Here is a 57,254-nt window from a genome sequence, read left to right on the forward strand (position 1 = left end):
ATGGCGGCCAGGCTACCCGGCAGAAAATCGAGTTCCTGCGGCGTTTTCACATAGTCTGCCCGGTCTCGGTTGATGACCCCGTCGCGATCCAGAACGATCCATCCCCGCGCTGGGGGTGCCGGCGACGCGGTCGGTCCAATGGGCAGCAGCATCGATGGATCCACGGGGCTCATTTTGCTGGGCAGAGCAGAGAAATGTCTGCCACCTCCCAGAATAGGGCATGCAATCTCGCCAGCAGCGCGAATCGGTTGGCCCGCAGCGCCGGATCCTCGGCATTGACCAATACAGTGTCGAAAAAGGCGTCCACCGGGGCGCGCAAGGTGGCGAGTGCCGCCAGCGTCCCCTGATAATCGGCCTGGGCCACCAGCGGCGCAACCACAGCTTGCAGGTCCGTCAACGCAGCAAACAGATCCGCTTCTGCGGCCTCCTTGAACAGGGCGGGATCGACCGCGCTGGCCCCCGGGGCAGTTTCGGACTTGGCCAGAATATTGGCGACCCGCTTGTTCGCAGCAGCCAAGGCCATCGCCTCAGGCAGATGGCGGAAGTGGTTGACGGCGTGCACCCGCCGGTCGATATCCACGGGAACCGACGGTGCGCGCGCCATGACCGCCATGAAGACTTCCGACGTAATGCCCTGATCTTCATAGATGGCGCGCAACCGCTCTATCACATAGGCAAACACCGGCTCCACCGGCTCGACCTTGAGGGCGCCATAACCCGCTCGCGCCTGACCCAGCATTTCCCGCAAGTCCATGTCGAGCCCGCGCTCGATCAGGATGCGCAGCAAACCGATGGCGGCGCGGCGCAACCCATACGGATCCCGCGAGCCGGTCGGGATCTGACCCATCCCGAAGATGCCGACCAGTGTATCGAGCCGGTCGGCCAACCCCAGGGCACAGCCGGTCAATGTCGTCGGCAGGACGTCGCCCGCGAAGGCCGGCAGATACTGCTCGCGCAGGGCGCTTGCGACTTCGTCGGCTTCACCATCCAGGCGTGCATAGTGCGCCCCCATGATGCCCTGAAGCTCGTCGAATTCGCCGACCATCTCACTCATGAGATCACACTTGGACAGCATGCCGGCGCGCTGCGCGAGCGCGACATCCCCGCCGATGCGCTCAGCGAGCCACCGCGACAGCGCCGCGAGTCGTTCGGTCTTGTCGAACAGACTCCCGAGCTCGGCCTGATAGGTCACCGTGCGCAGCGCCTCGCGACGCGCGGCGAGCGGCTGCTTGCGATCCTGCTCGAAGAAGAAGGCTGCATCGGCCAGACGCGGCCGGATCACCCGCTCGTTGCCCGCGATCACTTGGACCGGATCGCGCGATTCCAGATTAGCGACGGTAATGAAATGGTTGAGCAGACCACCCTGCGCATCACGCACCGGAAAATACTTCTGATGGCCGCGCATCGAGGACATCAACGCTTCGGCCGGTACCTCGAGAAAATGCGCCTCGAACCGCCCGGCGAGCGGCACCGGCCACTCGGTGAGCGCGGTCACCTCGTCGAGCAGGTCATCGTCCAGCACCGCCTCGCCGCCCAACGCCGCAGCAGCGGCAGCGACCCCTTCGGCAATGCGCGCGCGGCGCGCGTCGAAATCGGCCACCACATGGGCTGCCATCAGACGCTCGAGATAATCCGCCGGCTGATCCAGCACGACTGGGTCGGGCGCAAGAAAGCGATGGCCCCGGCTTTGGCGACCGGCGGGAACGCCCAGCACCGATCCCTCCACGACATCGGAGTCGAGCAGCATCACCAGCCAATGAATCGGCCGGACGAATTCGTGTCGGCCTGCGCCCCAGCGCATCCGCTTGGGTGTCGGCAGGGTGTCCAGTGCCCGTTCGACCAATTGAGGCAACAGGTCACGAAGTGATTGTCCCGGACGCGTCGCCCGATAAATCAGTCGTGACCGTTTGCCTTCATCGTGCCGCTCGAGCGCATCCACCGCCACGCCGCAGCTGCGGGCAAATCCCAGCGCCGCCGGGGTCGGCTGGCCATCGGCATCGAAGGCGGCGGCAAGTGCAGGCCCCGCTTTTTCCTCGATCTGATCGGGCTGACGGGTCAACGCATCGTCAATCTGCACGGCAAGCCGCCGCGGCGCGGCATAGGCAGCGACATGACCGAAGGTGATCTGCGCCGCCGCGAGTTCGCGTCGCATGCCGTCGGCAAAGGCATCGCGCAGCGCCCGCAGGGCCTTGGGCGGCAATTCCTCGGTGCCCAGTTCGATCAGCAGATTCGCCCGGCTCATGCCATCGCCTCCTGCCGAGCCTGCCACTGGCTCAGGACTTCCTGGCGCAGAGCCGGCGGAGCCATGGGGAAACCGAGGCGTGCACGCGCCTCGAAATAGGCTTGAGCGACGGCGCGCGCCAGCGTGCGCACTCGCAGGATATAGCGTGCCCGCTCAGTGACCGAGATGGCATGACGCGCGTCGAGCAGATTGAAGGCATGCGAGGCTTTCATGACCATCTCGTAGGCCGGCAGTGCGAGGCCGGCCTTCATGAGCCGACCCGCTTCAACCTCGTACAGATCGAACAGGCGGAACAGCTCATCAACCGGCGCCTGCTCGAAGTTGTAGGTCGACATCTCGACCTCGTTCTGGTGGAACACATCCCCGTAGGTCACCGGTGCGCCGTCGGGGCCGATGGTCCAAACCAGATCGAAAATCGAGTCCTTGCCCTGCAGGTAGAGCGCAATGCGTTCGAGACCATAAGTGATCTCGCCGGTGACGGGAAAGCATTCCAGCCCGCCCACCTGCTGGAAGTAGGTGAATTGGGTGACCTCCATGCCGTTCAGCCACACCTCCCAGCCAAGCCCCCAGGCGCCAAGGGTCGGGGACTCCCAGTTGTCCTCGACGAAGCGAATATCATGAACCTGGGGGTCGATGCCCAGTTCCCGCAGGGAATCCAGGTAGATCGACTGAAAATCGAGCGGCGAAGGCTTCATCACCACCTGGAACTGGTAGTAATGCTGCAGACGGTTGGGATTGTCGCCATAGCGGCCATCCTTGGGCCGGCGGCAAGGCTGGACATAAGCCGCATTCCAGGTTTCCGGGCCAATCGCGCGCAGAAAAGTCGCCGGGTGGAACGTACCGGCGCCGACCTCGAGATCCAGCGGTTGAAGAATCACGCAGCCCTGTCGGGCCCAGTAGTTCTGCAGTACCAGGATCAGATCCTGGAAGGTTTGAGGGGATGCGCTCATGGGACTCCACGCCGGAAAGAAGACTTGAGGAAAATCGGTGAGCCGGCCAAATCAAAAAAGTATACCGGCCTGGACTGTCTCCGTGCATCAGCCCTGTTGGAACCTTCGGGCAGGTGCTAACCTTGGCCACATCTCGCAGAGATCGGTGCGGGCGCATGAAGGGAGCCACCGCACCGCCCCAACTTGGTGCGACACGACTCAGGCGCACCATGATTGCGCGGCCTGCGGACCGCGGAACGACAGCGACAGCCCTGTTGCAGGGCATCGCCGTGCTGGCATGCTTTGGCATGGTTCATGCGTGATTCTATGGGATGCCCGTCCTTGGTGGGTCGTCTGAAGTTTGATCTATCGCAATTTGGAGGAATGCAATGTCAATGTCCGGCGATGATGTGCTGAAGCTGATTCAAGACAAAGAAGTCAGATTCGTGGACTTCCGGTTCACGGACACCCGGGGCAAGGAACAGCACGTCACCGTGCCTGCTCATACCGTGGACGCCGAGGTGTTCGAAAGCGGCAAGATGTTCGACGGCTCGTCCATTGCCGGCTGGAAAGGCATTCAGGAATCCGACATGATTCTGATGCCTGACCCGGAGACAGCCACCCTCGATCCATTCTTCGAGGAACTGACGCTAAACCTCACCTGCGATGTGGTCGAACCCGCCACCATGCAGGGCTATGACCGCTGCCCGCGATCACTCGCCAAACGCGCGCTGGCCTACCTTCAATCGACCGGCGTCGCCGATACAGCGTTCTTCGGTCCCGAAAACGAATTCTTCATCTTCGACGACGTTCGCTGGGGCGCCGACATCGGTGGCTGCTTCTACAAGATCGATTCGGAAGAGGCTGGCTGGAACACCGAAAAAGTCTACCCTGACGGCAACATGGGCCACCGCCCGGGCGTCAAGGGCGGGTACTTCCCGGTTCCGCCGGTCGATGCGCTGCACGATATCCGCGCCGCCATGTGCCTCACCCTCGAGGAAATGGGCCTGCCGGTCGAGGTCCATCATCACGAAGTGGCCACCGCGGGTCAGTGCGAAATCGGCGTGAAGTTCAACACGCTGGTCAAGAAAGCCGACGAAGTCCAGCGCCTCAAATATGTCGTGCAGAATGTGGCCCACAGCTACGGCAAGACGGCCACATTCATGCCCAAGCCGCTGGTCGGCGACAACGGCAGCGGCATGCATGTGCACCAGTCCCTGTCCAAGGCTGGCCAGAACCTGTTCTCCGGCGATCAATACGGCGGCCTGTCCGAGACGGCGCTGTACTACATCGGCGGCATCATCAAGCATGCCCATGCCATCAATGCCTTCACCAATGCCAGCACCAACAGCTACAAGCGTCTGGTGCCTCATTTCGAAGCCCCGGTCATGCTGGCCTATTCGGCTCGCAACCGCTCGGCCTCCGTGCGTATTCCCTGGGTGTCGAGCCCGAAGGCGCGGCGCATTGAGGTTCGCTTCCCGGATTCGACCGCCAACCCCTACTTGGCCTTCGCGGCGATGATGATGGCGGGTCTCGATGGCATCAAGAACAAGATCCATCCCGGGGAAGCCATGGACAAGGATCTTTACGATTTGCCGCCCGAAGAGGAAAAGGCCATCCCCAAGGTCGCTTTTTCGCTTGAGCAGGCGCTCAATGCACTGGACAGCGACCGTGACTTCCTCACCGCCGGCGGTGTATTCACCGATGACATGATCGATGCCTACATCGCGCTCAAGACGGCCGACGTGTCGCGGGTCCGCATGACCACCCATCCGGTGGAATTCGACCTGTATTACAGCCTCTGATCGCGTCAGTTCGACCGTCAAAACCCGCCTGAAGTAATTCAGGCGGGTTTTTTTTGATCCTGCAGACCATCCGGCCGCATTATGCATTCCCTTCCGCGGCCTGGATACCCGGCCATTCGGCACGGCGCCCCGATCGTGCTGCACCATTTTTTCCGCGTATCGATCGCCCTGCGCCCCCGTTCCGCACCAAAAAGGCGCATAATTGACCCCACCCCGGATCAATACGCCTCCGCGGGCCCGATATGCGTCAGGGTGGTGCGTTCAGGCACGCCATCATGTGGCGCCGGCACAGCTTTTGCTTGCCAAGACAACACCATGAACAATCGCTCTCGACAAGACCACGCGCTGACCGGCACCGGCCTGGGGGCCGCCGCGCTCCTCGATCAATTGGCGACTGCCGTCCTGGTTCTGGACGGGAGCCTGCGGATCCGCTATCTCAACAGCGCAACCGAGATGTTGTTCGGCGCCAGCGTCCGGCGACTGGCGGGGACCTCCCTCACCTCGCTGGTGCTACATGGAGAAAGCCTCGCTGAACGCCTGCTCGAGGCGCTCACCAGCGAGGCGCCCTACACAGAACGCGAACTCAACCTGCGACTCGGCTCTTTGAACGAGACGACTCCGGTGGTGGTCGATTGCATGGTGACACCCATTCGCCTGATCAATGGCGCGCGTGCCTTGCTGCTTGAACTCCACCAACAGGATCGCCACCTGCGCATTTCGCGCGAGGAAAACCTGTTGACCCAACAGCAGGCCAGCCGCGCCGTGGTTCGCGGACTGGCCCATGAAATCAAGAATCCGCTCGGCGGTTTGCGGGGTGCAGCGCAGCTGCTGGACGCCGAAGTTCACGATCCGGATTTGCGTGACTATACCCGGGTCATCATGGCCGAGGCCGACCGGCTGCAGCAGCTTGTGGACACCTTGCTGGGCTCGAACCGCCCCCTGCGCATCGGTGAAGTCAACATCCACGAAGTGATGGAACGGGTCCGCACCTTGGTCGCGGCAGAGGGGCATCCGGGGATCACGGTGCGCAGCGACTACGATCCGAGTCTCCCCTGCCTCACAGGCGACATGGATCAGATCATTCAAGCGATGCTCAACATTGTCCGAAATGCCATCGAGGCCGTGTTACCGCAGTCGCAGCGCAACCAACCCGCGGCCATCGTGCTGTCGACGCGTGCGCAACGCCAATTCACGATCGGACATCGCCGCCACCGCCTGGTCATCCGAGTGGACGTGATCGACAACGGCCCCGGCATTCCGCCCGAACTGGTCGAGCAGATTTTCTATCCCATGGTCACCGGCCGGGCTGAAGGCACCGGCCTGGGCCTGTCCATTGCCCAGGACCTCATCGGGCGGCACGGCGGCACCATCGAGTGCCATACCCGTCCTGGCGAGACCCGATTTTCCGTATTTCTTCCGCTTCAACAGGGCGAGTCATGAACACCGAAGTCGTCAACGTCTGGATTGTCGACGATGACCGGTCCATGCGTTGGGTCTTGGAAAAGGCCCTGCGCAACGACGGGATGTCGACCCAATCCTTTGATTCTGCTGATGCCGTACTCCGGGAAATCCGGACACGGCGACCCGATGTGCTGGTCACGGATGTGCGCATGCCCGGCATGGATGGCCTGGCCCTGCTGCAGCAGCTGCATGAGGAAGATCCGACCCTTCCGGTGATCGTGATGACCGCCCATTCCGACCTCGACAGCGCGGTCGCCAGCTACCAGGGCGGTGCCTTCGAATACCTGCCCAAGCCATTCGACATCTACGAAGCCGTGGAACTGGTCCGGCGCGCCTACAAGCACCGTGTTCAGCAAAGCCGACCGGATACGGCGTCCCCCGAACCGCCGAACATCCCCACCATCATCGGCGAAGCGCCGGCGATGCAGGAGGTGTTCCGCGCCATCGGGCGGCTGTCGCGCTCGCACATCACGGTCTTGATCAACGGCGAGTCGGGAACCGGCAAGGAGCTGGTGGCGCGCGCCCTGCATCGCCACAGCCCGCGGGCCGGCAAGCCTTTCATCGCACTCAACACCGCCGCCATTCCCCGCGAACTGCTCGAATCGGAGCTGTTCGGGCATGAGCGGGGCGCTTTCACCGGCGCCCAGGCCCTGCGGCGCGGCCGCTTCGAACAGGCCGACGGCGGTACGCTGTTTCTCGATGAAATCGGCGACATGCCCGCCGAACTCCAGACCCGGCTGCTGCGCGTGCTCGCCGACGGACAGTTCTATCGCGTAGGCGGCCATGTGCCGCTGCACGTCGATGTGCGCATTATCGCAGCGACGCATCAGAACCTCGAAAACCTGGTCAAGACCGGACAGTTTCGCGAGGATCTGTTCCATCGCCTCAATGTGATTCGGGTGCATGTGCCCCCGCTGCGTGAGCGGCGCGAGGACATCCCCTTGCTGCTGCGTTACTTCCTCAATCGGGCCGCCAAAGAGCTCGGCATGGAGGTCAAGATCCTGCGGCCCAACGTGGAAGCCTACCTGTGCCGGCTCGACTGGCCGGGCAACGTGCGCCAAATCGAAAACACTTGCCGCTGGCTGACCGTCATGGCCTCGGGGCGCGAAGTGCACATGGAAGACCTGCCGCCGGAACTGGCCCGCCAGGATGCCCGCAGCGCCGAAACCGTTCACAGCTGGGAGGATGGCCTCAAGCGTTGGGCCGAGCAACAGCTCGCCGGCGGCGAACAGGATCTGCTCGGTCATGCAACACCCAACTTCGAGCGCATCATGATCCGTGCTGCGCTGAGCCATACCGGTGGCCGGCGCCAGGAAGCGGCACGGCTGCTGGGCTGGGGGCGCAACACGCTGACTCGCAAGATCAAGGAACTGGAATTGCCCGAGGATCTGTGAATCCGGCGACTCAGTTGCCGGATCGGTGGGCGCGATCCGCATGATCGGTGCGAGCCTCGGGCACACTGGTAATGAGCCGCGAGCCGCTATTGCGGGTCAGGTAGTTCCAGGCCCACCGGGTCATCACGACCAGCCGGTTTCCAAACTCGATCAAGCCCATCATGTGCACCAATACCCACAGGTACCAGGCGAAAACGCCTCGCACATGCAAGAAGCGCAAATCACCCACCGCGGCGTGGCGCCCGATCACCGCCATGCTGCCTTGGTTCCGGTAGCGGAAAGACGGCAGCGAGCGCCCCCGCCGGCGGGCCTTGAGCAGACGCGCCACATAATCTCCCGCCTGCATTGCGGCCGGCGCGACGCCGGGCAGCGGCGTGGCGCCGTCGGGGGCGTAGTGGGCCAGGTCCCCGATCACGAAAATCTCCGGATGCGCCGGGAGTGACAGGTCGGCATTGACCTGGACCTTGCCCGCACGATCCAATGTGCAGGCCACCCGATTGGCCAAGGCCTGCCCGAACCGGGAAGCACGTACGCCAGCCGCCCAGAGCACGGTTGCCGCTTCCACGGTCTCTTCGCGCCCGTCCGCATCCTTCAACCGTACCCCGGTCTCGTCGATGTGGGTCACCAGCGTGCGGGTCATGACCTCGACTCCGAGCTTCTTCAACGAGTTTTGGGCAGCGCGTGCCAGATCGGCCGGATAACTCGGCAGTACCTGCGCTGCTCCTTCGGCCAGGATGATCCGACTGCGTCGCGTGTCGATATGATGAAACTCATCCTTCAGCGTGTGCTGCGCCAGTTCCCCGATGGCACCGGCCAGTTCCACTCCGGTGGGGCCGGCACCCACGACGACGAAGGTGGTCAGCCGCGCCTGTTCGACCGGATCTTCACTGAGCTCGGCCGCCTCGAAGGCGCTGAAGATGCGCTGGCGCATCTCCAGGGCATGTTCGATGGTCTTGAGACCCGGTGCATCCTCGCGCCAGGCGTCGTTGCCGAAATAGCTGTGCTTGACGCCGGTGGCTGCGATCAGGATGTCATAGCCGATGCGGATTCCCCCGTTGAGGATCACCTGACGGGCAGCTGGATCGAGATCGATCGCCGCGGCCTGGACCACACGCACATTGGGTCGGCGACGCAGCACATGGCGAATGGGCGTGGCGATGTCGCTGGGCGCCAGCTTGCCGGTGGCCACCTGATAGAGCAACGGCTGGAATAGATGGTAATTGCGCTTGTCGATGACGGTAACGCGGAAAGACCGATCCTTGGACAAGGATTTGGCCGCATACAAGCCGCCGAAACCGGCACCGACGATCACGACATGCTGGGGAGAGGGAGAGGAGGATTCGGTCGACGCCATGGTTGCCTTGCCGGTCTATGAGGATTGCCCGAAAGCCTTTCATGATAACGCATGCCGCGGATCGGGCCATCGCCCTTCTGCCCGCGATACACTGATACCATCTTCATCAGCCTTCGAGTGCGTTCGATCCGTTTATGTGCCTCCTCTTTGTCGCCTGGCGCCCTCAGGCCCGCCATTGCTTGATCGTCGCTGCCAACCGCGATGAGTTCCACCAACGCCCAGCCTTGCCCGCCGGACCTTGGCGCGATGCCACTGGGGTGATTGGCGGACGCGATCTGCAAGGCGGCGGAAGCTGGCTGGGGATCTCCGCGCACGGACGGTTTTGCGCGCTGACCAATTTTCGCGAACCCAACCGTCGTCGACAGGCAGGCGCTCCCTCCCGCGGCGCGCTGGTGAGCGAGGTACTGCGCTCACCTCAGAGTACGCATGCCGTGCTGACCGGGATGCTCGACCGGATCGAGGCCTATCCCGGCTTCAATCTGCTGACCGCAGATCACCAAGGGCTATGGCTGCTCAGTAATCGCACCACCCCATCCTTGCAGCCGTTGCCACCCGGACTGTACGGCATCAGCAACGGCACCCTTGAGGCCGAATGGCCCAAGGTGCGGCGTGGCAAGACGCGAATCGCGCACCTGCTGGACGAGGGTGAACCTTCGATCGACGCGCTGTTCGCGCTGCTTGCCGACGACCAGGTCGCGCCCGACAACGAACTGCCGCACACCGGCCTGGATTCGGCTTGGGAACGGATGCTGTCGCCCGCCTTCATCCGCCATTCCCAGTACGGCACACGCTGTTCCACGGTCGTGCTCGCCGAGACGGCGGCACCGCTGCGGTTGATCGAACGGCGTTTCGACGCGGCCGGCCAGCCCAGTGGTGAATCCGATTGGACCTTTGATGTCGACGGCCAACCCGTGCAGGTGAACGCATGACCGAAACGCCTCGCGTCTGGATGCCCGAGGATGTCGCCCGGGCCGGTTGCACGCCGGATCAGGTCGGATGGCTCGGCGATCGCCTCTTCTGGAGCGAATCCCGCCCGCACCAGAGTGGCCGCACCACCGTGATGTCCGCGGCTACAGGCGCCGCAGCGGCCGAATGCCTTCCGGCACCGTTCAGTGCCCGCAGCCGGCTCCTGGAATACGGCGGCGGCGCGTTCACCCTCGGCGGCGGTGCGCTCTGGTTTGTCAACGACCCCGGGCAGGATCTCTACCGGATCGACCCATCCGACGCCGGCCGCGCACAACGAGTCTGGCAGGCCGGAACGGATCGCTTCGGCGACCTGCAATGGGACGCCGCGCATCATCGACTGCTGGCCGTGCGTGAACAGGTCGATGGCCGGCTCAGCATCGTTGCGCTGGGCCGCCATGGCCTGGAGACGCTGGCGAGCGGCGCGGACTTCTATGCCAATCCACGCGTGAGCGCCGATGGACACACCCTGATCTTCATCGCTTGGGACATGCCGCACATGCCTTGGGAAAGCGCGGCGCTCTACCGCGCCGACCTGGTGGACGGCATGCCGCGCCAGGTGCGACAGATTGCCGGCGGTCCGGACCGGAGCATCTGCCAGGCCGAGTTCGACACCCAGGGCGACGTCGTCCTGCTCGGTGAGGTGAACGGCTGGTGGAATCCGCTGCGCTGGCACGACGGCGCGCTGCACAACCTGTGGACCAGACCGATTGAATGCGGATTCCCACGCTGGCAAGCCAACATGCGCCAGCTGGCGATTCTGGAGGATGGTCGGGTGGCCTGGATCGCCACCCAGCAGGGGCAACGCCAGTTGCTGCTGCTCGATCCTGCCACCGCGGCGGCCACGCCACTTGATCTGCCCTGGACCGAATACGCCAGTCTGAGCGGGATGGGCGACCGGCTTGCGTGCGTCGCAGCGGCCCCGGATCGTCGACCGGAAGTGATCCGAATCAGCCTCGATCCGGCGAGCGCCACCGCCTGTTCGAGCGCGCCGGCATTGCCGCCCGGAATCCCGGTCTCCCGGCCACAATGGCTGGCCTTCCCGAGCGGCGAGGGCGAAGCCTTCGGACATTACTACCCGCCGCCCCCCGGCAGCCCGAGCGCCGGGAACCGCCCGCCCTTGTTGGTGCGCGGCCACGGCGGGCCCACCAGTCGCGCCGTCACCGCGCTCGAGCCCCGGACCCAGTTCTGGACCAGCCGCGGCTACGCCGTCCTGGACGTGGACTATCGCGGCAGTACCGGCTACGGACAGGCCTACCGCAAAGCCCTTGATGGCCGATGGGGCGAGGCGGATGTTGCCGACTGCGTCGCGGGCGCCGACTTCCTCGTTTCGACGGGAAGGGTGGACGGCCGGCGCTGTGTGATCACCGGGAGCAGTGCCGGCGGTCTGACCGTTCTCGGCGCATTGGCGTTCCATGACCGCTTCGCCGCCGGCGGATGCTATTACGGCATCGGCGATCTGGCGGCGCTGGCGCACGACACGCACAAGTTCGAGGCACGGTATCTCGACAGCCTGGTGGGACCCTGGCCCGATGCCGAGCCGGTTTATCGGGCGCGCTCACCGCAGTACCACGCCGGAAAGATCAAAGCGCCGGTAATTTTCTTCCAGGGCCTCGAGGATCGCGTGGTACCACCCGCCCAATGCCGCGCAATGGTCTGTGCCCTGCGCGATAACGGCGTTGAGGCCGTCTACCACGAGTTCGCCGGCGAGGGCCACGGTTTTCGCCGCGCCGAAACCGTCATCGCCTGTCTCACTGCGGAGGCCGCGTTCTATGCCCGTCTCCTGGCGAGCGACCGCACCGTCCGGTGAAATGCCCGATCAGATCCCTTCAAAAGGCAGATCAATGCTTTTCAGATTGATGCGCCGGGGCAGATAACCAAACTCGGGGCGGTCGAGCCCGATGCTGAACAGCCGCTCGAAAGGCCGACGGTAGCCGTCATAGATCTCCGGACCGTGAACACTCAAAAAACGGGCCTGCGCCGGAGAGGCATCGGGCTCGAAGATGCTTCCGTCAGGCGCCTTGTCGGTAAAGAGGGCGAGCACCGCCCGCGCACCCGGTTGCGACGCCGGTCCCCGCAATGCCAACGGCGCCGCGACCGGATCGAGCCGATTGATGTAATGGATGTAGCGCGGTCCATTCGGGAAATTGTGATTGGCCGAACCGGTCGTTTCGATGCGCACCAGATCGAGTTGCTCCAGTCCCTTGCCCGGACGGAAGCGCCGCTGGCTCAGCAGCGCATGCATCCGTCGCACGGCTTCTCCGACGACAAAGGTTCCGGCGCTTCCGGCGCGGATATGAATCGGTTCGCCGCGATCGATCGCCTGCTGGATCAGCTGCTGCAGCGTATCCACAGCGGCGCCTTGCGACGTTCCGGGCAACAGCCCTTCGGCCAGCTCACGGGTATCGCCGGAATAATAGAAAAGGCCAATCGTCGAGATGTTGCTTCGCTTTGCCAAGGATTCAAGGACATTGGCAATGCGCCCGGGATTACCATTGGCGCCATTTACATAGAACAGGCGCTTGTCGTTGAATGGATTGAGTGTGCCTCGGAACACCGGAACATCGTCCGCACGGGTCAATGCTGGATCATAGAAACACCGGTCACCGCCGATGAAAAATCCATCCTTGGCAGCCAGATCGAGCACGCCATCCAGCGGAGTGCCCGCCAAACCTTGGCAGGCGCCCGCCACGCCAGCCCACAACAACGTCGTCGCCAGCACGGCGTGACGGACTGCCGATGTCCACATTTTTAGATACCGTCCCATTGATTTCCCGCCCGATGACGCGATTGCTGTCCCTAAAGCCGAGCGCTTTTTAGTCGCCATTGAGCGACAGGTCAAAGACTTTCCGACGAACGGCTATGGGCCACCGGCCGGCGCATCCCGCGGGCCGGTACACGGACCCCGGCAAGGAGGAATCCAATCAAGGGCGGCGGAACAGGTTGGTTACAGCCCTTCCATCACGGGCGGGGGCGTTTGCAGGTCAATGTGACGGACCCGACGCGATTCGGTCAGCCCAGTGGCATACAACACATCGAAAGGCCGGCGATAGGGATCGTAGGTCTGGGCGCCATGCACCGCCAGAAAGGCGTTGGACAGGAAGGCCAGGGCCCCTTTCAGCGCGTCAGGCACCGCCCCCACCCTGCCGCGCACGGGAGTCAACGCGGCGAGACCCATCCCGGCGATGAAATTCTGAGTTTGGAAGGGCTCGTCCACACCCAGGCCTTGGGCATTCAGGACGCTCAGAAGCGCCGCATCGTCGGCCATAGCGGACGATCCCACCTCCAGTGTCCGTACGGATTGCGCCAACGACACCACCGCCTGACCGCGCGTCACCCAGGATTGATCGGGACCGAAACGCGCGATGAGCGCTCGTGCGCCAGGATGAGCCACGGGCCCGGCAACACCGACCTTGGGGACCGGATCCGGCTTGGCATCGTAGTGGATGTAGCGCGGACCGTCGGGAAAATCCCGTGCCACTGAACCATGGGTTTCCACCCGCAACAAGTCGAGCGGCGCCGCCCAATCGCCCCGCAATCGCGCTTCCCTGGCGAGACGGTTGCGCGTCCCATGAATGGCTTCGCTGATCACCACCGTACCGGCGCTGCCACCCCGGATATGCACCGGCTCCTGGCGCGTCAAATGATCCGCGATCACCTGTTCCAGCGTCGCGACCGCCGGGCCGGACGAGACGGCGGGGAAGGCATCGATCGCCACACCGGCACCGTTGCCGGCATAGAAAATCCCGAGGATCGCGATCTGGCTGATCTCCGCCAGAACGGCCACGTTGACGGCCGTGATCACCGGCGATCCGTTGGCGCCGTTGACGTAATACAGCGTCGGCGCGTCCGGCGCCGTGCGGGAACCGCGAAAGCGCGGCACTCGCTCCGCGCTGACCGATATAGGGTCGTAGAGACAGATATCGCCCCCCAGATAAAAGCCGTCCAGTATTTGCGCGTCCACGGCCGGGCCCGGCGCGATGCCTTCCGGAAGGTCACAGGCCCCCACCCAGGCCGGCATGCAGGAAAGGCTGGCAACCGCCACCCACCATCGGAATGTTCTCAACGACATGGCTTCTATTCCCCTTGTATGTTGTTTGTTGTATGCGCCAGCGACCGCTGGCCAGCTGAGTCTAGGCTGCCTTCAACCAACCGCAAGCCCGCAGCAAAAGCAGTCGAAGCGGTGAAATTCTAGGCCAGACGGACGGATCAGAAGTGAAACAATGTTGCATCTATGGCGCCGCATGGCTAAGCTGCTGGCGCCGCATCGGCACAGATCCGTCCGTCTAGAGAGTCCAGCCCCCGTGATTGTCCATTCCGCTGCCGACCTGTTCCCGAGCCAGCTGTCGCGATCGATCCGTGGCTGGGCTTGGCTGGGTCTCGTCCTGGCTCTGCTGCTCCCGCTGGCGCAGCAGGGCGCGCTTCGGCACGCGCTGGAACATGTCGTGCGCCATGAGCATCACGAGCCGGCCGGCCTGCCCGATGCCGGTGCCTGCAAGGCCTGCACCGCCTATGGCACCCTCGGCGGCGGACTGCTTGCGCTCACCCCGCTCAAGCTGGCGAGGATCCCAAGTCTCCGCATTCCTCCACCGGAGCCGTCCGGCAAGATCCCGACGCCATCCGTCACCACCCGCGCGCGCTCCCCGCCCAGTCTCGTGAACCTCTGAGTACCAGCGCGGCGGCCATCAACAGCTGCCGTCTCACGAACCGTTCCCGACTGGGGACGTTCACGGGAGTATTTCCATGTCCAAGCGTGACGTATACCTTGCGGCGGCACTGTGCGCCTTCGCCGCACCGGCGCTGGCTGCGCCGCAAGCCGAACTCGATGCACTGCGTGCCGAATTCGATGAGAAATTCAAAGCCTTGCAGGCCGATTACGAAGCGCAGCTGAAGACGCTCGAAGAACGCGTCCAGGCGGCCGAGGCACAAGCCGACCAAGCCCAGGTGACGGCACAGACGACTGCCGCCAAGGTCGAGCCGACTGCGCCGATGACGCCCTCACCGGCGCCGCTAACAAGCGCCTTCAACCCCGATATCTCGCTGATCCTGCAGGGCGCCTATATCGATCGCGCCGGCGGCGAGCGGCCGATTTCGGGCTTCCTGCCGGCAGGCGAACACGCGCATACCGAGCGCGGTTTCACCCTGGACCACACCGAGCTGGTCATGAGTGCCAATATCGACCCCTACCTTCGGGGTTATCTGAATCTGGCCTTCGTCGACGAGGAAACGGAGATCGAGGAAGCGTGGTTCCAGAGCCTGCAGCTGGGTCACGGCCTCACCGTCAAGGGTGGGCGTTTCCTGTCCGGCATCGGCTACCAGAACGAAAAACATCCGCACGCCTGGGACTTCGCGGACAATAATCTGGTTTACGAGGCGCTGTTCGGCGAGCACCTGATTCAGGACGGCCTGCAGATGCGCTGGCTGGCACCGACCGAACTGTTCCTGGAGCTGGGCGCGGAAGTCGCCAAGGGACAGTTCTTTCCCGGCTCGGATGCCGGTGCAGACAAGAACGGTGCCAGCAGCTGGGCCGCGTTCGCCCATCTTGGCGGCGATGTTGGGGTATCGCACAGCTGGCGCGCTGGCCTGTCCTACCTGAGTGCAGAGCCGAGCGAGCGCGAAGGCTGGGTCGATGATCTGAACGATGTCGAGGCACTGACGCTGTTCTCGGGTGATTCCGAAACCTGGCTGGCCGATATGGTCTGGAAATGGGCACCGAACGGCAACCCACGTGAGCGGAACTTCACGTTCGCCGCCGAGTATTTCCAGCGCAAGGAAAATGGCGATCTCAATTGTCCTGACAACAGCGCCGACGGCGGTGCCTGCCTGGACCTGACCGACGGCTATGACAGCGACCAGTCCGGCTGGTACGCCCAGGCGATCTACCAGTTCATGCCCCGCTGGCGCGTCGGTACACGCTACGGCCGGCTCACCAGCGGCACCACCGAGCTCGGGATGAACGCCGCCAGCCTGGAATTCGCCGATCTGAATCCCGAACGCTGGAGCCTGATGGCCGACTACTCCCCTTCGGAGTTTTCGCGTTTTCGCCTGCAGTACAACCGCGACGAGATGCAGGTGGGTGAGCCGGATGATCAGTTCATCCTGCAATACATCATGAGCCTCGGCCCGCACGGCGCCCACCAGTTCTGAGGTGTTTGCGATGAAACTCCGTTTTAGCATTCTCTTCCTTGCACTATTGGCAATGCCTTCTGCTCAGGCGGCGCTGCGCGTGCTGGCCTGCGAGCCCGAGTGGGCGGCGCTGACGCGTGAACTGGCCGGCGATCTGGCCGAGGTCGACTCGGCCACCACCGCCCTTCAGGACCCACACCGCATCGAGGCACGGCCCTCGTTGCTGGCCAAGGCACGGCGCGCGGATCTGGTAGTCTGCACTGGCGCCGAGCTGGAAATCGGCTGGTTGCCGCTGATGCAGCGCCAAACCGGAAACGGGGCGATTCAGCCCGGCCAGCCGGGCTACTTCGAGGCAAGTGCGCAGGTGCCGCTGCTGGAGCGGCCGACCCGACTCGACCGCGCCCAGGGGGACATTCACGCTGCCGGCAATCCGCACGTGCATCTGGACCCCCATCGCATCGCGACGATCGCCCAAGCGCTCGCCCAACGCCTAGCACAGCTCGACCCCGCCAACGCGGCACGCTATGCCCAGCACAACACGGATTTCCAGATACGCTGGCAGGCAGCAATCACCCGCTGGGAGACACAGGGCGCAAGCCTCCGAGGCGTACCAGTAATGGTGCACCACAAAAATTTCAGCTATCTGGCCGATTGGCTAGGGCTGGCCGTGGTGGGTGATCTCGAACCCAAACCTGGCATGGAACCCTCCGCCACCCATCTCGCCAAGCTGCTCGACTCGCTGGCGATCCGTCCCGCGCGGACCATTCTGCGCGCCGCCTATCAGCCCACGAAGCCGTCCGAATGGCTCTCGCAGAAAGCCGGCATTCCAGCCGTAGAGCTGCCCTTCACCGTCGGCGGGGCACCGGGCACGGATGACCTGTTCGGGCTGTTCGACGTGACCCTAACGCGCCTGCTGAATGCCATGCCATGAATTTCGTTGCGATTGATGTGGGCCTCCTGCTGCCGGCCTTCGCGGCCGGCTTGCTGGTGCTGGCGAGCCACGTGCTGCTGGGCGGGGAGGTGCTGCGGCGGGGCATCATCTTCATCGATCTGGCGATCGCGCAGTTCGCTGGGCTCGGCATTGTCATCGCCAGCGCGCTCGGTTTCGAGGTCGGCAACTGGCGGATGCAGGTCAGTGCGGTGACTGCGGCACTGGGTGGTGCACTGTTGTTGCGCGCGCTGGAACGGCGCGCCCCGCAGCGTCTGGAAGCGCTGATCGGTGTCGCCTTCGTCACCGCCGCCTGCGCTGCCATCGTAATCATGAGCCACGATCCGCACGCCGGCGAGCACCTGCAGGAACTGCTGGTCGGGCAGATCCTGTGGACCACCTGGGGCGACCTGGGACCGTTGGCACTGGTGACCGCCACTGTGCTGGCGGCCTGGTTCGGGCTGCGCCTGAGGCATTCGCCGCTCGGCTTCTATCTGCTGTTCGCCCTCACCGTGACCGCCTCGGTGCAGGTGGTGGGCGTCTATCTGGTGTTCGCCAGCCTGATCGTACCCGCGCTGGCGTCCAGCGGCGGGTTGGCGCGCGGCTATGCAATCGGCGCGGCGGGCTATGGCTTGGGGTTGCTGGCTTCAGCGTTGTTTGATCTCCCAGCCGGAGCAGCCATCGTGCTCAGCCTGGTCACCATCGGTAGCCTGGCGGCAGGGATGCCGCGGCCGATTCGCCCATCTTTTTAAGGACGCCGGCAGGGGTACAATGATCGGCTCACGATCGACGTGCGAGTGACCGCCATGCCTGACTATCGTTCCTGGACCACCACCCGCGGCCGCAACATGGCCGGCGCCCGCGCCCTGTGGCGCGCCACCGGCATGAAGGACGGCGATTTCGCCAAGCCTATCATCGCGGTCGCCAATTCCTTCACCCAGTTCGTCCCCGGCCATGTGCACCTGAAGGACATGGGTCAGCTCGTCGCGCGCGAGATCGAGGCCGCCGGCGCCGTGGCCAAGGAATTCAACACCATCGCGGTGGACGACGGCATCGCCATGGGCCACGACGGCATGCTCTATTCGCTGCCCTCGCGCGACCTCATCGCCGACTCGGTCGAATACATGGTGAACGCGCATTGCGCCGACGCCCTGGTGTGCATCTCCAACTGCGACAAGATCACCCCCGGCATGCTCATGGCGGCGCTGCGCCTGAACATCCCCACCGTTTTCGTCTCCGGCGGTCCCATGGAAGCCGGCAAGGTGATCTGGGACGATCAGACGCACAAGCTCGACCTGGTCGATGCGATGGTGTCGGCGGCCGATGCCAAGGTCAGTGACGAACGCGTGGGGCAGCTCGAGCGCTCCGCCTGTCCGACCTGCGGCTCGTGCTCGGGCATGTTCACCGCCAACTCCATGAACTGCCTCACCGAAGCACTGGGCCTGTCGCTGCCGGGCAATGGCTCCCTGCTCGCCACCCATGCCGATCGCGAAGGACTGTTCCGGCGCGCAGCGCGGCTGATCGTCGCCAACACCCGGCGCTACTACGAAGACAACGATGCCGCCGTGCTGCCGCGCAACATCGCGACCTTTGCCGCCTTCGAGAACGCCATCGCCCTGGACATCGCCATGGGGGGGTCGACCAACACCGTGCTGCACCTGCTGGCCGCCGCCTTCGAGGCCGGCGTCGATTTCACCATGGCCGACATCGACCGCATGTCACGCCACGTGCCGCATCTGGCCAAGGTCGCGCCATCCATCCAGATCTATCACATGGAAGACGTGCACCGCGCCGGCGGCGTGATGGCCATCCTCGGGGAACTGGAGCGCGGCGGGCTGATCCATCGCGATGTGCCAACCGTGCTGCACGCGAGCCTCGGCGCGCAGATCGACGAATGGGACATCCGCCGCACGCAGGATGACGCGGTTCACCATTACTTCCGCGCCGCGCCCGGCGGCGTGCCGACCCAGGTCGCCTTCTCGCAGGAGCGCCGCTTCGCCGAACTCGATCTGGACCGCGCCGGCGGCTGCATTCGCGACATCGCGCACGCCTATTCGCAGGACGGGGGCCTGGCCGTGCTCTACGGCAACCTCGCCAAGGACGGCTGCATCGTCAAGACTGCGGGCGTGGACGAGCATATCCTCAAGTTCTCCGGCCCGGCGCGCGTGTTCGAATCGCAGGATGCGGCCGTGGATGCCATCCTCGGCGACCGCATCGGCCCCGGCGACGTCGTGGTGATCCGCTATGAAGGCCCGCGCGGCGGCCCGGGCATGCAGGAAATGCTCTACCCCACCAGCTATCTGAAATCCAAGGGCCTCGGCAAGCTCTGCGCCCTGGTCACCGACGGGCGTTTTTCCGGCGGCACCTCAGGATTGTCCATCGGCCACGCCTCGCCCGAGGCAGCCGAGGGCGGCACGATCGGCCTGGTCGAGGAAGGTGATCTCATCGACATCGACATCCCCGCACGAAGGATCCACCTACGCGTCGCCGAGGACGAACTGGCGCGGCGCCGCGCCGCGATGGCGGATCGGGGTGCGGACGCGTGGAAGCCCGCCACCCCGCGAGCGCGCCGGGTGTCCGCAGCGCTGCGCGCCTACGCCGCCATGACCACCTCCGCCGCCTTCGGCGCCGTGCGGGATGTCAGCCAGGTCGAGCGCCAAGCGTCCCCAGCCGAAGAGTAAAATCACGCCCCTGCTCCCGATACCCCCGGCCCAGCGCCGGGGCCTCGCGCCTCAACGCAGGTCCGACCGTTCCCCTCGGGGCACTGACAAGCCTTCCAACGAACTGCTGCGTGAGATCCCTCCATGCAAACTCGGTAATTTCGAGCAGGAAGTGCGAAAGCTCGATGCCTGGGGGGACGACCTGAACCTGGGCCGTGAGCAGGAAATCAAAGCGATCGACCGCCGATATCAAGGGAGGGTCGCCGCACGGCGACGACCTCGCCCACGCTGGATAAAGAAGCCGGCACACTAGAAGCGCCAGCGTGAACTAGAAGGCAAGCGCAGCAAGCTGCCATGTGAACTGTTCACCCGGCTGGATGACATCAAAGCCCAGCGCAACAAGCTGATCAAGCAGTTGGAGGCGCTGCTCCGGCAGAAGGTCGAGGTGAGCGCATTGTTTACTAGAGCGTTATTCAAAAGCGGCCGTTTGTCCCGCAGTTTCGCCTGATCACACGGGAAATCCACGCGCAGAAGATGACTCACTTCTGGGAGGAGGTGACCGAGCACGAGGCGCAGGCCAGTCTCGGCTTCACCGAACTCAAGCCATGCACCGGCACCGCCACGGCAGGCCAGGCGGCCCGCCATTTCCGGGACACCGTGCTTGGTCCCAGTCGCATCCAGTAAATGCTGTTCGGCAAATTCGCGCGCACCCATATCCCCTGCAGCGTTCGACTCGGACACCGAGCGGTGCGTCCCATCATCCTGGAGTGCGACGCGACAAAGTGATTCAAGCCCGCGAAGGTGTAGCTCCAGATGTACGACAAGCTCGGCACCGAGCAGCCCAAGTACGTTCCGGACTTCTTGGCCAAAACCGATGCCACGATCTTCACGGTGGAATCCTAGGCGCGATCAGACATCCAGACGCAAGAAGTGCAGGCTACGGCTGCTGCTGCCGTGCGCTGGCGCGGGAACCCATCCGATCACGCTTTGAACGTCGGCACGACGACGTGAAAGTACCTGCTGGTACACCCGGACGAAATTGTCGAATCGCGATGGCTCACGGAGGATCTGCGATTTGAGTACACCATCCTGCAATGACCCGACTTGTTGACGTACTCGAACCGATCTGAAGTTGCGTTCCGCTGCGTATGCGCTTGAATCTCCTAGGGGTAGTAGCCCCTGCGGCCATCCTTGGCGGCCGCCCATAAGAAGTTCAGGAGGAGACAGTTATGGGTCACAAGGAATCGTATGTCCGTCGATGGGTTCTGGCAGTCCTGTTGGCGTGGGCCGGTACAGGCTGGAGCGCCGCGCCCGCAGCGTACGACAGCCTGAAGGGCGCGCAATTCGATCAGTTCATCATGCGTCTGAAAGCCGAACCCAGCCTGTTGGCACAGGACCGGACGCTGTCGTTCCGGCTGAGCACGACGCAGTGGGACCAAATGGTCCAGGCGCTGGACCTGGACCATTACACTTGGGTCTACGCGCCCACTGTCAAAGCCAGCCAGAGCCCGCAGCTGGCGGGAAAGCGCATTGAAACGCTGTCCGTGCTGGCGGTGCGATCCGGTCAGCTGGTGCCGATCCCATTTCAGATCGACGAACGCGACACGGACGGCTGGGTCTACGCCCCGGGCGTTTCCGGATCCATTCAGGGGGCGGAGGGGGTCTTCGACGGCGAAGATGAACTGGTTTTCATGTATCGCGATACGGGCAGCGAGCGGCTCGACCCGGCCGCCCATCGCCTCGACGACGGGCGAATCGTCCAGGAGCTGACCTTTCGCTACAACGGAAAAACGCGCCATGCCTATGTCGCCGAAGACTCACAGCGGCGTGATCCGAGCGACTACGTGCAATACGATCAGGAGAAATGGACGCTCGACGCCACGTTCTTCAATTTCCGAAACAATCCGAGAAACATCCTCAAGTTCGAGGATTTTCGGGCCAACGCGGGCCCCACGCCGGAACATCGCGTTCTGGACACGCTGATTCTGGAAATCGCCACCGGGGTCGTGGTGCCCTGGCCGCGAGTGACGGTCGACATCGAAAACCTCAAGGCCGAGCTGGCCGGCGTCAAGCATGGCCCGGTGCGCGAAGTGCTCAAGCTCAAGATCTGGGTGGTGGTGGCCGGCATCCCGGTGTTCCGCATCCTGACGGACATGACCGTCTACGACCAAGGCATTTCGCTGCCGGTGAAACTGCATATTCCGGGCGGCGAGATCCTGACCCGCGTGCTCAACAAGCCGGTCATCGACATCGGGCTCGACATGAACGACATGCGAGGCGGGCGGTTTGCCGCGGCCATCAACCCCAGTGGTCAGTATCATGCCGTCGACGGCCAGGTCAGCGCCGCGGAAGAGCAGCTCGACATCCGCATCCCCGACGCCACATGGCTCTGGCTGGAAAGCGGCCGCGGATGGGATGTGGTGATGCAGTTCGACATTCCACCGGATTGGCCAGTCGAAGGCCGGGGCACCTATGTCGACTCTGCTAAGCCAAAGCAGTCCTACGACTACGAGACCTTCCCGCACGCGTTGCCGCGCTTCGGATTTCAGGTCACCAAGCTTCCGGTCGGCAAGCTCGATATCGACCTGACGGCCGTGCTGTGGTTTCCGGCCACTGTCGGCTCGGCGGGACCGGAACAGTTCATCCGCAACATGGACAATCCACCGCGGCTGGAAGCGCGCGCGCCAGCGCTCTGAGCGCCGCGCAGCTTAGGCCGTCTCCACGCCGTCAGGCACGGCGACGGCCACCGCCGCCGGCCGGATGCACAGTTCGATCGGTGTCCGGCCGACGATTTCGCCATCGCCCTGAACCGGCAGGCGAGGCCGGCTGTCGAGGGTAATGGCGCGCTGCGCCCGGAGATAGCGAACCTTGCGATTGCGCCGATGCCGGCCCCAGAGAAAATCCCAGCCGATGCCGGCGAAATCGATCACGGTACGGCCATTCAGAATGCACAGATCGATCACGCCGTCGTCCGGTGCGATATCCGGCCCCAGACGGATGGCCTCGGTGCCCCAATATCCGCCGTTGGCGATGAAGACCTGCTTGGCACGCAGACGGTGGCGCGATCCGTCGACCACGATCTCGAAGCGATGTGGCTGCAGCCCGCTCAAGGTACGCACAGCGGTCCACACATAAGCCAGTCGGCCGAAGCGCCGCTTGGCGGCGCGATCGGTGTCGCGGATCATGAGCGAAGACAGGCCCGCGCCCAGATGCAACACATAGAGCCAGCCGTCCGATTCCATGGCGTCGACTCTGCGCACCGCAAAGGCCGATAGCAGGGCACAGGCAGCCTCCAGTTCCAGCGGAATGCCCATGACACGGGCGAACACATTCGCCGTTCCGACCGGAATCACGGCCAGCGGAATGGGCCCGCCGGAGAGCCCTTGGGCGACCTGCGAAACCGTCCCGTCACCGCCGATCGCAATCACCAGTTCGGCGCCGTCGGCCACCGCTTCGCGCACCCGCGCCGGGACATCCTCGTTCTCAGCCCCGGTGGTCTCGTAAATCGTGCAGCGCTGGCCGCTGCGCGCGCAGTGCGCCTGCAAGCCCGCCCGGACGGCGACCGGGTCGCAATGCCCCCCGACCGGATTGAGAACGGCGAATAGGCGGTGGGGTGGACGGACAGCGTTTGGCATTCATCCTTCCTATCATGGAGCGTGCCTCGTGCGCCATCTCCGGCCGACAAAAGCGGAATGAAACCACCGGTCTACAGGGCTTCAGCCTTGCTTTCGCGCGTCTGCCACACCGCCAGCGCAGTGAGCAGCGCCGCCGCGGACAGATACCAGCCCACCGTGTGCAGGCCATGCCGCGTGGCCAGCCAGGTGGCGATATAAGGCGCCAGGGAGGCGCCGAAGATCCCGGCCAGGTTGAAGGCGAGGGAAGCACCGGTGTATCGCACGGCGGTGGGAAACTGCTCGCTCAGCAAGGTGCCGAGCGGGCCGTAGGTGAGCCCCATCAAGCCCAGTCCCAGTGCCATGAACAACAGGATGGCCCCCTCGCTGCCGGCCCCGAAAAGCGGCGCGAAACCGAAGCCGAACAGCGCGATGCCGCCGCTGGCGGCCAGCATGATCCAGCGCCTGCCCCGTTGGTCCGCCAGATGGGCCGCCAGCGGAATGGTCAAGCCAAAGAACAACACGCCAAACAACTGGATCAACAGGAAGCGCTCGCGCGAATAGCCCAGCGCGGTGGTGCCCCAGGTCAGCGTGAACACCGTCATCAGGTAGAACAGCACAAAGGTGCACAGGCCCAGAACCGTCCCGCGCAACAGCGCGCCCGGATGGGTCCGCAGGACGGTGAGAATCGGCAGGCGCTCGCGCGTCTCGGCTGCCAGCGCTTGCCGAAACACCGGCGTTTCCTCGAGATTCAGTCGCACCCAGAGCCCCACCGCCACGAGCACGCTGCTGGCCAGAAACGGGACCCGCCAGCCCCAGGCGAAAAATGCGGCCTCGTCGAGATAGTGCGTCAGCAGCAGAAACGATCCGCCCGAGAGAATGAACCCGATCGGCGCGCCCAGTTGTGGAAACATGCCGTACCAGGCCCGGCGGCCGGGTGGTGCGTTTTCGGTGGCGAGCAGCACGGCGCCGCCCCATTCGCCGCCCAGACCCAGCCCCTGTCCGAACCGGCACAGCGCCAGCAGCGCCGGAGCCGCGACACCGATCTGGGCGTAGGTAGGCAATAGACCGATCAGCAGCGTCGACAGGCCCATCGTCAGCAGTGCTGCCACCAGCGTGGCCTTGCGGCCGACGCGATCGCCGAAGTGGCCAAACAGCGCCGAACCCACCGGCCGGGCGAAGAACGCAATGGCGAAGGTCGCCAGCGATTGCAGCATGCCGGTGGTGGGATCGCCGCCTGGAAAGAACAGTGCGGGGAAAACCAGCACCGCGGCCGTGGCATAGATATAGAAATCGAAGAATTCGATGGTCGTGCCGACCAGGCTGGCGAACAGCACGCGGCCCTTGCTTGAGGTTTCGTGCCCATTGTTCGATCGCATCGTATCTGGCGCTGGCATCCTTGCCTCTTCCCCCAAAGCAAAAGCGGGCATGATGCCATTTACCGATCCGAGCCGCCAAAACCCGCTATGGCGTCTGCGTGCGCGAGACGGCTTGCAACCGATACGCATGCGGCGCGGCACACGGCGCGAAACGGGATCGATCCCCTTCACTGCAGCTGAGCCATGAAGGGCTGATAACCGGCAGGTCTAGCGTTCTGTCTCGGAAATCCACAACTTCACTTGATTGAATGAGGATTTCGCCTGCACCTTTGGTTTTAGGGCGCCGCCGAGCAATCAGCCACGAGGTGTGGTCAAGGTCGTGTCTGCGCGTTCCGGGTCGGCAGCGTCGGGTTACTGGGGCACCGCGGACAACGCTTTCTTCCGTGAGCCAGACACGCTGTAGGCCAGCAGCGCTACTGCAACCGGCCCATGAATGGGTTTGGCCAACGCGGAGGTTTATCCGTTCAGGTCGGCACCCGACTTTCCTCCACACCGCAGCGCGTGATCAGCGATACTTTACAGTTGACAGAATGGGCAGCGCCACATCCGGAGCCATCGAGACTCATCCAAGGCTTCCCGGTGGCACCGCCAACACATCACAGCGGGCGCGGCGCAGAACTTCCTCGGCCACGCTGCCCAAGAGAAGCCGAGTAAACCCGCTGGCGCCGCGCGTACCGACCACGATCAGATCCGAGGACTGCTCCTCTGCGGCTGCCAGGATCTCCGACGCCGGGGTGGATTTGTCTTGCCGCACAATGAGAGTGGGTTGTTTGATCGATAGTTTTGCAGCGAATTCGACCAAATGGCGCATTGCTTCCCTGCGTTCATCGTCAAGATAATCCGTTTTTTCATGCTCAGATAACGTATAGCTCATGGCTAGCCGCAACACCGGCGCGTCGAAGACGTACATCAAGGAGGAAATTGCGCCCGGGGCGATGCCGAGTGAATCAGCCGCACCGAGCGCCCGCCGCGAACCGTCCGAGCAGTCTGTGGTTAGCACGCATTTTCGGTAAGGCGCAACCGGCGGGCCATTGGTCATCAGAACCGGGCAGGAAACCTCGCGGATCGTTCGTTCGGCGGTGGTGCCCATGAACAGATCCCGCAACTCCTGTCGGCGGTGGGGACCGATGATCAGCACAGCGGGTGACTCCTCGCGCGTCGCTTGGACGATACCGCCGAAAACGGTTCCGATTACAACGCGACTCATACAGGAGACGCCGTCCATCTCGCGCAGGGTCGAGACCTGCTCGTGTAATATGGCCAAGGCATTGTTCCGCTCGGCCTCAACGATCCGGCGAGGTTGATCTTCATCAACCACATGGATCAAGGACAACTCGGCTTCAACCTCCCGGGCAATCAACGTTGCACGCCGCAGGGCACGGTCGGACCGTTCCGAGAAATCCGTTGCGACCATGAGTTTCAGCGGTGCCGGCATGCTTAGCCCTCCTGTAAACCGGTGTAGGGAGTTTTGCGGGCCCCGGCGGTCAATCCACTGACGCCCAAGCCCCCGTCACGGCGACGCTCGAGCAATTCCCCAGCTCTCCACTGACGGACACTTCCCTGTCACTGTACCGAGAACGGGGCTCCGGTTGGCGGTTGTCCCCAATCGCCAGCGGCTTCGGGTTCACCGCTGGTAATCTGGCCGCATACCCTGATGATCACACAAAAATCAACGCAAGCGACATACAGTGCCTCCTGCCAGAGGAGCACGGTTTCCCAAGCCAGGAGGCCCCATGGAAAACATCATCCACACTGCCTTCGGCGAGATCGCCGTGCTGCTGGTGCTGGCTGCAGGTGTCGGGCTGTTGGGTACCACACTGCGCCAGCCGCTGGTCGTCAGTTTCATCGCTGTCGGGCTGCTTGCTGGCCCCTCGGGCCTGGACGTGGTGCGCTCCAACGACCAGATCGGCCTGCTCGCGGAACTCGGTATCGCGGTGCTGTTGTTTCTGGTCGGGATCAAGCTCGATGTGAAGCTGATCCGCTCTCTGGGGCCGGTGGCGCTCCTGACCGGGCTGGGTCAGGTAGCCTTCACCTCGTTCTTTGGTTATCTGATCGGGCTCGGCCTCGGCCTGACGCCGGTCACCAGCCTGTATGTGGCGGTAGCGCTGACCTTTTCCTCGACGATCATCGTCGTCAAGCTGCTCTCGGACAAACGCGAGATCGACGCGCTGCACGGCCAGATCGCGCTCGGCTTCCTGATCGTGCAGGACCTAGTGGTGGTGCTGGCGATGATCGTGCTGTCCGCGATCGGCATCGGCACCGCCGAAGGCCACGGCGGCGGCGACATGCTCAGCGTGCTGGCCTCGGGCCTGGGGCTGGTGGCGTTGGTGATGCTGTTCGTGCGCCATGTCGCCACGCCGCTGACCGAGCGGCTGGCGCGGACGCCGGAGCTGCTGGTGATCTTTGCCGTGGCCCAGGCGGCCCTGTTCGCAGCGATCGGCGACTTCGTCGGCCTCGGCAAAGAGGTCGGTGGCCTGCTGGCGGGCATCTCACTGGCCTCCACGCCCTATCGCGAGACCATCGCGGCGCGCCTGGCGCCGCTGCGCGACTTCCTGCTGCTATTCTTCTTCATCGCCCTGGGGGCGACCCTCGATCTGTCCCTGCTCGGCGCCAACCTGCCTGCCGCGGTTGTCCTTTCGCTATTCGTGCTGATCGGCAATCCGCTGATCGTACTGGCCATCATGGGCGCCATGGGCTACCGAAAGCGCACGGGCTTTCTGGCCGGCCTCACCGTGGCGCAGATCAGCGAGTTCTCCTTGATCTTCATCGCCATGGGCGTCGCCCTTGGCCACGTCGAGCAGGAAGCGCTGGGCTTGGTGACCCTGGTCGGGCTGGTGACCATCGCTCTGTCCACTTACATGATCACCTACTCACACCAACTCTATGCTTGGTGCGAGCCGCTGCTCGACATCTTCGAACGTCGCAACACCCCGCGGGAAAGCAGCCAGGACGAGGTTCTGACCGGTGACCACCCGGCAGTGATCATCTTCGGGCTGGGACGCTTCGGAACCGCGATCGCCGTGCGCCTGCATCGGCGCGGGCTGCGGGTGCTGGGCGTGGATTTCAACCCGCAGGCAGTGCATCGCAGCCGGAAGCTCGGCATCGACACCCGTTATGGCGACGCCACCGATCCCGGGTTCATCGCCGATCTACCACTGGCCGGTACGCGCTGGCTGGTGTCCACTACACCCAGCCACGCCACCGGCGTCACCCACGACGACACGCGCGCCACGCTGATCCAGCTGGCGCGCGGTGCCGGCTTCGGCGGTCGCATCGCGGTCGCCTCCCACAATGGTGAGGATACCGAAGCCCTGCAGGCGCTGGGCGCCGATCTGGTGGTCGAGCCCTTCCATGACGCCGCCGACCGCGCAGTCGAGCTGCTGGGCGGTGCCGATCTGGAGGAACGTATCGATATTCCGGCGATCGAAACCGAGCAGCGGCCGACCCCTTAGCGGGACTCGACTCCGAATCGACCCGCAGCGCGAACACCGTGGCCCCGACGGCCTGCCGGAGGCGCCGCGGCACCATCTCCTGCTGCGCTTCTGGCGCACCGACACAAGGTGCCGATCTATGTGCTGCTGCTCGCGGTGGAGGTCACCGCGCTGCTCCCGAGCCGGGTGAACATCCAGATGATCCTCGCCATGGTAACCGCCAACACCATCATTAGAGGGCCGGGCCGAACAGGCCGTGGCGGCGATCCGCGACATACGGGCCGCGCGGGATGATCCTGCGCCATGGCGACAAGCCGCGCACCGACACCGCATCACTGGTGCCGGCGACCCCGTGCCCGGGCAGGCCGGTGATCAGGTATCCACCAATGCGCAGCTGCAGGAAACGCGCGTACTCAAGGCCAAGGAAGCCGTCTCACTGGCGAACCGGTCTGGGTGATGCGCTTTTGCATCAACCTGATGACCCGATTCGGACGGTCTGGAGCAACGGATCGTCTTACCGTACACAGAGAGAGCGAGAAAGCGGATGTATTTCCGGTTGGCTGAAGCACGTCATCTCGTGTCAATAGGTGTGAGCGGCGTGCCGATCGCGCTACCATCGGCCCTCGGCCCTGCGTCCTGCGCGGCGGCCGGTATCCATCCACTGTCACCATGAGGAGCAGACGGGGCCAGCCCGCAACGGATGAGCATGCTGACTTACAGCTTACGGCGCTTTCTCGGCGCCTGGCCGACGCTTCTGGTCCTGGTGACGCTGTCGTTTTTTCTGGTGCGTGCCGCGCCCGGCGGACCTTTCGACGCGGAAAAGAACCTGCCGCCCGAGATCGAGGCCAACCTGGCCGCTAAGTATCATCTCGACGAACCACTGTGGCAGCAGTACTTGCGCTATCTCGGTGATCTGGCCCGCGGCGATCTGGGACCGTCGTTCAAGTACGCCGACTACACGGTGAACGAGCTGATCGCCCAGGGCTTTCCGGTGTCGTTGCGCCTTGGGCTCGCCGCCATGGCCGTGGCCCTGCTCATCGGCCTGCCGGCGGGCATGCTCGCCGCCCTGCGCCAGAATCGTCCGCTCGATCACGTGACCATGGCGGCCGCCATGACCGGTATCTCGGTGCCGGGTTTCGTGGTCGCGCCGCTGTTGATCCTGGTGTTCGCGGTGCATCTCGGCTGGCTGCCGGCCGGCGGGCTGAGCGGCGGCCTGAGCGCCTGGATCCTGCCGGTGACCGCGCTATCGCTACCGCTACTGGCCTACATCGCACGGTTGACGCGCGCCAGTCTGATCGAAGTCTGGCGCAGTCCCTTCATCCGCACGGCGCGCGCCAAGGGCTTGCCGCTGCGGGTGATCCTGGTTCGCCATGCGCTGAAACCGACGCTGCTACCCGTGGTCTCCTTCCTCGGCCCGGCACTGGCTGGTGTCATCACCGGTTCGGTGGTCATCGAGGCAATCTTCGGCATCCCCGGCCTGGGGCGCTACTTCGTGCAGGGCGCACTTAACCGCGACTACACGCTGGTCATGGGCGTGGTGGTGTTCTACGGCGCGCTCATCATCGTCTTCAACTTTCTGGTGGACCTGCTCTACGCCCTGCTGGATCCGCGTGTGAGGTACACCGCATGACCCCGGCGGCCCCGAACGCCGCCACGCCTCAACCCATGGGCCGAGGGCTATGGAGCGATGCCCTGCGCCGACTGCGGCGCAATCGCCCCGCGATGACCAGTCTGTTGCTGCTGGGTCTGCTGGTACTGGCGGTCACACTGGGTCCCGTACTCAGCCCCAACGCCTTCGACCGCAGCGACTGGGATGCCATTCTGTTGCCGCCCACGCTCGCCGGCGGCCATTGGTTCGGCACCGATTTCCTCGGCCGCGATCTGCTCGTGCGCACGCTGCACGGCGGGCGCATTTCGCTGCTGGTCGGCCTATCGGCGACGCTGGTCAGCCTGGCGATCGGCGTCGTCTGGGGTGCAACCGCGGGCTATGTCGGCGGCCGGGTCGACGCCTTCATGATGCGCGTGGTGGACATTCTCTACGCCCTGCCGTTCATGTTCTTCGTGATCCTGCTCATGGTCTTCTTCGGGCGCAACATCTTCCTGATCTTCATCGCCATCGGTGCGGTGAACTGGCTGGACATGGCGCGTATCGTACGCGGTCAGACGCTGTCCCTGCGCGAACGCGAGTTCGTGCTTGCTGCCCAGGCCTACGGCGCACCCGGCTGGCGCATCATTGCCAAGCACATCGTCCCCAACCTGCTCGGCGTCGTGGTGGTCTACGTCACGCTCACCATCCCGCAGGTGATTCTGGTCGAATCCTTTCTGAGCTTTCTCGGGCTGGGCGTGCAGGAACCCTTCACCAGCTGGGGTGCGCTGGTCAACGACGGCGCCCAGCAGATGGAAGCCGGCCCCTGGTTGCTGATCTTCCCGGGGCTTTTCCTGGCGGTGACGCTGTTCTGTTTCAACTTCCTCGGCGACGGCCTGCGCGATGCGCTGGACCCCAAGGACCGCTGACGATGAGCCGGCTGTACGCGTTACGCCCGGGGCACGAACGATGAGCGCGATTTCGGCGGCCCACGCCGCGCCGCTGCTCACAGTGCGTGATCTCGGCGTGCATTTCACGACCGACAGCGGCCCGGTGGTGGCGGTGCGCGAAGTGAGCTTCACCCTGCACCGGGGTGAGGCGCTGGCACTGGTCGGCGAATCGGGTTCCGGCAAGACGCAGAGCGCCATGGCGCTGCTCGGCCTGCTGGCGGACAACGGCCGTGCCACGGGCGTGGCGACCCTCGACGGCGCGCCGCTGCTCGGCCAGCCGGAGCGCCAGATGGGCCGGATCCGGGGCGTGCGCATCGGCGTGGTGTTCCAGGACCCGATGACGGCACTCAACCCCTACCTCAGCATCGAGCGCCAGATGACCGAAACGCTCGTGCTGCACCGCGGCCAGTCACGCCGGGAGGCGCGCGCCGAGGCGTTGCGCATGCTCGAGGCGGTGCGCATCACCGATGCCCGGCGACGGCTCGATCAGTATCCGCACGAACTTTCCGGCGGCATGCGCCAGCGGGTGATGATCGCCATGGCGCTCCTGCCCCAGCCCGAGGTGCTGATCCTTGACGAGCCCACCACGGCGCTCGACGTCACCGTCCAGGCCCAGATCCTGGATCTGCTCGCGGCGCTGCGGCGTGAGCTGGGGACGGCCATGCTGCTCATCACCCATGATCTGGGCGTGGTTGCCGCCGTCTGCGACCGCATGCTAGTCATGTATGCGGGCGAAGGCGTCGAACAGGGGCCGGTGGCCGAGCTGCTCGCCCATCCGCGCCACCCCTACACGGAGGGTCTGCTCGAATCCCTGCCGGCGCGGCAGCACAGTGCGCGTCGCCTGGCGACGCTGGCCGGTCATCCCCCCGATCCGCGCACCCGGCCGCCCGGATGTGCCTTTGCACCGCGTTGCCGCCACGCCATGGCGGTGTGCACGACCCACCATCCGGGGTGGGCCGAGGAATCCGCCACGCGCGGCCGGCGCTGCCACTGGCAGCCCCCGGCGGCGCCATCCGCCTTGGACCCCATGCCATGAGCGGGAGGCTGCTGATCGACGCGCAGGATCTTGCAGTCCACTATCCGGTCGGCAGCGGCCTGTTGCGCCGCCCGCGTGCCCTGCAGGCCGTGGAAGCGGTCAGCCTCACACTCGCCGCTGGCGAGACCCTGGGCATCGTCGGGGAATCGGGCTGCGGCAAATCCACCCTCGGCCGCGCGCTGCTGGGTCTCACACCCATCACCCGCGGCCGGGTGATGCTCGAGGGCGTGGATCTGACCGCGCTTTCGCCGCGGGCGCTGCGTGCTCACCGCCGCCACGCCCAGATGGTGTTCCAGGACCCCCTGGCCAGTCTCGACCCGCGCATGACCGTGGGCCAGATCCTGGCCGAGCCGATGCGCGTGCACGAGCCGGCCATGACCACGCTGGCGGTGCGGGCTCGCGCCCTGTCGCTGTTGGAACGCGTCGGTCTCGGCACGGCTGCACTGGATGGCTATCCGCACGAGTTTTCGGGCGGGCAATGCCAGCGCATCGGCATCGCCCGCGCGCTGATGCTGCGCCCACGGCTCTTGGTATGCGACGAGCCGGTCTCGGCGCTGGATGTTTCCATTCAAGGCCAGATCGTCAACCTGCTGCAGGATCTGCAGGCCGAGCAGGGGCTGGGGCTCGTCTTCATCGCCCACGATCTGGCCGTGGTGCGCCACATCAGCCACCGCATCCAGGTCATGTACCTGGGTCGGACCGTCGAAGCCGGGCCCACCGCGGCGATCTTTGCCGCGCCCCGGCATCCCTACACCCGCGGCCTGCTGGACGCCGTGCCCGAACCGCGGCCCGGCGCCCCGCTGCGCGTGCCGGTCGCCGGCGATTTGCCCTCGCCGCTCGATCCGCCGCCGGGCTGCGCCTTTCATCCGCGCTGCCCACGCGCCCAGGAGCGGTGCCGCCTTGAGGCGCCGACGCTGCGGCCGCTCGGCGCCGATCGCACCGTGCGCTGCCATTTTCCACTGGACGATCAGGACCCAGCCTGATCGGTTCGCCCTGTTGCGGCCGACCGACTGCCGTCAGGTTATGGCCAAACCTTCAAACCCGCCCTGTTGTCTTCACCAGACGCGCTTCCCGTCACGCAATCACTCGCGAACGCAAGCGACCGATGACCGGAGGAGTAGCGCTGCACCTTACGGGGAGCGTCGCGACGCCGATGCACGTGTCCGGATCGAATCCGCAAACCACCCGGCGTGCAGCTCCGAGGAAACTCAAGGGAGCCGAATGGACCTGGGTGAGCGGCTTCCTCGGCCCGGGAAATCGCGCAACAACCATCGGAGATGTCGACGCCTTGACTGGCGCCGTGTCATTGCAGGCTCTGCACCGCGCCGGTTCTCAACAACTGCTTGAGCGCGTCCAGAGATGGGTCGGGGGCATCGGGCATCGGATTGCGCCGATGGACGGTGATGGAGCGCTGCAGCGCAGACAGCTCAGCCACATGCGTGTGGAGTTCGTCGGTACTCGGCTCGTCGTTCGAGGCAAACAGCAAACTGGAGCGATTCACGATTCCCGTTGCCACGGCATGATCGACACGCCGCTCACAACGACAGGGGGCGGCCTCCTCGACCAAGCCGCAATGCGTCCTCATGAATTCAACAATGCGTTGCCGTGCCCGCGATCGCCGCTTGCGAAACGCCGCATCGGGCAGATCCATGACATAGGCCGCTTCCTGACTGGATAGTTGCAGGATATCGCCCAGCACGAAAGCGGCGCGGTGCTCGCGGTCGAGACAGATCAGCATGGCGTGCGTACAGCCGATTCTGACCTCATGGATCAGACGCGCATACTCAGGATCTGAGGTCGAAGCCGGTGATTCGGCGAGATCCTGGGCGAGATCGGCGCCGAATTGTTCGAAGGAAAGATGCTCGGCTTCCACACGTCCGGCTTTTTGATTCAGCAGGTGGTTGACGGCGACGCGAAAGGCCCATGTCCTGAACGCGCTGCGGCCTTCGAAGCTGGAGAGACGCGTGACGATCTTCAGCAGAATCTCCTGGCACGCGTCTGCAGCATCATGAGGACACCAGAGCATGCGCAACGCAAGATTGTAGATTTCCTTCTGGATGGTACCCAGGATGGCTTCCAAGGCTTTGCCATCGCCATTTCGGGCAGCGGCGACCAGCACTTCCAGCGTTTGAGTCGTCATCACGTCTCTCCAGATCGGCTTAACCGACGAGTTCCCGGAAGATGGCGCGCAGTGCGCGCATTTCTTCACGAAGCCCCCACCGTTGGGAGTCGAAAATCTCATCAGACATATCGGCGGTCCGGAAGAATGTGAAGGTGAATTCACAACCCGGACCATTGGGCATCAAGCGTGTGTAGGCGATGTCTTCCACGCCGGGATCCAGCCTGGAAATGATGTCGATGGTTCCGCTGGCCGCATCGCATGCGTAGCGAATGATCAAGGGACCGGCGACCGTCTGCGCCAACCACTCCGATCCTTGTTTTTCGATGTCCTGGCAGAATACATGAGCCCACCGGGGAAGATTCTCGGGATTGGACAGAAAGGGATAGGCAACCGAAAACGGCGCTTCCAACGTGACTGATTCGGTATGTGCAAGCATGACTCTCTCTCGCATCGGGGAGCGTTGACGGGATATCAACAGTTATTTAGACCGGTGGGCCATCGGGTTTGTGACCGGCCGCGGGCAGCAATCGTTGCCGCTCGATGGCGAGGGTCACTTGAGCCGGATGTTCCGGCGCGTCAGGATAAAGACTCCGCCATCACGGAACACCGACCATGGCAATAACCCCATCATCGCCCATCGATCCACCGAGCCAATCAGCGACCCGCGCGCTGCGCCTGTTCGCGCCGCAGGTAAGTGCCAACTACGGCACGCGCGTGGCGGCGGCGCTGGGGTTGTCGCTTGCGGCCTTGGAGGAGCGCGAATTCGAGGACGGGGAGCATAAGATCCGCCCACTGGACAACGTGCGCGGGGCGGACATCTTCGTGCTGCAGCAGCTGCATGGCGAGCCGGGGCATTCGATCCACGACAAGCTGTGCCGCCTGCTGTTCCTGCTGGGCGCCTTGCGCGATGCGGGGGCTGCGCGCCTCACCGCGGTGCTGCCCTATCTGGCCTATGCCCGCAAGGACCAACGCAGCCAGCCGCGCGATCCGGTGACGCACCGCTACCTCGCCCAGCTGCTCGAAGCCATCGGGGTCGATGGCGTGGTGACGCTGGACGTGCATAACCGGGCGGCGTTCCAGAACGCCTTTCGCCGGCCGGTCGTGCATCTGGAAGCGCGGTCGTTGTTCGTCGCCCATTTCGCCGCCCGGCCCGCGAACTGGGTGGTGGTGGCGCCCGACGGCGGGGCCATCAAGCGCGCCGAGCGCTTCGCCCAGGCGCTGGGCCAGCGGCTGGAGCGCGAGGTGGAGCTGGCCTTCATGCACAAGTGGCGCAGCGGCGGGCGCATGGGCGGCGGGGAGATCGTGGGAGAGGTGGCCGGCCGCCCGGCGCTGATCTTCGATGACCTCATCAGCACCGGTGGGACGCTGGCCCTGTGCGCGGAGGCGCTGCGGGGGGCGGGCGCCGCCACCGTGGAAGCCGCCGCGACCCATGGCGTCTTCACCTCCGCTGCCAACACCGCCCTGGCCGGCTCGGACCTGACGCGGCTGGTGGTGTGCGACACAGTACCGCCGCTGCGGCTGACTCAGCCCGAGATCACGGCCAAGCTCACCACGTTGGACACGGCACCGTTTCTCGCCGAAGCCATCGCGCGACTGCATGAGGACAGCTCGCTGGAGGATCTGGCCGAAGGCGCGATCTGACGCGTCTCAAGGTCCGGCAGCGATGGTCAGATAGGTCTCGAGCCGTGTCCGCCATTTCGCGGGACGGTCGTGCGGCAGGTCGATCAGATGCCACAGGGCCAGCTTGGCGCGCACCAAGGCCCGATAGCGCTGGTAGAACCGCACCAGTTCCGCTGGCGGATCGTCCTCGCAGCAGGCGCCATAAGCCGCCAGCAATCCTTCCAGCGTACCCGGCTGCCCCAGCCTGGCGCACTCCAGGCCGAGATAGGCCAGCTCATCCACGGCATCGAGCATGCGCAGCTCGCGGCTGAATTCCAGGCAGTCGAAGATCACCGGCGGTTCGAGGCAGCAGACATGCTCGGGACGCAGATCCCCATGCCCCTCGATGATCCGCCCGGCACTCGCCCGCTCGGCCAACAGCAAGCCCCGGCGGTTGAGGAATTCCCGCTGACGCCGCAGGGCAGCCGACAGCCGCTCGGCATCCACCCATTCCGGTGCCGTGGCCAGGATCGCCCCTTCGCCGTCGATGGTCCGGCGCAGTCCCTCGACATAGACACCCGGATTCAGCGGAAGCGCCGGCTGCGCCCGATAGAAGTCACCCAGATGCACCCCGATGCCTTCGACAACGGCATCGTCGAGACGACCATCGCCAATCAGGCGATCCAGCATCCGTGCCGCCGGTAGCCGGTGCATGCCCACCAGCCAGTCCACCACGTGCGCGGGATCAAGCGGACCATCCGTCGGAGAGGCCACCACCGGACCGACTCGCAAACCGCTACGATCACAGATGAGCGGCAACAGACCCGTGTAGACGGTCGGAGCCAGGCGCCGGTTCAGATGTAGTTCGAGCGTGGCATTGCGCCCACGCGCCGCCACGCTCGTGAGATCGATCATCCGGCTGCGCAGCGGCTTTTTGAGCTTGTAGGCGCCCACGTTGGTGAGAAAAACCCAAGAAGATCGGGTCTCGACCACCTGCACGGGTGCCGAGTCATCCTCGCTCAGTACCCCACCTTGGCACAGGAAAGCGCGCTTTTCCGCCGGAGAGACCGCAAGGGCATCGCCGGCGCCGGCTTTCATGTGTCCTCGCTATGCAGCTGCTGGAAACGCGACTGGGCGGCGAGCAGCGCCTGGCTCACCGCCACCGGATAGGGCTGCGCCGCATCGGACAGGCTCTGCAGCCGGGCGGGGAGCCGGTCCAGCCCGGCCGCCAGGTGTGCACGGGATGCAGACAATCCGGGACTGGCGCTGGGCAGGCGACAACCCTTTCGCATCACACAGTGCAGCAGGGGTTCACCCATCACAGCTTCATCGCGGCGCGCGATGACATCGCCGATTGCCGAGTTGCCTTCCATGATGCGATAGACCTGTTTGGGACCCGGCAAGCTGACCTTGCCCGGCGACAGCTTGCCGCAATCGCGCCCGTTGTAGGACACGAGCTTGTACGCCGCCTCCAGGCTTGGCCCATCGGCCACGACACTGACCGCCGTGCCGACCCCGAACACGTCAATCGGCGCGCGGGCAGCGCGCAGCGCCGCCACCCGGTACTCGTCCAGATTGCCGCTCGCCACGATGCGCACGTCGGTCAATCCGGCGGCATCAAGCAAACTCCGGCTTTGCCGCGCCAATGTGGCCCGATCACCCGAATCGAGCCGGATGCCACCCACCTTGAAGCGCTCACCCAGACGATGGGACAACGCGATGATGCGCTGCACGGCGTGCAGGGTATCGTAGGTGTCCACCAGCAACGTAGTCCCCGGATAGTGTTCGGCGAAGCGAATGAACGCCTGCTCTTCGTCCGGGTGCGCTTCGATGTAGCTATGCGCCACCGTGCCCACCACCGGAATGCCCAGCCGCTGCCCGGCTTCGAGATTCGACGTGCCGACATAGCCGGCAATTGACAGCGCCCGAGCACAGGCCAGCGCGGCATCACGCCCATGCGTGCGCCGGGCGCCGAAATCCACCACATCCGCGCCCGCGGCCGCAGCCACCACGCGAGCGCCCTTGGAGGCCACCAGCGTCTGGTAGTGGATGAGGTTCAGCACTGCGGTTTCGATCAGCTGCGCTTCGGGCAAGGGGGCTTCGATCGAAAGCAACGGTTCGTTGGGAAAACACACCGTCCCTTCGGGCATCGCGTGGACGGTACCGCTGAAACGAAACTCCCGGAGAATTTCGAGCACTTCCGGGGTAAATCGCCCCAAACTGCGCAAATAGTCGATTTCATCCGCGGTAAAGCGAAGATTCTCCAGATAATCCAGGACATCCTCGAGACCGCAGGCCACCAGATAATTGCGCCCCGGCGGCAACCGGCGCGCAAACAGCTCGAATACCGCCGGGCCAGTCATGCCCTCGGTGTGATAGGCCTGGAACATCGTCAGCTGATACTGATCGCTGAACAGGGCGGGAATGGGATGATCCTTGCTCATGCCAGCACCGCACCTCGCTGGCGCATTTCCGCCAGAGCGCGATCCCCGTCGCCAGGCTCGAGGTCCACACCCCGGATGGCGTCCGTGAGCACCGTCACGGCGTAGCCCCGCTCAAGGCCGTCGATTACGGTGGCGCGAACGCAATAGTCGGTAGCCAGTCCTGCAACCACGAGTCGGGTGATTTCACGGGTGGCGAGTAGCGCCAGCAGCGGCGTATTCCGAACTTCCCCGCTTTGTGGATCGCGCATCGAAAACCCCGAATAGCCGTCCTCGCCACCGATTCCCTTGGAAATCACCGGGCCAAGCACGGTCAGCGCCGGGTGCAAGAGGGCCCCCCACGTATCGCGCACACAGTGCACCGGCCAAATCCCGCCATCCTTCTCGAAATGCGCCGTCACCGGCGGGTGCCAATCTCGGGTATAGACGACCAGGGCGCCAGCGGCGAGCGCCCGCTCGATTTCCACATTGATGAGCGGAATCACCGCCTCGCCGCCGCGAACGTAAAGGCTGCCTTTCGGATCGGCGAAATCGTTCTGGACATCCACGACAACGAGCGCGGTACGCGCGTCATAAGTCAAGGCCACTAAATACCTCCTGTCAGCGTCGGTGGGCTGCATGGGCCAGGACTTGGCCCTCCCCCCGGAGCGCCATGTGCACGCCGTGTCCACGTGCGGCTTCGCCGATCGGCTAGCCCTGGGATTGCCTCGAACTCGCTGCGCCCGCGCGGCACTCCTCCAGCAGGCGGACCACTTCGGTGTCCTCAACCTGGGCGAAATCCCGGTAGAACTCCCCTACGGAACCGAACCATGGCGGCATTTCCAGGCAGACGATCTCATCGGCATATCCGGATAGGCGGGCGATGGTCTCCGGCGGTGCCACCCCGATGGCCGCAATCAATCGCCGAGGCTGGTGGCGACGGACCGCTCGCAAGGCGGCGATCAGGGTCGAGCCGGTGGCCACACCGTCATCCACCACGATCACGATCCGCCCGGCCGGATTGCGCGCCGGCCCGTAGATCCGGCGGCGTGCATCCAAGACGCCGCGCTGATGCGCAACTTCACGCTCGAGGTCGGATGAGTCAAGGCAAGAGGCGGCGTCGGGATTGATCCAGACAGCGCCGGATTCGTCGACGGCGCCAATAGCATATTCGGGATTGCCCGGAGCGCCCAGTTTGCGTACCAGAACCACGTCCAGCTCGCCATCGAGGATCTGCGCGATATGCGCGGCCATGGGCACAGCGCCGCGCGGAATCGCCAGGACCAAAGGGTGTTGCCCTTTCACTGACGACAGCCGACCGGCCAGTCGGCGCGCAGCGTCCATGCGGTCGTCGAACATGCCACCCCTCAATCAATGGTGGGTCGGGAATCGTGAATTCCGAGATCCTCGAGTTTTGCACTGGCCATATCGAGCGCACTCACATCATCGAACGGCCCAATCCAGACCTTATGGACGGTCTGAAAGCCGTTTGGTTCACTGCGGATATCGACCGGCCCGAGCTGGGCAAGGAGAAGCCGCCGGCGCATGCGTTCGGCATTTTCACGTTGAGAGAATGCGCCGGTCTGCAGGTAAAAGCGTGGCTTGCCGGCCACAGCCCGGGGGCCGGCATTCGCGATCACAGCACCCGCCTCAGCAGGTTCGATAGCAACGACCTCTACCGGCGCCGTGCCCTGTTGCACGATTCCAAGACGCGTGGCTGCGGCGAAAGACAGGTCGATTACACGGTTGCCGACGAAGGGTCCACGATCGTTCACCCGCACTACGGCGCTGCGTCCATTCTCGAGATTGGTCACCCGGACATAGGAGGGCAGGGGTAAGGTCTTGTGCGCCGCGGTCATAGCGTACATGTCGTAGCGTTCACCGCTGGACGCCGACTTGCCGTGAAAATCGGGTCCGTACCACGAAGCGATCCCGCGTTCGTAAAAGCCCTTTGCCGAATCCAGGACGACGTAGCGCCGCCCATTGACGACGTAATACGGCGGATTGCCCAGCCGGCTGCGCGGCTCGACGCGTGGGACGGCATCCGGATACTGGCTGCTCGCGCCGCTTGCTGATGGTGTCAGCGGTGCGTTGTGTACCGGCTGGTGCGGCAGCTGCCCACACGCGGTGAGCAGTAATCCGAGCAAAACGGCGCCACCCCGGCCGAACGCCGCACGGCCGGGACGTGCACCGGCAAGGTCGATCTCAGGGCCCGGCTTGATCGGCATGGCGGATTTCTTGACTCAACTGGAAAACGGCCATGGCATACAAGACGCTGTGATTGTAGCGCGTGATGACGTAGAAATTGGGCAAGGCCAACCAGTATTCCGGCCCATCCTGCTGATCGAGCATCAGCAGATTGGCCGGCTGAGCGGCAGGCACCTGCGCCGAACTGCGAACCCCGGCCTGACGCAGCACACCCACCGTATGCGGCGTTTCGCGCTTCTGGTTGCCCAAGGCCTGGCTTTCCGGGGTCGTCGCCTCGGCGGGGTACGCCACCGGCGCGCCCTTGGTCCAGCCATGCCGGGCGAAATAGTTGGCCACGCTGCCAATGGCGTCGGCCGGCTGCCATAGATTGCGCTGCCCGTCGGCATCGAAATCGACGGCATAGGCGCGATAGCTGCTGGGAATGAATTGTCCCATGCCCATAGCGCCGGCATAGGAGCCGAGCGTTTGACGAGGATCGATTTTTTCTTCCTGCGCCAGACGCATGAAGTGCTCGAGTTCACCGAGGAAGAACCGACTGCGCGGCGGATACGCAAAACCCAGCGTTGCCAGCGCATCGAGCACCCGATAGCGACCGAAGTTGCGACCGTACTGGGTTTCAACCCCGATAATCGCGACGATGATTTCGGCGGGCACGCCATAGCGGGCTTCGGCCTGGCTGAGCAGATCGCGGTGGGTGTTCCAGAACTGCACCCCGCCGTCGATCCGGGTGGGCGTCACGAACAGCTGGCGATACTGATGCCACGGTTTGGCCTCATAAGGACGCGTGATGGCATCGATGATGTCCTGCTTGTAGACCGCCTCGTTCAGCAGCGCGCGAACCGCGGGTTCCGACAGGCCATCCTGATCGACCAGGCGGCGCACCAGCGCCTCGCTCTCAGCCGCATCGATCCAGGTCGGCGGGGCATCCAAGGCCGCGGCCAGCGATGCCTGAGAAAACGACCAGACGGCAAACCAGGCTGCGGTGGAAAAGCGGAGCAATCGTTTCATGGAGCAAGCATCTTCTTGTGTGTCTGGATCGACATGAGCATACCGAAGCCCGCCAGCAGGGTCACCATCGAGGTTCCACCATAGCTGATCAGCGGAAGCGGCACACCCACCACCGGCAATACGCCGCTGACCATGCCGGTGTTGACGAGCACGTAGAACAGAAAGGTAAAACTCAGGCTGGCGGCGAGCAGCCGTTCGAAGCCGTTCTGTCCGTTTGCGGAAATCCGCAGTCCGCGCACGGTGACTGCAATATAAAGTGCCAATAGCAACAGCAATCCGATGAGCCCAAACTCCTCGCCGTAGACGGCAAAGATGAAATCGGTCGTGCCTTCCGGCAAGAATTGCAGATGCGCCTGGCTACCATTGAGCCAGCCCTTACCGAACAACCCCCCGGAACCGAGCGCGATCTTGGATTGGATGATGTGATAGCCCGATCCCAACGGATCGGCTTCAGGGTCGAGCAGGGTGAGCACGCGTCGGCGCTGGTAGTCGTGCATCAGATTCCAGACCAGCGGCATCGCGGCCGCCAGCGTTCCGGCCAGTGACAGGATCCAGCGCCATGACAGCCCCCCGAGGAACAGGACGGCCACACCCGAGGTGGCGACCAGTACGGCAGTCCCCAGATCCGGCTGTTCGGCAATCAACAATACCGGCCCGCCAATCAGGAGCAGGATGATCGGCACATCCCAGCCGGCAGGCGGGATTCCCCGGTCCTGCAGATAGCGGGCGGCCATCAGCGGCATCGCCAGCTTCATCATTTCCGAGGGTTGAAAGCGGATCACACCCAAGTCCAGCCAGCGCTGCGCCCCTTTGCCGATATCGCCCAGCAGCATCACCAGAATGAGCAGGATCAACCCGATCCCGTAGAGACCCGGCGCCAAGCGATAGAGCCATTGGCTCGGAATCTGAGCCACCGTGAGCATCACCCCGAAGGCCAGGCCCAATCGCATCAGCTGGCGAAACAACAGGTCCATGTTCTCACCGCCGGCACTGTAGAGAATGATCAGACCGATGGTCGACAACAGACTCAACAGGACCAACAGCGGCAGATCCACATGCAGACGGGTCGGCCAATCGCGAAACGGCGCGCGCATGCCGACGCCCAGCTCATAGACCTGGCGGTTCATGGTATCGCTTCCTCTTCTCGCACCAGATAGGCATCGAGTACCTGGCGGCCGATGGGTGCGGCGGTGCGGCCGCCGCTGCCGCCGTGCTCGGCGACAACCGCCACAGCGACCGCCGGATTCTCCAGGGGCGCAAAGCCGATGAACAATGCGTGGTCCCGAAGGTGCGCTGCAACGTTGGCCTCAACGTATTCTTCTTCATTGCCCAACCCAAACACCTGTGCCGTGCCGGTCTTCCCCGCGTAGGCATAAGGCGCGCTCCGGCCACTGCCGTAGGCGGTTCCGCCCGGCGTCTGCACCACATCATGCATGGCATCGACCACCGCTTCCCACTGCGCCGGGGTGCCGAATGGAACCGCCGAGCCCGGGACGGGCGTCATCGGCACGTACTGGCCACTGGCAACATCCTCGCGCGCCCGGACCATGCGCGGGTGAACGACGCGCCCGCGGCGCGCCAGGGTTGCGGTGGCCTGCGCCAGCTGCAGCGGCGTCGCGAGGTTGTAGCCCTGTCCGATAACGTTCACCAGGGTTTCCCCTATGTACCAGGGTTGCTTTCGGACCCGCTGTTTCCAGGCCTTGGAGGGCACCAGGCCGCCCCGCTCCCCGGGCAGATCGACGCCGGTCGCGTGACCGAAACCGAACGCCACCAGCACATCGTGAATTCGATCGATCCCCAGCTCGAGCGCCAGCTGGTAGAAATACACATCGCAGGATTCGGCGATGGCGCGACGCAGATCGGTCCGCCCATGACCACTGCGCTTCCAGTCGCGATAGCGCCGTTCCTGATTGGGCAGCTTGACGTAGCCGGCACAGTAGACCCCACCCGATCCGAGCGGCAGGCCGGCGGCCAGATCGGCCACCCCGAGCAGCGGCTTGACCGTGGAACCCGGCGGATACTGTCCCAGGACGGCACGGTTGAACAACGGTCGCCCCGGGTCCTTGCTGAGCGCGCGGTAGTCTGCCAGGGAAATTCCGCCAATGAACAGATTGGCATCGTAGGACGGCTGGCTGACCAACGCGAGGATTTCGCCGCTCTCCGGCGCGATGGCAACGATGGAACCACGCTGTCCGGCCAATGCTTCCTCGGCAGCGCGCTGGAGACGGATGTCGAGACTGAGATAGAGGTTCTGGCCAGTGACCGGCGGATGGGTTTCCAGCACACGAATCGTGCGGCCCTGCGCGTTGACCTCGACCTGTTCATATCCGGTCACGCCGCGCAATTCAGACTCATAGTAGCGCTCGACGCCGCTGCGCCCGGCCTCGTTCAACCCGGCATAGGTCCCTTCCGGAACGTTGCGCAAATCCCGCTCGTCCACCGCCCCCATGTAGCCGATCACATGGGCGGTGCTCGCGCCGAACGGATAGTGGCGGGTCAGATCGGCGCGAATATCCACACCGGGGAAATGAATTCGGTCGATTGCCAGCCGCGCGACTTCCTCGTCGGTCAGGCGGTGGCGCAACGGAACCGCATCAAATGGCCGGCTGCGCCGACGCTCGCGCTCGAAGCGCTCCCGATCCTGCGGCGTAATGTCGATGAGCCGGGACAACCGGTCCAGGGTCTGCGGCAGATCCGGGACATCCTCGGGGACAATCTCCAGTCGGAACGACGGCAGGTTTTCCGCCAGCAGGACGCCATGTCGGTCATAGATCAGCCCCCGCTGGGGCGGCAGGGGACGCAACCGGACGCGATTGCCTTGGGACAGGGTCGCAAAATGGGCATGATCGCGCACCTGCAGCTCGTACAGTCGCAGACACAGCCCCGCTACCAGAATCGCAGCGACCACGAGCGCAATAGCGATCCGACTGCGAATCAGCCGGCGCTGCAGCTCCGGGTGATACAACCGGACCCGCTGCTTCGATCGAAATCGCTGCCGCACCGTTTTCACGCCAGACTGAAACGCCGCCGAACATGGCGCAGCACCGCGAACACCCAGGGCCAAAGCAGGCAACTGGTGAGGATGCCCTGCCACGGGAAACTGGGTTCGCTCCGATTACCCATACCCGCCAGCCAAAATCCGGGAAACACCGCGATGGACAGCAATGGAAGCAGCAGCAGTGCCTGCTGCCACACCGGAAAGGCGCGCAACTGCAGATGAAAACGCGCCAGTGGATAGGCCATAAGCGTGAGACTGAGCGCCTGCACCCCAAGGGTACCGCCGCGACCCGCGTCAATGAGCAGGCCCAGACACCAGGCTGTCGTCAGGCTGACCCGCTCGGGCAAGGCGATGATCCAATAGGCCAGGACCAGCGCCACCCAGTGCGGCCGCCAGTCCGCTGCCCATGGCGGCAATGGCACGAAGGTCAGTGCCAGGGAAACGAAGAAGCACACCCCCAGAATACCCCAGCGTGCCGGCATGTCAGGGCTCCTCCGCGGGCAGGTGTTCCGCACGCGGCGGCGTGTCTAACGGGGGATGATCCCAAATCAACAAGACCTCCCGGCTGCGGTCGACCTGTGCGGTGACTTCCGCGCGGACCTGGGCGAAGCGCCCACCGCCCTGCCGCATCACCGTCTTCACGGTTGCGACTGGATAGCCGCGCGGGAACCGTCCGCCCAACCCTGAGGTGATTAACAGGTCGCCTTCGCGGATATCCGCGTTGCGGGGCAGATAGGGCAAGGTCAGCCAGCGGCTCTCGCCGGTCCCTTGTGCCACGGTCCGCAGGCCATTGCGGTTGACCTCGATCGGCAGGGAATGATTGGTATCGGTAATGAGCAGCGCGGTGGAGGTATTGAGTCCGACATGCGTGATCTGGCCCATCACCCCATGGGCATCGATGATCGGCTGGCCGACATGCACCTGATGCACCAGACCACGATTGAGCATGATGCTCTGGCGATAGGGGTCCAGGTCCATGGAGAGGATTTCGGCGATGGACAGTCGATCGTCCAGACGACTTGAGGACTGCAGCAATTCCCGCAAGCGGGCATTCTCCGCCTGGAGCACAGCCAGCTTCTGGATCTGTGCCTCCAGCAGAACCTGGCGGGTGCGCAGGGTATCATTCTCGGTCAGCAAGGCCCGGCGGCTGCGAGTCCCGTCGGCGAATTCCTTTCCTAACCGCACCGGCCAATCCACTGCCAGCTGGACCGGGTAAACCAAGGTGCCCAGCACCAAACGCAGCCGTTTCGACTCGGCCCCTCCCGAGTCATACAGAATCAAGGCAACCGACGCGACCACGAATACCACGAAACGCAGATTCAGCGCGCGAGTCTTGAGGAACAGCGGTTTGATGGCCTTGCCCCCATGGCACGGCATCGCGCAGGCGCCGTCCGCGCCCGCGCAACGTAAGTCCTTTCAGTCCAGAGCGAACAGATCGACTCCGTGCTCGTCGATGAGTTCCAAAACCCGGCCACCGCCGCGGGCCACACAGGTCAAGGGATCATCCGCGAGCACCACCGGGATGCCGGTTTCCTCGAGGAGCAGCCGGTCCAGATCGCGCAGCAGGCTACCGCCGCCGGTGAGCACAATGCCACGCTCGGCGACATCCGAGGCCAACTCGGGCGGGGTCTGCTCGAGCGCCGTCTTGACCGCACGCACGATGGCGCTGAGCGGCTCCTGCATGGATTCGAGGATCTCGTTGCTGTTGAGGGTGAAACTGCGCGGCACACCTTCAGACAGATGACGGCCCTTGACCTCGATCTCGCGCACTTCCTTGACAGGGAAAGCCGATCCGATCTCTCGCTTGATGCGTTCCGCCGTCGATTCACCGATCAGGGTGCCGTAGTTGCGCCGGACATAGTTGACGATGGCATCGTCGAACTTGTCCCCACCGACACGGACCGAAGCGGCGTAGACAATCCCGTTCAGCGACATCACCGCCACCTCGGAGGTACCGCCGCCGACGTCGAGGACCATCGATCCGCGTGCCTCGTGCACCGGGATCCCGGCGCCCATGGCGGCCGCCACCGGCTCCTCGATCAGATAGACTCGGCGCGCGCCGGCACCGGCAGCCGATTCCTTGATCGCACGCCGCTCTACCTGGGTCGCCCCGTACGGCACGCACACCAACACCCGCGGGCTCGGCCGGAAATAGGGCGAATCGTGGACTTTGCGGATGAAGTGCTGAAGCATCTTTTCGGTTGCGGTGAAATCGGCAATCACGCCTTCTTTCAGCGGCCGGATCGCGGTGATGTGCCCGGGTGTGCGACCGACCATGGCCTTGGCCGCAGCGCCGACCGCTTCGATGGTCTTGCCGCGGCCATTGCCGTCATCGCGGATCGCCACGACGGAAGGTTCATCGAGCACGATTCCCTTGCCGCGAGCGTAGATGAGGGTATTGGCCGTGCCTAGATCGATGGACAGGTCATTGGAGAAGAATCCCCGAAGCCCTTTAAGTTTCAACATGGAAGTTCAAGTCCGTATGAGCCGAATCGTCGCGGCGGGAAGATGTTAAAATGCCAAACTCTAGCAACGCCTTGTGACAGGAGCAAGGCCGGGGGTCAAGCGCCCCCGGTTGCGTGTACACTTCGGCCGCCCGTGACAAGCCATCCGTCATCGCGGCATCCTGCCTTGTGGAGAACGGTCATGTCGCTGAATATCGAAACGGTCCGTGGCATCGCGCATCTCGCCCGTCTGACGGTCGAGGAAGCGGAACTGGAAACCCATGCCCAGACCCTCTCCCGCTGCCTCGATCTGCTGGCCCAGATCAACGCGGCGGACACCACGGCAATCGCCGAAATGGCCCATCCGCTGGACTTGGCGCAACGGCTGCGGCCCGATGAGGTGACCGAGCCTGACATGCGCGAGACTTGTCTAGCCCAGGCGCCCGCCGCCGAGAGCGGCCTGTTTCTGGTTCCCAAGGTCATCGAATAACCCAAAACGCCCCGCCGGGAGTTTGCATGCACAGTCTGTCCGTCGCCGAAATGGCCGAGGCCCTGTCCCAGGGCCAATGCACCAGTGAAGAGCTGACGCAGGTATTTCTGGAGCGCATCGCGCAATTCGATGCCGAACTCAACAGCCTGATCACCGTCGATCCAGACAGCGCCCTTGAGCAAGCGCGCGCCGCCGATACCCGCCGACGCAGCGGCGAGGCCGGCCCGCTGACCGGCGTGCCGATGATCCATAAGGACATCTTCCTCACGGCGGGACAGCGCACCACCTGCGGTTCGCGCATGCTGGGCAACTTCGTACCACCCTTCGATGCCACCATCGTGGAGCGCTGCGCGGCAGCGGGTCTCGTCACGCTGGGCAAGGCCAATATGGACGAGTTCGCCATGGGCTCGTCTAACGAAACCAGCTATTTCGGCCCGGTGCGCAACCCTTGGGATCCCGCACGGGTCCCGGGTGGCTCTTCGGGCGGATCCGCGGCCGCCATTGCAGCACGCCTGGCACCGCTGGCCACCGGTTCGGACACCGGCGGCTCGATCCGCCAGCCGGCCGCGCTGTGCGGCATCACCGGCCTCAAGCCCACCTATGGCCGCGTGTCGCGCTACGGCATGATCGCCTTTGCCTCCAGCCTCGACCAGGCCGGCGTGTTCGGACGCGACGCGCAGGACTGCGCCCTGCTGCTTGAGGCGATGGCCGGTTTCGATCCCCGCGACTCCACCAGCGTGGACCATCCCGTACCCCACTATGCCGGGACGCTGACCAATCCGCTCACCGGCTTGCGCATCGGTATCCCGGCCGAGTTTTTCGGCGCCGGTCTCGAGCCGGCGGTGGCGAGTGCCGTCGAATCGGCGCTGAAGGTGTTCGAAAGCCTGGGCGCGACGCTGCATCCGGTGCAGCTCCCCAACCTCGGTCTGTCGGTACCGACCTACTACACCCTTGCGCCGGCCGAGGCGTCGTCCAACCTATCGCGTTTCGACGGCGTGCGTTACGGGCATCGCTGCGAGAACCCGGTGAATCTGGAGGATCTCTACAAGCGCAGCCGCGGCGAAGGTTTCGGCGCCGAGGTCAAGCGCCGCATCATGATTGGCACCTATGTCCTTTCAGCCGGTTACTACGATGCCTATTACCTCAAGGCGCAGCGCTGCCGGCGGCTGATCACCGAGGATTTCCGCCGCGTGTTCGAGGAAGTCGACGTCCTGGCGGGTCCCACGGCCCCCGAAGTCGCCTTCCGGCTGGGCGAGAAGACCGACGATCCAGTCAAGATGTATCTGTCCGACATCAACACCATCGCCGTGAACCTTGCCGGCCTGCCGGGTCTGTCACTACCGGCCGGCTTCGTCGATGACCTGCCGGTGGGTCTGCAGCTGATTGGGCCGCATTTCGAGGAAGGCCGGTTGCTCAACATGGCACACCAGTTCCAACGGGAAACTGACTGGCACCGCCGCCATCCGACCGCTTTCGCCTGATATCGGCCCGCACTTCTGAGGAATCGCGCAATGGAATGGGAAGTCGTGATCGGGCTGGAAATCCACGCCCAACTCGCCACCCGCAGCAAGATCTTTTCCGGTGCCGCGACGCGTTATGGCGCGGCGCCCAACACCCAGGCCAGCGTCATCGACCTGGGCTATCCCGGTACGCTTCCCGTGCTCAACGAAGCGGCCGTGCGCATGGCCGTGAAGTTCGGCCTGGCCGTGCAGGCCCACATCGCGCCGCGCTCGGTGTTCGCGCGCAAGAACTACTTCTACCCCGACCTGCCCAAGGGCTACCAGATCAGCCAGTTCGAGCTGCCAGTGGTGGGCCAAGGACACCTCGACATCGACCTGGAAGACGGCGAGCGCAAGCGCATCGGCATCACCCGCGCCCATCTGGAGGAAGACGCCGGCAAGAGCCTGCATGAGGACTTCCATGGTCTCTCGGGCATCGATCTCAACCGCGCCGGCACGCCGCTACTCGAAATCGTCTCCGAGCCGGACCTGCGCTCGGCGAAGGAAGCGGTGGCCTACATGAAGAAGCTGCACGCCCTGGTGCGCTATCTGGAGATCTGCGACGGTAACATGCAGGAAGGCTCGTTCCGCTGCGACGCCAACGTGTCGGTGCGCCGCAGCGGCGCGGAACGCCTCGGCACGCGCTGCGAGATCAAGAACCTGAATTCCTTCCGCTTCGTGGAGCGGGCCATCAACTACGAGGTGGAGCGCCAGATCGATCTGCTCGAAGGGGGCGGCACCGTGGTCCAGGAAACCCGCCTTTATGACTCGGTCAAGGACCAGACCCGCTCCATGCGCAGCAAGGAAGAAGCCAACGATTACCGCTACTTCCCCGACCCCGATCTGTTGCCGCTGGTGATCGAGCCGGCCTTCGTCGATGCGGTGCGCGCCACCCTGCCCGAACTGCCCGACGCCAAGCGCGCGCGCTTCGTCGCCGACTACAACCTGCCCGACTACGACGCCGGCGTGCTCACCAACTCGCGCGAGCTGGCGGATTACTACGAGGCCGTGGTCGCACAGACGTCCGGCGACGCCAAGCTCGCCGCCAACTGGGTCATGGGCGAGCTGGCCGCGCGGCTCAACGAGACGAACCTCGACATCACCGAGAGCCGGGTCAGCGCTGCGCAACTGGCCGGCATGCTGACCCGAATCAGCGACAACACCATCTCGGGCAAGATCGCCAAGCAAGTGTTCGAGGTGCTCTGGAACGACGGCGGCGATGCCGACGCCATCATCGACCGGCTCGGCCTGCGACAGATCACCGATACCGGCGCGCTGGAGGCGATCATTGACCAGATCATCGCAGACAATCCGGCCCAGCGCGACCAGTACCGCGCGGGTAAGGACAAGCTGTTCGGCTTCTTCGTCGGTCAGGCCATGAAGGCCACGGGCGGCAAAGCCAACCCCGGCCAGCTCAACGAACTCTTGCGCCACAAGTTGGACGGCTGAGGTGGCGGATGGTGATCGTCTCTATCGCTTCCTGTTCGAGGATTTCCCGATCCGCGGGCAATGGGTGCGGCTGGAAGCGACCTGGCAGGAAGCGCAATCGCGCCGCACCGATCCCGAACCCGTACGGCGTCTTCTGGGCGAGGCCATGGCGGCCAGCGCCCTGCTCACTGCGGGACTGAAGTTCGAGGGCCGGCTCAACCTGCAGATCGAAGGCGAGGGTCCGCTGCGCCTGGTGCTGGCCCAGTGCGACCACCTGCTGCATCTGCGCGCCACTGCCCGCTACGACCAAGGCGTGCCGACCGACCAGATCGGCTTCGGCGAGCATGGCCGGCTGCTGCTCGCCTTGGAAGGGCGTGATCCCGGTGAGCGCTACCAAGGTGTGGTGCCGCTCACCGGCGAGAACCTCGCCGGCGCCCTGGAACATTACTTCGCCCAGTCCGAGCAGCTGCCGGCCCGGGTGCTGCTGGCCGCGAGCGAACAGATCGTCACCGCACTGCTGATTCAGCGTATGCCCGGCGAAAGCGCCGATCCCGACGCCTGGAATCGTTGCAATCACCTGTTGGATACACTGGAAGCGGCCGAGTTGCAGCAATGGCCAGCCGAAACACTGCTGCGCCGCGTGTTCGCCGAAGAGACGGTCCGTCTGTTCGAACCGGCCCCCGTGAGCTTCCGCTGCCGCTGTTCCCGCGATGGCGTTGCGGCGATGTTGCGACAGCTGGGTTCAGAGGAACTTCAGGACATCCTGCGCGAACAGGGCAGCGTCTCGGTCACTTGCGAGTTCTGCGGCCGCGAGTACGGCTTCGATGCCGTCGATGTCGGCCAGCTGCTGGCGGATGACACCGTGCCCCCGGCGTCCCCGTCGACCCATTGACCTGTGGCCGCAGCGCCCCCGGTCGGCCCACCCGATCCGAGGATCGGATAGCGCTGAATGAACCAGCGCCACCACAAACGGGTGGTCCACCATCCAAGCAAACCACCGGCCAGCGCATCGCTCAAGTAGTGGGCCGTCACAACCACCCGGCTGAGGGCGAGCAGGACACCGGCCAGCAGGAACAGCCGGCGTACACGCGGCCACAGGCAGCTCAGCGCGATGGCGAGCGCAATCGCCGTATTGGCATGGCCGGAGGGAAACGAGCTGAAATCGTAGCCGGTCTCGAAAAAGTAGAACCCATATTCGCCGTGCAGCATCAAGGCATTGAACCGGGCGCGCCCAAACAGATATTTGAGCAGATTGACCAGCAACCCCGAGCTGGCCACGCTCACGAACACGAAGCCACTCGCCAAGCTCAGCCAGCGTGCACGCTCACACATCTCCTGCGTCAAGAGGCGCTGCCGAGCAACCCGTCCCAAAGCCCATCCCGAGACCGATGCGCACAGCGCCCACCGCGAATCGCCGGCATGGGTGATCAGGGCCGCGAAGTCATCAAAAAAAAACCGGTGGCGGCGAAACGCCCAAGCCAAAGGCTGATCAATCCAGAGCACGCACAGGGCGATGACGACCACCAGCAGGGTCAGGGCCAGCCCATGGCCCCGAAGACGCCGCGCCACGGATGACGCGTGCCCGCAACCGAGTCGCCTCGTCATTTCACCTCCGTGGTCACCCGGTAGAGAGTCAGCCGCAGCCAATCGCCGCCATTGACCTGGCGTCCCTGGATATGCGCCACAGGCTCGGCGCTGGCACCGAGCGCGGTCAGTGTCGCGAGAAAATCCGCTTTCCGCCGGGCATCGACCAGCACCGGCCGCCCCGGTGCCTGCAGCGCCAGTCGCGCCGCCTCATCACCCTCGCTCAGCCGTGTGGTCTGTCGTCCAAGCCAGAACACCAGACTGGGTTCGGTATACCCGGCGGTGATCAATGGCGCCGTCAGACCTTGGCGTTCCAGATGCCGCGCCACCTCCCGACTCGGCCACAGCCCATCCAGATGCGGCAGGGAAATACCCAGAATCCACACCGCCGGCAGCGCTGCGCTCAGCGCCAGGCCAAGCCAGGTGTGCGCACGTGCCATCAACCACACCGCAACGCCGAGCATCCCGGCCGTCATGAGCAAGGGGACAACAGCCGATTCGCCGGCCCAATGCGGCAACCAGCCCGCGAGAACCAGCCAGAGCGCGGCGCCCAAACCCCACAGTGCACCGCCCACCCAGCGACTCCAACGGGGCACCTTGGACGCCACCGAAGCTGAACGCATCAACCCTGCCATCAGACACAGCGCGGGAACCGTCGGCAGAATGTAGTGCGGTAGCTTGGTCGGAATCAGCTCGTACACCACCCAGAAAGGCAGCGCCCACGCCAGCAGAAAGCGCGCTGCCGGCTGAGCGCGGGAGCGCCAGCAGGCGATCAGCGCCGGGACCAGCAGCAGGACTGCGGGCCACAGGGTCAATGGCGTCACCAGCAGATGGGCGCCCGGGGGTGCACCGTGGGACTCCTGCCCGCGCGCCGCCTTGGCCAACAAGTCGCGCGCCACGGCGTCGTGCCAGAAGGCGCCGTCACTCGCTCGGTGAATGGCGACCACCCAGGGCACGACCAGCAGCCCAAACCAGACGGCGCCCCACATCGGCCGCAGCGCCCGCCACAATCGAACATCCCGGTCGGCGGCAGCCAGGGTCAGCACCGTCAAGCCGGAAACCATGAGTGCGATCGGCCCCTTGATGAGCACGGCAGCCGCCTGTGCGATCCAGAACGCCTGCACCGCGCGCGCGGGCGCTTCGAGTTCCTCCCGATGCGCCCGGTAGATGGTCCACAGGGCCGCCTGCGCCGCCACCACCAACGCCAGCAACACCGCGTCAGTCTTGGCCAGCCGGGCTTCGACCAGCAGCAGCGCGGTAAAGGTGAGCAAGGCCCCGGCGCGCCATCCTGCGCCGTTCCCACCCAGTCGCTGACCGAGCCGAGCGGTCAAGGCAACCGCCGCCAGCGCGCCGAGCAACGATGGCATGCGGTAGGGCCAGATCGGATTAGCCCAACCCGAACCCGCGAGATAAGCAGACGCAGCCTGCAGCCAGTAGATCCCTGCCGGCTTGTTGAGGCGCGCTTCGTCCTGGAAGCGGATGTTGAGGTAATCGCCGTCTTCCAGCATCTGGCGGCTGGCCTGGGCGAAGCGCGGCTCGTCCCGATCGGTTGGCGGGAGCGTGAAGACACCGGGAACGAACAGCACCAACGCGCCGAGAAACAACAGCAGCCAGGCGACGGCGGAACGCTGAAAAAAACCCGAGGCGGCAATCATGGCGGTTTTCACGCAATCGTCGCGAAAGGGCGCTAGCCTATCGCCCCCATGTGAAAACCGGATGACTGCCCAGCAAGGAACACCTATATGCACAACGGTGAGGAGCGCAACGCGAATACTCGGCACACGGCTGGGCTCCGCGTTCTGCTGGGCGCGCTCATTGGCTTGACCGTCTTGCGTCTCGCAGTGCTGATTGCCTCGCCGCTCGATCTATTCGTCGATGAAGCGCAGTACTGGCTCTGGTCGACCCGACCAAGTTTTGGATACTACTCAAAGCCCCCGTTCATCGCCTGGCTCATTGCCTTCACCACGGCCTTGGTTGGCGATGCGGAATGGGGCGTCCGACTGGCGTCGCCACTTCTCCATGCCGGCACGGCCGGTTTCGTTTTTCTCGCCGGCCGGTCACTGTACGACGCGCGAACCGGCGTCGCGGCGGCCGTAGTCTATCTGACGCTGCCCGCGGTGAGCTTCTCCAGCCTGCTGATCTCCACCGATGTTCCGCTGCTGTTTTTCTGGAGCGCGGCACTGTTCAGCCTGATCCAGGCTCGGCAGCATGGCGGTGGTTGGTGGGTCGGGCTTGGCCTGTCACTCGGGTTGGGGCTGCTCTCCAAGTACGCGATGGCCTTTTTCTTGATTGGCTGGCTGTGGGGTGAGCTGAGTAGCCCACGCGCCTCCAGACGAGGCGCGCTCGTGGCCCTGGCAATTGCGGGATCGCTCTATGCGCCCAATCTGGTCTGGAATGCCGCCCACGGCTTCATCAGCTACCAGCACACCTCCGAAAACGCCGATCTGGCTGGTGCCCACATGAACGGCGGCGAACTACTGGCCTTCGTGGCCAGCCAGATCGCCATGTTGGGGCCGGGCGTATTTCTCGGGCTGATGGCGGCCCTGATTTCGCGCCCGCTGCGCGATGAGCCAGCGCGCTGGCTCATCGGCTTCATCGCACCGGTGCTGGTGTTCTACCTCGCGCTGGCGCTGGTGGCCGGTGCCAATGCCAATTGGGCGGTCAGCGCCTATGTGGCCGGATCGATCCTGGCCGCACGAGGCTTGATGCGCGCGTCGTGGCGACCCGCCTGGGGGATGGCGGTTGGATTGAATGTGTTGCTCGGGTTGGCGATCGCCGGAGTTGTGCTCTGCTGGGGCGAGGAGACCGATCGCTTTCCGCTGCGCGCCGATCCCCTGAAGCGCCTGCGGGGCTGGGAGACACTGGGCGCCGAAGTCAGCCAGTGGCGCCAGCGCTATCCCGCCGACTGCGTGCTGGTGACCGATCGCGCGACCGCCTCGGCCATGGCCTATTACGCCTTGCCGCGCCCGGCGCCGGTGGTCAAATGGCATCCGCCCGGCCCGATCCGCGATCACTTCGACCTGACTGCCGATCTCGCCGATGTCGCCTGCCCCGCCTGGTTGCTGGTCGCGCCACCGGACCGCGCGACCGGAATGGCACGCCGGTTCACCGGCAGCGAAGCGCTGGGCACGGTCGGTCAGCCCCAAGGGGACCAGCGTGAGCGGCGCTACGCCATCTATCGACTGCATGAATTCGCTGGCTATCCGACCCGGAGTCCTTCGCCATGATGCGTGCTTTGCCTGTTTACCCCGCCCTGATGCTCGCCCTCGGCCTCGGACTGCTGTTCTGGCTCTGGCCCGAACTCGATCTCTGGACGGCCCGACAGTTCTATCTCGAACCGCGCGAATTCTGGTGGACCGACCAGCCGATCAGCCTTTGGCAAAAGCGCGCCGTTCGGCTTGCCGGCACCATCGCCGTCATCGTGTTCGTGATCGGCCTGATCCGCACGCGCACAGGCGGCCGGTGGGCCGGGCTGGCCCAGCGCGGGTGGCTGTTTCTGATGCTGGCCTTGCTGCTAGGCCCGGGATTGGTGGTGAATCTGGGCCTGAAAGAACATTGGGGACGAGCGCGGCCGAGCTATGTTGCCGATTTCGGCGGGCCACAACGCTACACCGCACCTTTGGCTCCGGCGCGCGAATGCGACAGCAACTGCGCGTTTGTGAGCGGCGACGCGGCGCTGGGGTTTTTTTTGATGGCCGGCGCCTTCGTCGATCTCCGACGCCGTAAGGTCTGGCTTCTGGCCGGCCTGACGGCGGGCGGGCTGATCGGATTCTGGCGCATTGCAGCGGGTGGCCATTTTCTCAGTGATGTCCTGTTCGCCGGTATCGTGGTCTATGGCGTCTGCGCGCTGCTGGCGAAATGGTTGCCGGTCGAGCGTCCGATTCTTGATGCCGATCAAGCGCCCGACCGGTCATCCCACGCACACTGACCCTGAAACACCTACTTTCGGGACCAACAAGGAGACGAACAATGGGCATCCGGTATTGGATCATGGGGGTCGTACTGGCACTGGGACTCGCGACCGGGCCCATGGGAGCGGCATTGGCCGCCGAATCGGTCGGTGAGCCAGCGACCTGTGGCATGTGCGGCAAGGAAATGACCAATGCCCATGTCGGTTTCGTCCTCGTGCAGCCCGATGGGCAGGAAGAGCGTCTGGGGTGCGCCGGCTGTGGCCTGGCCATGCTCAAGGATGCGCCGAAAGGCGTGAAAGCCAAGACGCTCGATTTCATGCGCGGGGATGAAATCGATGCGCGGGCTGCCTATTATGTGCGTGGATCAAGCTTCACAGCCTGCTGTGAACCATCTTTCCTGGCCTTTTCCAGGAAAGATGAAGCCGAACGCTTCACCAAGGGCTTCGGCGGCACGGTCATGGATTTCGAAGCAGCCTATCAGGCGGTTCACGCTGCGCATCATCACCCCGGGAATTGAACCCGGCGGTGCCGATCGTCGGGGCGGTGAACACCCTCCCGACGATCGGTGAGCCATGTCCACATCGCGCCCCTCTCAATCCCCTGACCCCAAACCCGGCGCCGTGGAGCGCCATCGCCGCAAATGGTGGGTGCTCGGCATCGGCCTGCTTGTCCTGGCCTTTTACCGCAGTTTTCAGTTGCCGCCCGCGAGCCCCAGCGGCACCTTCTGGCCGCCCGACGGCAATGCGCTGCCCGAGGTCGTCCTCACCCGCTTCGCCGGTCTCATTTGCATTGCGTTTGGCGCCTGGGGCAGCAAGCGCCATGTCGACCGCCTGTTACGGATTTCGCAGCGGCGCTAACGCTCACCTTGCAGGCCCATGGCATCACGCCTTCCGGACGCGGTACGCGTGACCTGATCGTGCGGATCGGGGACCGCGAAAAGACGCAGGCGAGGTATCCCGCCAGCACGCAAACCGCGATTCGGCATCCGGCCACGATCCCGGCTTGCCGACGTTTCAGCTGCCGGATACGCGCCGCGCCTGTTCCCAGCCGATCAACAGCGCTTTGCGGGTCGGGTTCCAGCGATACTCGCCGATCTCGCCGCTTTCCCGGATGACGCGATGACAGGGGATGAGCAGGGCAATGTCGTTGGCAGCCATGGCGCTGCCGACGGCGCGGGCAGCGCGCGGTGCGCCGGCACGGACGGCGAGTTCCCCGTAGGAACAGACCGTTCCGGCTGGAATGCGCAGCAGCGCCTCCCACACCTTGATCCGAAACGGGGAACCACGCAGCAGCAAGCGCAAGGGTGCTGCGCCGGGCGCTGCGCCAAACAACCGATCGGCGAGACGCGCTGCCACCGCGGGGCGGTCGCGCAACGCCGCGTGCGGCCAGTGCTCGCGCAACCGGTCGGCAACCACCGCCGGCTCCGGCGCCTCGAGGAAGGATAGATGACAGATGCCGCGCGTGGTCTGGCCGGCCGCCATCCAGCCCAGCGGTGTGGCCGCCATCCCCCAGTCGATGACCACCCCCGCGCCGCGCCGCCGGATCTCCCCCGGCGTCATGGCCTCCCAAGTCACCAACAGATCATGCAACCGCCCGGTGCCGGACAAGCCCGTCGCCGCTGCGGTTTCCTCGACAGTCCGCGATTCCGCCAGTAGCGCCAGGGCGTGGGTCTTGGTGAGAAACTGCAGG

Annotated in this window: 51 protein-coding genes and 1 pseudogene (2 of these 52 cut by a window edge); 26 read left to right on the top strand and 26 right to left on the bottom strand. The window is 64.6% G+C overall.

All coding sequences use genetic code 11. From position 1 onward, the window contains the following. The 3 genes in view from gmhB to glyQ are tightly spaced (at most 17 nt apart) and all read right to left on the bottom strand, a layout consistent with a single transcriptional unit that may run on beyond the window. Positions 1–152: the start of a D-glycero-beta-D-manno-heptose 1,7-bisphosphate 7-phosphatase gene (gene gmhB, locus E4680_RS05380; protein WP_135281365.1), read on the bottom strand. Its footprint begins 460 nt before the window's first position; 152 of the gene's 612 nt are visible here — the first part of the coding sequence; it begins with the start codon at positions 150–152; its stop codon lies off the left edge, out of view. A 17-nt stretch (positions 153–169) separates the two neighbouring features. Further along, positions 170–2,242 (bottom strand): glycine--tRNA ligase subunit beta, encoded by a 2,073-nt coding sequence (gene glyS / locus E4680_RS05385; RefSeq protein WP_135281366.1) that lies wholly within the window; start codon positions 2,240–2,242, stop codon positions 170–172. After that, complete coding sequence (glyQ, locus tag E4680_RS05390) at positions 2,239–3,192, bottom strand: glycine--tRNA ligase subunit alpha (RefSeq protein ID WP_135281367.1); 954 nt, start codon at positions 3,190–3,192, stop codon at positions 2,239–2,241. Before glyQ ends, glyS begins: the two co-directional genes overlap by 4 nt. Before the next feature lie 374 nt (positions 3,193–3,566). On the opposite strand from glyQ, the gene glnA reads away from it, so the two are divergent. The 3 genes from glnA to ntrC all read left to right on the top strand — a co-directional run bounded on the left by glnA (position 3,567) and on the right by ntrC (position 7,831). After that, a complete protein-coding gene (gene glnA / locus E4680_RS05395) occupies positions 3,567–4,976 on the top strand; it encodes a glutamate--ammonia ligase (protein ID WP_135281368.1) in 1,410 nt (469 codons plus the stop codon). A gap of 315 nt (positions 4,977–5,291) precedes the next feature. Continuing rightward, a complete protein-coding gene (gene glnL / locus E4680_RS05400) occupies positions 5,292–6,416 on the top strand; it encodes a nitrogen regulation protein NR(II) (RefSeq protein WP_135281369.1) in 1,125 nt (374 codons plus the stop codon). After that, positions 6,413–7,831 (top strand): nitrogen regulation protein NR(I), encoded by a 1,419-nt coding sequence (ntrC, locus tag E4680_RS05405; protein WP_135281370.1) that lies wholly within the window; start codon positions 6,413–6,415, stop codon positions 7,829–7,831. The genes glnL and ntrC overlap by 4 nt, the downstream gene beginning before the upstream one ends. Before the next feature lie 10 nt (positions 7,832–7,841). On the opposite strand, the gene E4680_RS05410 is transcribed toward ntrC, so the two are convergent. Further along, positions 7,842–9,185, bottom strand: coding sequence for an NAD(P)/FAD-dependent oxidoreductase (locus E4680_RS05410; RefSeq protein WP_135281371.1), 1,344 nt, complete (start codon positions 9,183–9,185; stop codon positions 7,842–7,844). Between the two features lie 134 nt (positions 9,186–9,319). On the opposite strand from E4680_RS05410, the gene E4680_RS05415 reads away from it, so the two are divergent. Then, complete coding sequence (locus tag E4680_RS05415) at positions 9,320–10,114, top strand: NRDE family protein (RefSeq protein ID WP_135281372.1); 795 nt, start codon at positions 9,320–9,322, stop codon at positions 10,112–10,114. Next, complete coding sequence (locus E4680_RS05420; RefSeq protein ID WP_135281373.1) at positions 10,111–11,958, top strand: S9 family peptidase; 1,848 nt, start codon at positions 10,111–10,113, stop codon at positions 11,956–11,958. Before E4680_RS05415 ends, E4680_RS05420 begins: the two co-directional genes overlap by 4 nt. Before the next feature lie 9 nt (positions 11,959–11,967). On the opposite strand, the gene E4680_RS05425 is transcribed toward E4680_RS05420, so the two are convergent. Beyond that, positions 11,968–12,897: a hypothetical protein gene (locus E4680_RS05425; RefSeq protein ID WP_135281374.1), complete on the bottom strand. Its 930-nt coding sequence runs from the start codon at positions 12,895–12,897 to the stop codon at positions 11,968–11,970. Positions 12,898–13,095: 198 nt separating this feature from the next. Then, a complete protein-coding gene (locus E4680_RS05430) occupies positions 13,096–14,220 on the bottom strand; it encodes a hypothetical protein (protein ID WP_135281375.1) in 1,125 nt (374 codons plus the stop codon). Between the two features lie 232 nt (positions 14,221–14,452). Between E4680_RS05430 and E4680_RS05435 the strand changes: the two genes are divergently transcribed. From E4680_RS05435 to ilvD, 5 genes are all read left to right on the top strand, one after another. Next, a complete protein-coding gene (locus E4680_RS05435) occupies positions 14,453–14,815 on the top strand; it encodes a hypothetical protein (RefSeq protein WP_135281376.1) in 363 nt (120 codons plus the stop codon). Between the two features lie 76 nt (positions 14,816–14,891). Next, complete coding sequence (locus E4680_RS05440; RefSeq protein ID WP_135281377.1) at positions 14,892–16,295, top strand: TonB-dependent receptor; 1,404 nt, start codon at positions 14,892–14,894, stop codon at positions 16,293–16,295. 10 nt (positions 16,296–16,305) lie between these two features. Then, positions 16,306–17,205, top strand: a complete 900-nt coding sequence (locus E4680_RS05445; protein WP_135281378.1) for a metal ABC transporter substrate-binding protein — start codon at positions 16,306–16,308, stop codon at positions 17,203–17,205. After that, the gene (locus tag E4680_RS05450; RefSeq protein ID WP_135281379.1) at positions 17,202–17,954 is read left to right on the top strand and encodes a metal ABC transporter permease; all 753 of its coding nucleotides are present in this window, start codon (positions 17,202–17,204) and stop codon (positions 17,952–17,954) included. The genes E4680_RS05445 and E4680_RS05450 overlap by 4 nt, the downstream gene beginning before the upstream one ends. A gap of 54 nt (positions 17,955–18,008) precedes the next feature. Continuing rightward, on the top strand, positions 18,009–19,883 hold the full coding sequence (gene ilvD, locus E4680_RS05455; RefSeq protein WP_135281380.1) for a dihydroxy-acid dehydratase: 1,875 nt from the start codon (positions 18,009–18,011) through the stop codon (positions 19,881–19,883). Between the two features lie 288 nt (positions 19,884–20,171). Here ilvD and E4680_RS05460 read toward each other — a convergent pair whose 3' ends face one another. Next, the gene (locus E4680_RS05460) at positions 20,172–20,576 is read right to left on the bottom strand and encodes a hypothetical protein (RefSeq protein ID WP_135281381.1); all 405 of its coding nucleotides are present in this window, start codon (positions 20,574–20,576) and stop codon (positions 20,172–20,174) included. A 515-nt stretch (positions 20,577–21,091) separates the two neighbouring features. On the opposite strand from E4680_RS05460, the gene E4680_RS05465 reads away from it, so the two are divergent. Continuing rightward, positions 21,092–22,558, top strand: coding sequence for a hypothetical protein (locus tag E4680_RS05465; RefSeq protein WP_135281382.1), 1,467 nt, complete (start codon positions 21,092–21,094; stop codon positions 22,556–22,558). Between the two features lie 12 nt (positions 22,559–22,570). Here the strand turns inward: E4680_RS05465 and E4680_RS05470 are convergent, their stop codons facing one another. The 3 genes from E4680_RS05470 to E4680_RS05480 all read right to left on the bottom strand — a co-directional run bounded on the left by E4680_RS05470 (position 22,571) and on the right by E4680_RS05480 (position 26,287). Then, entirely contained in the window at positions 22,571–23,497 is a 927-nt protein-coding gene (locus E4680_RS05470) for a diacylglycerol/lipid kinase family protein (protein ID WP_135281383.1), read from the bottom strand. Positions 23,498–23,568: 71 nt separating this feature from the next. Further along, complete coding sequence (locus E4680_RS05475) at positions 23,569–24,870, bottom strand: MFS transporter (protein ID WP_167792396.1); 1,302 nt, start codon at positions 24,868–24,870, stop codon at positions 23,569–23,571. A 544-nt stretch (positions 24,871–25,414) separates the two neighbouring features. Continuing rightward, on the bottom strand, positions 25,415–26,287 hold the full coding sequence (locus E4680_RS05480; RefSeq protein WP_135281384.1) for a universal stress protein: 873 nt from the start codon (positions 26,285–26,287) through the stop codon (positions 25,415–25,417). A 298-nt stretch (positions 26,288–26,585) separates the two neighbouring features. Between E4680_RS05480 and E4680_RS05485 the strand changes: the two genes are divergently transcribed. From E4680_RS05485 to E4680_RS05510, 6 genes are all read left to right on the top strand, one after another. Beyond that, positions 26,586–28,304, top strand: coding sequence for a cation:proton antiporter (locus tag E4680_RS05485; protein WP_135281385.1), 1,719 nt, complete (start codon positions 26,586–26,588; stop codon positions 28,302–28,304). Between the two features lie 235 nt (positions 28,305–28,539). After that, entirely contained in the window at positions 28,540–28,740 is a 201-nt protein-coding gene (locus tag E4680_RS05490) for a hypothetical protein (protein ID WP_135281386.1), read from the top strand. Between the two features lie 249 nt (positions 28,741–28,989). Then, positions 28,990–29,913 (top strand): oligopeptide ABC transporter permease OppB, encoded by a 924-nt coding sequence (gene oppB / locus E4680_RS05495; RefSeq protein ID WP_135281387.1) that lies wholly within the window; start codon positions 28,990–28,992, stop codon positions 29,911–29,913. Then, complete coding sequence (locus E4680_RS05500) at positions 29,910–30,797, top strand: ABC transporter permease subunit (protein ID WP_135281388.1); 888 nt, start codon at positions 29,910–29,912, stop codon at positions 30,795–30,797. Before oppB ends, E4680_RS05500 begins: the two co-directional genes overlap by 4 nt. A gap of 40 nt (positions 30,798–30,837) precedes the next feature. Beyond that, complete coding sequence (locus tag E4680_RS05505; protein ID WP_135281389.1) at positions 30,838–31,854, top strand: ABC transporter ATP-binding protein; 1,017 nt, start codon at positions 30,838–30,840, stop codon at positions 31,852–31,854. After that, the gene (locus E4680_RS05510; RefSeq protein WP_135281390.1) at positions 31,851–32,837 is read left to right on the top strand and encodes an ABC transporter ATP-binding protein; all 987 of its coding nucleotides are present in this window, start codon (positions 31,851–31,853) and stop codon (positions 32,835–32,837) included. Before E4680_RS05505 ends, E4680_RS05510 begins: the two co-directional genes overlap by 4 nt. Positions 32,838–33,157: 320 nt before the next feature. Here the strand turns inward: E4680_RS05510 and E4680_RS05515 are convergent, their stop codons facing one another. Then, positions 33,158–33,994, bottom strand: a complete 837-nt coding sequence (locus tag E4680_RS05515) for an RNA polymerase sigma factor (RefSeq protein ID WP_167792397.1) — start codon at positions 33,992–33,994, stop codon at positions 33,158–33,160. Positions 33,995–34,013: 19 nt separating this feature from the next. After that, the gene (locus tag E4680_RS14030; RefSeq protein WP_167792398.1) at positions 34,014–34,412 is read right to left on the bottom strand and encodes an SRPBCC family protein; all 399 of its coding nucleotides are present in this window, start codon (positions 34,410–34,412) and stop codon (positions 34,014–34,016) included. A 176-nt stretch (positions 34,413–34,588) separates the two neighbouring features. Between E4680_RS14030 and E4680_RS05520 the strand changes: the two genes are divergently transcribed. Further along, positions 34,589–35,617 carry a ribose-phosphate diphosphokinase gene (locus tag E4680_RS05520; protein ID WP_135281392.1) on the top strand — a complete coding sequence of 343 codons (1,029 nt, stop codon included), beginning with the start codon at positions 34,589–34,591 and terminating at the stop codon, positions 35,615–35,617. A 6-nt stretch (positions 35,618–35,623) separates the two neighbouring features. Here E4680_RS05520 and E4680_RS05525 read toward each other — a convergent pair whose 3' ends face one another. The 11 genes from E4680_RS05525 to E4680_RS05575 form a co-directional block, all read right to left on the bottom strand. Further along, positions 35,624–36,673, bottom strand: a complete 1,050-nt coding sequence (locus tag E4680_RS05525; RefSeq protein ID WP_135281393.1) for a hypothetical protein — start codon at positions 36,671–36,673, stop codon at positions 35,624–35,626. Beyond that, on the bottom strand, positions 36,670–38,019 hold the full coding sequence (locus E4680_RS05530) for a nicotinate phosphoribosyltransferase (protein WP_135281394.1): 1,350 nt from the start codon (positions 38,017–38,019) through the stop codon (positions 36,670–36,672). Before E4680_RS05530 ends, E4680_RS05525 begins: the two co-directional genes overlap by 4 nt. Next, the gene (locus E4680_RS05535) at positions 38,016–38,603 is read right to left on the bottom strand and encodes an isochorismatase family protein (RefSeq protein WP_205688766.1); all 588 of its coding nucleotides are present in this window, start codon (positions 38,601–38,603) and stop codon (positions 38,016–38,018) included. The genes E4680_RS05530 and E4680_RS05535 overlap by 4 nt, the downstream gene beginning before the upstream one ends. 103 nt (positions 38,604–38,706) lie before the next feature. Then, on the bottom strand, positions 38,707–39,354 hold the full coding sequence (locus E4680_RS05540; RefSeq protein WP_135281396.1) for a phosphoribosyltransferase: 648 nt from the start codon (positions 39,352–39,354) through the stop codon (positions 38,707–38,709). Positions 39,355–39,362: 8 nt separating this feature from the next. Continuing rightward, positions 39,363–40,223: a septal ring lytic transglycosylase RlpA family protein gene (locus E4680_RS05545; protein WP_135281397.1), complete on the bottom strand. Its 861-nt coding sequence runs from the start codon at positions 40,221–40,223 to the stop codon at positions 39,363–39,365. After that, the gene (mltB, locus tag E4680_RS05550; protein WP_135281398.1) at positions 40,201–41,211 is read right to left on the bottom strand and encodes a lytic murein transglycosylase B; all 1,011 of its coding nucleotides are present in this window, start codon (positions 41,209–41,211) and stop codon (positions 40,201–40,203) included. Before mltB ends, E4680_RS05545 begins: the two co-directional genes overlap by 23 nt. Further along, positions 41,208–42,305 (bottom strand): rod shape-determining protein RodA, encoded by a 1,098-nt coding sequence (gene rodA / locus E4680_RS05555; protein WP_205688776.1) that lies wholly within the window; start codon positions 42,303–42,305, stop codon positions 41,208–41,210. The genes mltB and rodA overlap by 4 nt, the downstream gene beginning before the upstream one ends. Positions 42,306–42,334: 29 nt before the next feature. Further along, complete coding sequence (gene mrdA, locus E4680_RS05560) at positions 42,335–44,212, bottom strand: penicillin-binding protein 2 (protein WP_240696132.1); 1,878 nt, start codon at positions 44,210–44,212, stop codon at positions 42,335–42,337. A 5-nt stretch (positions 44,213–44,217) separates the two neighbouring features. Continuing rightward, positions 44,218–44,691, bottom strand: coding sequence for a rod shape-determining protein MreD (gene mreD / locus E4680_RS05565; protein ID WP_135281400.1), 474 nt, complete (start codon positions 44,689–44,691; stop codon positions 44,218–44,220). Between the two features lies 1 nt (position 44,692). Further along, positions 44,693–45,586 carry a rod shape-determining protein MreC gene (mreC, locus tag E4680_RS05570; protein ID WP_135281401.1) on the bottom strand — a complete coding sequence of 298 codons (894 nt, stop codon included), beginning with the start codon at positions 45,584–45,586 and terminating at the stop codon, positions 44,693–44,695. A 39-nt stretch (positions 45,587–45,625) separates the two neighbouring features. Beyond that, complete coding sequence (locus E4680_RS05575) at positions 45,626–46,675, bottom strand: rod shape-determining protein (protein ID WP_135281402.1); 1,050 nt, start codon at positions 46,673–46,675, stop codon at positions 45,626–45,628. 180 nt (positions 46,676–46,855) lie between these two features. Between E4680_RS05575 and gatC the strand changes: the two genes are divergently transcribed. Genes gatC through hslO form a run of 4 tightly spaced genes read left to right on the top strand, consistent with a single transcriptional unit; the run spans position 46,856 to position 50,962 of the window. Then, positions 46,856–47,143: an Asp-tRNA(Asn)/Glu-tRNA(Gln) amidotransferase subunit GatC gene (gene gatC, locus E4680_RS05580; protein ID WP_135281403.1), complete on the top strand. Its 288-nt coding sequence runs from the start codon at positions 46,856–46,858 to the stop codon at positions 47,141–47,143. Between the two features lie 26 nt (positions 47,144–47,169). Beyond that, the gene (gene gatA / locus E4680_RS05585; RefSeq protein ID WP_135281404.1) at positions 47,170–48,624 is read left to right on the top strand and encodes an Asp-tRNA(Asn)/Glu-tRNA(Gln) amidotransferase subunit GatA; all 1,455 of its coding nucleotides are present in this window, start codon (positions 47,170–47,172) and stop codon (positions 48,622–48,624) included. 30 nt (positions 48,625–48,654) lie between these two features. Beyond that, the gene (gene gatB / locus E4680_RS05590; protein WP_135281405.1) at positions 48,655–50,091 is read left to right on the top strand and encodes an Asp-tRNA(Asn)/Glu-tRNA(Gln) amidotransferase subunit GatB; all 1,437 of its coding nucleotides are present in this window, start codon (positions 48,655–48,657) and stop codon (positions 50,089–50,091) included. Position 50,092: 1 nt separating this feature from the next. Next, the gene (hslO, locus tag E4680_RS05595) at positions 50,093–50,962 is read left to right on the top strand and encodes an Hsp33 family molecular chaperone HslO (protein ID WP_135281406.1); all 870 of its coding nucleotides are present in this window, start codon (positions 50,093–50,095) and stop codon (positions 50,960–50,962) included. A gap of 65 nt (positions 50,963–51,027) precedes the next feature. Here the strand turns inward: hslO and E4680_RS14460 are convergent. After that, positions 51,028–51,675, bottom strand: a pseudogene (locus tag E4680_RS14460) (phosphatase PAP2 family protein); the annotation flags it as partial. Further along, a complete protein-coding gene (locus E4680_RS05605; protein WP_135281408.1) occupies positions 51,672–53,309 on the bottom strand; it encodes an ArnT family glycosyltransferase in 1,638 nt (545 codons plus the stop codon). The gene E4680_RS05605 and the pseudogene E4680_RS14460, both read right to left, overlap by 4 nt. 87 nt (positions 53,310–53,396) lie before the next feature. Here E4680_RS05605 and E4680_RS05610 point away from each other — a divergent pair, with 87 nt between their 5' ends. Genes E4680_RS05610 through E4680_RS05625 form a run of 4 tightly spaced genes read left to right on the top strand, consistent with a single transcriptional unit; the run spans position 53,397 to position 56,422 of the window. Further along, complete coding sequence (locus E4680_RS05610) at positions 53,397–54,881, top strand: ArnT family glycosyltransferase (RefSeq protein ID WP_135281409.1); 1,485 nt, start codon at positions 53,397–53,399, stop codon at positions 54,879–54,881. Continuing rightward, on the top strand, positions 54,878–55,582 hold the full coding sequence (locus tag E4680_RS05615) for a phosphatase PAP2 family protein (RefSeq protein ID WP_135281410.1): 705 nt from the start codon (positions 54,878–54,880) through the stop codon (positions 55,580–55,582). Before E4680_RS05610 ends, E4680_RS05615 begins: the two co-directional genes overlap by 4 nt. 41 nt (positions 55,583–55,623) lie before the next feature. Continuing rightward, positions 55,624–56,082, top strand: a complete 459-nt coding sequence (locus E4680_RS05620; protein ID WP_135281411.1) for a nitrous oxide reductase accessory protein NosL — start codon at positions 55,624–55,626, stop codon at positions 56,080–56,082. Positions 56,083–56,137: 55 nt separating this feature from the next. After that, positions 56,138–56,422, top strand: a complete 285-nt coding sequence (locus E4680_RS05625; RefSeq protein WP_135281412.1) for a hypothetical protein — start codon at positions 56,138–56,140, stop codon at positions 56,420–56,422. A gap of 156 nt (positions 56,423–56,578) precedes the next feature. Here the strand turns inward: E4680_RS05625 and E4680_RS05630 are convergent, their stop codons facing one another. Beyond that, positions 56,579–57,254: the 3' portion of a methylated-DNA--[protein]-cysteine S-methyltransferase gene (locus tag E4680_RS05630; protein ID WP_135281413.1), read on the bottom strand. Its footprint extends 209 nt past the window's final position; only the last 676 of its 885 coding nucleotides appear in the window; the start codon falls outside the window, past its right edge; its stop codon occupies positions 56,579–56,581.

The sequence above is a fragment of the Candidatus Macondimonas diazotrophica genome, from assembly GCF_004684205.1.
Lineage (GTDB): Bacteria > Pseudomonadota > Gammaproteobacteria > UBA5335 > UBA5335 > Macondimonas > Macondimonas diazotrophica.

Bases quoted from the DNA above. Each gene is read 5' to 3' on its own strand.
- E4680_RS05445 (WP_135281378.1), top strand. From the start codon at position 16,306: ATGAAACTCCGTTTTAGCATTCTCTTCCTTGCACTATTGGCAATGCCT.
- glnL (WP_135281369.1), top strand. From the start codon at position 5,292: ATGAACAATCGCTCTCGACAAGACCACGCGCTGACCGGCACCGGCCTG.
- E4680_RS05615 (WP_135281410.1), top strand. From the start codon at position 54,878: ATGATGCGTGCTTTGCCTGTTTACCCCGCCCTGATGCTCGCCCTCGGC.
- E4680_RS05470 (WP_135281383.1), bottom strand. From the start codon at position 23,497: ATGCCAAACGCTGTCCGTCCACCCCACCGCCTATTCGCCGTTCTCAAT.
- E4680_RS05515 (WP_167792397.1), bottom strand. From the start codon at position 33,994: ATGACGACTCAAACGCTGGAAGTGCTGGTCGCCGCTGCCCGAAATGGC.
- E4680_RS05605 (WP_135281408.1), bottom strand. From the start codon at position 53,309: ATGATTGCCGCCTCGGGTTTTTTTCAGCGTTCCGCCGTCGCCTGGCTG.
- E4680_RS05415 (WP_135281372.1), top strand. From the start codon at position 9,320: ATGTGCCTCCTCTTTGTCGCCTGGCGCCCTCAGGCCCGCCATTGCTTG.
- ilvD (WP_135281380.1), top strand. From the start codon at position 18,009: ATGCCTGACTATCGTTCCTGGACCACCACCCGCGGCCGCAACATGGCC.
- E4680_RS05450 (WP_135281379.1), top strand. From the start codon at position 17,202: ATGAATTTCGTTGCGATTGATGTGGGCCTCCTGCTGCCGGCCTTCGCG.
- E4680_RS05430 (WP_135281375.1), bottom strand. From the start codon at position 14,220: ATGTCGTTGAGAACATTCCGATGGTGGGTGGCGGTTGCCAGCCTTTCC.
- E4680_RS05505 (WP_135281389.1), top strand. From the start codon at position 30,838: ATGAGCGCGATTTCGGCGGCCCACGCCGCGCCGCTGCTCACAGTGCGT.
- E4680_RS05525 (WP_135281393.1), bottom strand. From the start codon at position 36,673: ATGAAAGCCGGCGCCGGCGATGCCCTTGCGGTCTCTCCGGCGGAAAAG.
- E4680_RS05610 (WP_135281409.1), top strand. From the start codon at position 53,397: ATGCACAACGGTGAGGAGCGCAACGCGAATACTCGGCACACGGCTGGG.
- E4680_RS05620 (WP_135281411.1), top strand. From the start codon at position 55,624: ATGGGCATCCGGTATTGGATCATGGGGGTCGTACTGGCACTGGGACTC.
- glnA (WP_135281368.1), top strand. From the start codon at position 3,567: ATGTCCGGCGATGATGTGCTGAAGCTGATTCAAGACAAAGAAGTCAGA.
- gatA (WP_135281404.1), top strand. From the start codon at position 47,170: ATGCACAGTCTGTCCGTCGCCGAAATGGCCGAGGCCCTGTCCCAGGGC.
- E4680_RS05480 (WP_135281384.1), bottom strand. From the start codon at position 26,287: ATGCCGGCACCGCTGAAACTCATGGTCGCAACGGATTTCTCGGAACGG.
- ntrC (WP_135281370.1), top strand. From the start codon at position 6,413: ATGAACACCGAAGTCGTCAACGTCTGGATTGTCGACGATGACCGGTCC.
- E4680_RS05425 (WP_135281374.1), bottom strand. From the start codon at position 12,897: ATGTGGACATCGGCAGTCCGTCACGCCGTGCTGGCGACGACGTTGTTG.
- gatC (WP_135281403.1), top strand. From the start codon at position 46,856: ATGTCGCTGAATATCGAAACGGTCCGTGGCATCGCGCATCTCGCCCGT.
- E4680_RS14030 (WP_167792398.1), bottom strand. From the start codon at position 34,412: ATGCTTGCACATACCGAATCAGTCACGTTGGAAGCGCCGTTTTCGGTT.
- glyQ (WP_135281367.1), bottom strand. From the start codon at position 3,192: ATGAGCGCATCCCCTCAAACCTTCCAGGATCTGATCCTGGTACTGCAG.
- mreD (WP_135281400.1), bottom strand. From the start codon at position 44,691: ATGCCGGCACGCTGGGGTATTCTGGGGGTGTGCTTCTTCGTTTCCCTG.
- E4680_RS05545 (WP_135281397.1), bottom strand. From the start codon at position 40,223: ATGCCGATCAAGCCGGGCCCTGAGATCGACCTTGCCGGTGCACGTCCC.
- mreC (WP_135281401.1), bottom strand. From the start codon at position 45,586: ATGCCGTGCCATGGGGGCAAGGCCATCAAACCGCTGTTCCTCAAGACT.
- E4680_RS05530 (WP_135281394.1), bottom strand. From the start codon at position 38,019: ATGAGCAAGGATCATCCCATTCCCGCCCTGTTCAGCGATCAGTATCAG.
- oppB (WP_135281387.1), top strand. From the start codon at position 28,990: ATGCTGACTTACAGCTTACGGCGCTTTCTCGGCGCCTGGCCGACGCTT.
- rodA (WP_205688776.1), bottom strand. From the start codon at position 42,305: ATGCGCGCGCCGTTTCGCGATTGGCCGACCCGTCTGCATGTGGATCTG.
- E4680_RS05440 (WP_135281377.1), top strand. From the start codon at position 14,892: ATGTCCAAGCGTGACGTATACCTTGCGGCGGCACTGTGCGCCTTCGCC.
- glyS (WP_135281366.1), bottom strand. From the start codon at position 2,242: ATGAGCCGGGCGAATCTGCTGATCGAACTGGGCACCGAGGAATTGCCG.
- E4680_RS05460 (WP_135281381.1), bottom strand. From the start codon at position 20,576: ATGGGTGCGCGCGAATTTGCCGAACAGCATTTACTGGATGCGACTGGG.
- E4680_RS05500 (WP_135281388.1), top strand. From the start codon at position 29,910: ATGACCCCGGCGGCCCCGAACGCCGCCACGCCTCAACCCATGGGCCGA.
- E4680_RS05520 (WP_135281392.1), top strand. From the start codon at position 34,589: ATGGCAATAACCCCATCATCGCCCATCGATCCACCGAGCCAATCAGCG.
- E4680_RS05485 (WP_135281385.1), top strand. From the start codon at position 26,586: ATGGAAAACATCATCCACACTGCCTTCGGCGAGATCGCCGTGCTGCTG.
- E4680_RS05625 (WP_135281412.1), top strand. From the start codon at position 56,138: ATGTCCACATCGCGCCCCTCTCAATCCCCTGACCCCAAACCCGGCGCC.
- E4680_RS05410 (WP_135281371.1), bottom strand. From the start codon at position 9,185: ATGGCGTCGACCGAATCCTCCTCTCCCTCTCCCCAGCATGTCGTGATC.
- E4680_RS05510 (WP_135281390.1), top strand. From the start codon at position 31,851: ATGAGCGGGAGGCTGCTGATCGACGCGCAGGATCTTGCAGTCCACTAT.
- E4680_RS05540 (WP_135281396.1), bottom strand. From the start codon at position 39,354: ATGTTCGACGACCGCATGGACGCTGCGCGCCGACTGGCCGGTCGGCTG.
- E4680_RS05465 (WP_135281382.1), top strand. From the start codon at position 21,092: ATGGGTCACAAGGAATCGTATGTCCGTCGATGGGTTCTGGCAGTCCTG.
- E4680_RS05420 (WP_135281373.1), top strand. From the start codon at position 10,111: ATGACCGAAACGCCTCGCGTCTGGATGCCCGAGGATGTCGCCCGGGCC.
- gatB (WP_135281405.1), top strand. From the start codon at position 48,655: ATGGAATGGGAAGTCGTGATCGGGCTGGAAATCCACGCCCAACTCGCC.
- E4680_RS05575 (WP_135281402.1), bottom strand. From the start codon at position 46,675: ATGTTGAAACTTAAAGGGCTTCGGGGATTCTTCTCCAATGACCTGTCC.
- E4680_RS05475 (WP_167792396.1), bottom strand. From the start codon at position 24,870: ATGCCAGCGCCAGATACGATGCGATCGAACAATGGGCACGAAACCTCA.
- mltB (WP_135281398.1), bottom strand. From the start codon at position 41,211: ATGAAACGATTGCTCCGCTTTTCCACCGCAGCCTGGTTTGCCGTCTGG.